Origin of the sequence: Corynebacterium sp. CCUG 61414 (assembly GCF_024453945.1) — a bacterium.
Classification (GTDB): domain Bacteria; phylum Actinomycetota; class Actinomycetes; order Mycobacteriales; family Mycobacteriaceae; genus Corynebacterium; species Corynebacterium pseudogenitalium.
Genome location: NZ_JAGPYU010000001.1, coordinates 1 through 57,017, shown reverse-complemented (window position 1 = coordinate 57,017; position 57,017 = coordinate 1). Strand labels below are relative to the sequence as shown.

52 protein-coding genes and 1 other RNA gene (1 of these 53 running past the window's edge) are annotated in these 57,017 nt (G+C 62.1%); 32 read left to right on the top strand and 21 right to left on the bottom strand.

Translation table 11 applies throughout. From position 1 onward, the window contains the following. Window positions 1–868, top strand: the 3' portion of a protein-coding gene (locus KBX14_RS00265) for a S41 family peptidase (RefSeq protein ID WP_071572448.1). Its footprint begins 125 nt before the window's first position; only the last 868 of its 993 coding nucleotides appear in the window; the start codon falls outside the window, past its left edge; the stop codon is at window positions 866–868. A gap of 76 nt (window positions 869–944) precedes the next feature. Here the strand turns inward: KBX14_RS00265 and KBX14_RS00260 are convergent, their stop codons facing one another. Further along, window positions 945–1,289, bottom strand: a complete 345-nt coding sequence (locus KBX14_RS00260) for an iron-sulfur cluster assembly accessory protein (protein WP_070362187.1) — start codon at window positions 1,287–1,289, stop codon at window positions 945–947. 150 nt (window positions 1,290–1,439) lie between these two features. Between KBX14_RS00260 and KBX14_RS00255 the strand changes: the two genes are divergently transcribed. After that, entirely contained in the window at window positions 1,440–2,147 is a 708-nt protein-coding gene (locus KBX14_RS00255) for a DUF3043 domain-containing protein (RefSeq protein ID WP_070362186.1), read from the top strand. Between the two features lie 18 nt (window positions 2,148–2,165). Continuing rightward, window positions 2,166–3,164 carry a nicotinate-nucleotide--dimethylbenzimidazole phosphoribosyltransferase gene (locus KBX14_RS00250; RefSeq protein ID WP_256041646.1) on the top strand — a complete coding sequence of 333 codons (999 nt, stop codon included), beginning with the start codon at window positions 2,166–2,168 and terminating at the stop codon, window positions 3,162–3,164. 7 nt (window positions 3,165–3,171) lie between these two features. On the opposite strand, the gene KBX14_RS00245 is transcribed toward KBX14_RS00250, so the two are convergent. Further along, entirely contained in the window at window positions 3,172–4,287 is a 1,116-nt protein-coding gene (locus KBX14_RS00245) for a branched-chain amino acid aminotransferase (RefSeq protein ID WP_256041645.1), read from the bottom strand. A gap of 147 nt (window positions 4,288–4,434) precedes the next feature. On the opposite strand from KBX14_RS00245, the gene KBX14_RS00240 reads away from it, so the two are divergent. Next, window positions 4,435–5,925 carry a leucyl aminopeptidase gene (locus KBX14_RS00240; protein ID WP_256041644.1) on the top strand — a complete coding sequence of 497 codons (1,491 nt, stop codon included), beginning with the start codon at window positions 4,435–4,437 and terminating at the stop codon, window positions 5,923–5,925. Window positions 5,926–5,934: 9 nt separating this feature from the next. Here KBX14_RS00240 and KBX14_RS00235 read toward each other — a convergent pair whose 3' ends face one another. Next, the gene (locus KBX14_RS00235) at window positions 5,935–6,330 is read right to left on the bottom strand and encodes an oxidoreductase (RefSeq protein WP_070363466.1); all 396 of its coding nucleotides are present in this window, start codon (window positions 6,328–6,330) and stop codon (window positions 5,935–5,937) included. A 156-nt stretch (window positions 6,331–6,486) separates the two neighbouring features. On the opposite strand from KBX14_RS00235, the gene sucB reads away from it, so the two are divergent. The 8 genes from sucB (at window position 6,487) to KBX14_RS00195 (ending at window position 17,033) form a co-directional block, all read left to right on the top strand. Then, a complete protein-coding gene (gene sucB / locus KBX14_RS00230; protein ID WP_256041643.1) occupies window positions 6,487–8,520 on the top strand; it encodes a 2-oxoglutarate dehydrogenase, E2 component, dihydrolipoamide succinyltransferase in 2,034 nt (677 codons plus the stop codon). 166 nt (window positions 8,521–8,686) lie between these two features. After that, window positions 8,687–11,545 (top strand): aminomethyl-transferring glycine dehydrogenase, encoded by a 2,859-nt coding sequence (gene gcvP, locus KBX14_RS00225; protein ID WP_256041642.1) that lies wholly within the window; start codon window positions 8,687–8,689, stop codon window positions 11,543–11,545. Between the two features lie 12 nt (window positions 11,546–11,557). Beyond that, the gene (gcvT, locus tag KBX14_RS00220) at window positions 11,558–12,625 is read left to right on the top strand and encodes a glycine cleavage system aminomethyltransferase GcvT (RefSeq protein ID WP_256001212.1); all 1,068 of its coding nucleotides are present in this window, start codon (window positions 11,558–11,560) and stop codon (window positions 12,623–12,625) included. Between the two features lie 2 nt (window positions 12,626–12,627). Then, entirely contained in the window at window positions 12,628–13,020 is a 393-nt protein-coding gene (gcvH, locus tag KBX14_RS00215) for a glycine cleavage system protein GcvH (RefSeq protein ID WP_305083261.1), read from the top strand. An 18-nt stretch (window positions 13,021–13,038) separates the two neighbouring features. Continuing rightward, a complete protein-coding gene (gene lipB / locus KBX14_RS00210) occupies window positions 13,039–13,839 on the top strand; it encodes a lipoyl(octanoyl) transferase LipB (protein ID WP_256041641.1) in 801 nt (266 codons plus the stop codon). Between the two features lie 39 nt (window positions 13,840–13,878). Continuing rightward, window positions 13,879–14,925, top strand: coding sequence for a lipoyl synthase (lipA, locus tag KBX14_RS00205; RefSeq protein WP_070478033.1), 1,047 nt, complete (start codon window positions 13,879–13,881; stop codon window positions 14,923–14,925). A 51-nt stretch (window positions 14,926–14,976) separates the two neighbouring features. After that, window positions 14,977–15,765: a DUF4191 domain-containing protein gene (locus KBX14_RS00200; RefSeq protein WP_070477827.1), complete on the top strand. Its 789-nt coding sequence runs from the start codon at window positions 14,977–14,979 to the stop codon at window positions 15,763–15,765. Window positions 15,766–15,767: 2 nt separating this feature from the next. Beyond that, window positions 15,768–17,033 (top strand): threonine/serine exporter ThrE family protein, encoded by a 1,266-nt coding sequence (locus KBX14_RS00195; RefSeq protein ID WP_252932148.1) that lies wholly within the window; start codon window positions 15,768–15,770, stop codon window positions 17,031–17,033. Here KBX14_RS00195 and KBX14_RS00190 read toward each other — a convergent pair. Continuing rightward, window positions 17,030–17,506 (bottom strand): RDD family protein, encoded by a 477-nt coding sequence (locus KBX14_RS00190; RefSeq protein ID WP_070362177.1) that lies wholly within the window; start codon window positions 17,504–17,506, stop codon window positions 17,030–17,032. The genes KBX14_RS00195 and KBX14_RS00190 overlap by 4 nt on opposite strands. A 101-nt stretch (window positions 17,507–17,607) precedes the next feature. Here KBX14_RS00190 and glnA (KBX14_RS00185) point away from each other — a divergent pair, with 101 nt between their 5' ends. The 10 genes from glnA (KBX14_RS00185) to KBX14_RS00140 all read left to right on the top strand — a co-directional run bounded on the left by glnA (KBX14_RS00185) (window position 17,608) and on the right by KBX14_RS00140 (window position 30,450). Beyond that, window positions 17,608–19,044 carry a type I glutamate--ammonia ligase gene (glnA, locus tag KBX14_RS00185; protein ID WP_252932147.1) on the top strand — a complete coding sequence of 479 codons (1,437 nt, stop codon included), beginning with the start codon at window positions 17,608–17,610 and terminating at the stop codon, window positions 19,042–19,044. A 482-nt stretch (window positions 19,045–19,526) separates the two neighbouring features. After that, entirely contained in the window at window positions 19,527–20,681 is a 1,155-nt protein-coding gene (locus KBX14_RS00180; RefSeq protein ID WP_256020966.1) for an AAA family ATPase, read from the top strand. Between the two features lie 151 nt (window positions 20,682–20,832). Beyond that, complete coding sequence (locus KBX14_RS00175; RefSeq protein WP_252932146.1) at window positions 20,833–21,012, top strand: DUF4177 domain-containing protein; 180 nt, start codon at window positions 20,833–20,835, stop codon at window positions 21,010–21,012. 142 nt (window positions 21,013–21,154) lie between these two features. Beyond that, entirely contained in the window at window positions 21,155–21,529 is a 375-nt protein-coding gene (locus tag KBX14_RS00170) for an iron chaperone (RefSeq protein WP_083329558.1), read from the top strand. A gap of 152 nt (window positions 21,530–21,681) precedes the next feature. Continuing rightward, window positions 21,682–23,157: a DUF3375 domain-containing protein gene (locus tag KBX14_RS00165; RefSeq protein ID WP_256041640.1), complete on the top strand. Its 1,476-nt coding sequence runs from the start codon at window positions 21,682–21,684 to the stop codon at window positions 23,155–23,157. Between the two features lie 12 nt (window positions 23,158–23,169). Next, on the top strand, window positions 23,170–23,769 hold the full coding sequence (locus tag KBX14_RS00160; RefSeq protein WP_256041639.1) for a DUF4194 domain-containing protein: 600 nt from the start codon (window positions 23,170–23,172) through the stop codon (window positions 23,767–23,769). Next, window positions 23,766–27,149 (top strand): ATP-binding protein, encoded by a 3,384-nt coding sequence (locus tag KBX14_RS00155; RefSeq protein WP_256041638.1) that lies wholly within the window; start codon window positions 23,766–23,768, stop codon window positions 27,147–27,149. Before KBX14_RS00160 ends, KBX14_RS00155 begins: the two co-directional genes overlap by 4 nt. After that, window positions 27,146–28,243: a Wadjet anti-phage system protein JetD domain-containing protein gene (locus tag KBX14_RS11255; RefSeq protein ID WP_256041637.1), complete on the top strand. Its 1,098-nt coding sequence runs from the start codon at window positions 27,146–27,148 to the stop codon at window positions 28,241–28,243. The genes KBX14_RS00155 and KBX14_RS11255 overlap by 4 nt, the downstream gene beginning before the upstream one ends. A 143-nt stretch (window positions 28,244–28,386) precedes the next feature. Continuing rightward, the gene (locus tag KBX14_RS00145) at window positions 28,387–29,571 is read left to right on the top strand and encodes an ATP-binding protein (protein ID WP_256041636.1); all 1,185 of its coding nucleotides are present in this window, start codon (window positions 28,387–28,389) and stop codon (window positions 29,569–29,571) included. 33 nt (window positions 29,572–29,604) lie between these two features. Continuing rightward, window positions 29,605–30,450 carry a polysaccharide deacetylase family protein gene (locus KBX14_RS00140; protein WP_256041635.1) on the top strand — a complete coding sequence of 282 codons (846 nt, stop codon included), beginning with the start codon at window positions 29,605–29,607 and terminating at the stop codon, window positions 30,448–30,450. Here KBX14_RS00140 and KBX14_RS00135 read toward each other — a convergent pair. Genes KBX14_RS00135 through KBX14_RS00125 form a run of 3 tightly spaced genes read right to left on the bottom strand, consistent with a single transcriptional unit; the run spans window position 30,447 to window position 32,766 of the window. Continuing rightward, window positions 30,447–31,658 carry a cutinase family protein gene (locus KBX14_RS00135; RefSeq protein WP_256041634.1) on the bottom strand — a complete coding sequence of 404 codons (1,212 nt, stop codon included), beginning with the start codon at window positions 31,656–31,658 and terminating at the stop codon, window positions 30,447–30,449. The genes KBX14_RS00140 and KBX14_RS00135 overlap by 4 nt on opposite strands. After that, window positions 31,655–32,239: a GH25 family lysozyme gene (locus KBX14_RS00130; protein WP_256005242.1), complete on the bottom strand. Its 585-nt coding sequence runs from the start codon at window positions 32,237–32,239 to the stop codon at window positions 31,655–31,657. Before KBX14_RS00130 ends, KBX14_RS00135 begins: the two co-directional genes overlap by 4 nt. Further along, window positions 32,239–32,766, bottom strand: coding sequence for an NUDIX domain-containing protein (locus tag KBX14_RS00125; RefSeq protein WP_070477922.1), 528 nt, complete (start codon window positions 32,764–32,766; stop codon window positions 32,239–32,241). Before KBX14_RS00125 ends, KBX14_RS00130 begins: the two co-directional genes overlap by 1 nt. A 33-nt stretch (window positions 32,767–32,799) precedes the next feature. Between KBX14_RS00125 and KBX14_RS00120 the strand changes: the two genes are divergently transcribed. After that, window positions 32,800–33,528, top strand: coding sequence for a hypothetical protein (locus KBX14_RS00120; protein WP_256041633.1), 729 nt, complete (start codon window positions 32,800–32,802; stop codon window positions 33,526–33,528). A 1-nt stretch (window position 33,529) separates the two neighbouring features. On the opposite strand, the gene KBX14_RS00115 is transcribed toward KBX14_RS00120, so the two are convergent. The 3 genes from KBX14_RS00115 to thrC are packed head-to-tail and all read right to left on the bottom strand — an operon-like array spanning window position 33,530 to window position 36,137. After that, complete coding sequence (locus KBX14_RS00115) at window positions 33,530–34,555, bottom strand: trypsin-like serine protease (RefSeq protein WP_256041632.1); 1,026 nt, start codon at window positions 34,553–34,555, stop codon at window positions 33,530–33,532. Continuing rightward, window positions 34,545–34,688: a hypothetical protein gene (locus KBX14_RS00110; RefSeq protein ID WP_168156175.1), complete on the bottom strand. Its 144-nt coding sequence runs from the start codon at window positions 34,686–34,688 to the stop codon at window positions 34,545–34,547. Before KBX14_RS00110 ends, KBX14_RS00115 begins: the two co-directional genes overlap by 11 nt. 3 nt (window positions 34,689–34,691) lie before the next feature. Further along, window positions 34,692–36,137 carry a threonine synthase gene (gene thrC, locus KBX14_RS00105; RefSeq protein ID WP_256041631.1) on the bottom strand — a complete coding sequence of 482 codons (1,446 nt, stop codon included), beginning with the start codon at window positions 36,135–36,137 and terminating at the stop codon, window positions 34,692–34,694. A 71-nt stretch (window positions 36,138–36,208) separates the two neighbouring features. On the opposite strand from thrC, the gene KBX14_RS00100 reads away from it, so the two are divergent. Then, window positions 36,209–37,537, top strand: coding sequence for a nitrate/nitrite transporter (locus KBX14_RS00100; RefSeq protein WP_071572417.1), 1,329 nt, complete (start codon window positions 36,209–36,211; stop codon window positions 37,535–37,537). Here KBX14_RS00100 and KBX14_RS00095 read toward each other — a convergent pair. Genes KBX14_RS00095 through glnA (KBX14_RS00085) form a run of 3 tightly spaced genes read right to left on the bottom strand, consistent with a single transcriptional unit; the run spans window position 37,534 to window position 42,249 of the window. Next, entirely contained in the window at window positions 37,534–37,845 is a 312-nt protein-coding gene (locus KBX14_RS00095; RefSeq protein ID WP_070363461.1) for a hypothetical protein, read from the bottom strand. The two genes, KBX14_RS00100 and KBX14_RS00095, sit on opposite strands and share 4 nt — an antisense overlap. A gap of 15 nt (window positions 37,846–37,860) precedes the next feature. Continuing rightward, on the bottom strand, window positions 37,861–40,905 hold the full coding sequence (locus KBX14_RS00090; RefSeq protein WP_070477927.1) for a bifunctional [glutamine synthetase] adenylyltransferase/[glutamine synthetase]-adenylyl-L-tyrosine phosphorylase: 3,045 nt from the start codon (window positions 40,903–40,905) through the stop codon (window positions 37,861–37,863). A 9-nt stretch (window positions 40,906–40,914) separates the two neighbouring features. Then, the gene (gene glnA / locus KBX14_RS00085; protein ID WP_070363460.1) at window positions 40,915–42,249 is read right to left on the bottom strand and encodes a type I glutamate--ammonia ligase; all 1,335 of its coding nucleotides are present in this window, start codon (window positions 42,247–42,249) and stop codon (window positions 40,915–40,917) included. A 106-nt stretch (window positions 42,250–42,355) separates the two neighbouring features. On the opposite strand from glnA (KBX14_RS00085), the gene KBX14_RS11250 reads away from it, so the two are divergent. Beyond that, window positions 42,356–43,906, top strand: coding sequence for a CYTH and CHAD domain-containing protein (locus tag KBX14_RS11250; RefSeq protein WP_070477928.1), 1,551 nt, complete (start codon window positions 42,356–42,358; stop codon window positions 43,904–43,906). A 21-nt stretch (window positions 43,907–43,927) separates the two neighbouring features. Here KBX14_RS11250 and KBX14_RS00075 read toward each other — a convergent pair whose 3' ends face one another. After that, window positions 43,928–44,131 carry a hypothetical protein gene (locus KBX14_RS00075; protein WP_070362162.1) on the bottom strand — a complete coding sequence of 68 codons (204 nt, stop codon included), beginning with the start codon at window positions 44,129–44,131 and terminating at the stop codon, window positions 43,928–43,930. A 37-nt stretch (window positions 44,132–44,168) separates the two neighbouring features. Between KBX14_RS00075 and KBX14_RS00070 the strand changes: the two genes are divergently transcribed. Beyond that, on the top strand, window positions 44,169–45,362 hold the full coding sequence (locus tag KBX14_RS00070) for a galactokinase (protein ID WP_256041630.1): 1,194 nt from the start codon (window positions 44,169–44,171) through the stop codon (window positions 45,360–45,362). 2 nt (window positions 45,363–45,364) lie between these two features. On the opposite strand, the gene rnpB is transcribed toward KBX14_RS00070, so the two are convergent. The 4 genes from rnpB to KBX14_RS00050 form a co-directional block, all read right to left on the bottom strand. Continuing rightward, window positions 45,365–45,778, bottom strand: an RNA gene (gene rnpB, locus KBX14_RS00065) — RNase P RNA component class A. 40 nt (window positions 45,779–45,818) lie between these two features. Continuing rightward, window positions 45,819–46,970: a bifunctional RNase H/acid phosphatase gene (locus tag KBX14_RS00060; RefSeq protein WP_256005256.1), complete on the bottom strand. Its 1,152-nt coding sequence runs from the start codon at window positions 46,968–46,970 to the stop codon at window positions 45,819–45,821. 4 nt (window positions 46,971–46,974) lie between these two features. Next, the gene (locus tag KBX14_RS00055; protein WP_070975120.1) at window positions 46,975–47,658 is read right to left on the bottom strand and encodes a zinc ribbon domain-containing protein; all 684 of its coding nucleotides are present in this window, start codon (window positions 47,656–47,658) and stop codon (window positions 46,975–46,977) included. A 17-nt stretch (window positions 47,659–47,675) separates the two neighbouring features. Then, window positions 47,676–48,521 carry a Nif3-like dinuclear metal center hexameric protein gene (locus KBX14_RS00050; RefSeq protein WP_070362158.1) on the bottom strand — a complete coding sequence of 282 codons (846 nt, stop codon included), beginning with the start codon at window positions 48,519–48,521 and terminating at the stop codon, window positions 47,676–47,678. A gap of 35 nt (window positions 48,522–48,556) precedes the next feature. On the opposite strand from KBX14_RS00050, the gene KBX14_RS00045 reads away from it, so the two are divergent. The 4 genes from KBX14_RS00045 to KBX14_RS00030 are packed head-to-tail and all read left to right on the top strand — an operon-like array spanning window position 48,557 to window position 51,204. Then, the gene (locus tag KBX14_RS00045) at window positions 48,557–49,204 is read left to right on the top strand and encodes an HAD hydrolase-like protein (RefSeq protein WP_255366067.1); all 648 of its coding nucleotides are present in this window, start codon (window positions 48,557–48,559) and stop codon (window positions 49,202–49,204) included. After that, window positions 49,194–49,658 (top strand): low molecular weight protein-tyrosine-phosphatase, encoded by a 465-nt coding sequence (locus tag KBX14_RS00040; protein WP_070477939.1) that lies wholly within the window; start codon window positions 49,194–49,196, stop codon window positions 49,656–49,658. The genes KBX14_RS00045 and KBX14_RS00040 overlap by 11 nt, the downstream gene beginning before the upstream one ends. Window positions 49,659–49,696: 38 nt before the next feature. Then, window positions 49,697–50,620, top strand: coding sequence for an SURF1 family protein (locus KBX14_RS00035; protein WP_070477941.1), 924 nt, complete (start codon window positions 49,697–49,699; stop codon window positions 50,618–50,620). Then, window positions 50,620–51,204 (top strand): hypothetical protein, encoded by a 585-nt coding sequence (locus KBX14_RS00030; RefSeq protein WP_256005259.1) that lies wholly within the window; start codon window positions 50,620–50,622, stop codon window positions 51,202–51,204. The genes KBX14_RS00035 and KBX14_RS00030 overlap by 1 nt, the downstream gene beginning before the upstream one ends. Window positions 51,205–51,395: 191 nt before the next feature. Here the strand turns inward: KBX14_RS00030 and KBX14_RS00025 are convergent, their stop codons facing one another. Further along, the gene (locus tag KBX14_RS00025) at window positions 51,396–51,986 is read right to left on the bottom strand and encodes a TetR/AcrR family transcriptional regulator (protein WP_084028560.1); all 591 of its coding nucleotides are present in this window, start codon (window positions 51,984–51,986) and stop codon (window positions 51,396–51,398) included. Between the two features lie 76 nt (window positions 51,987–52,062). Here KBX14_RS00025 and KBX14_RS00020 point away from each other — a divergent pair, with 76 nt between their 5' ends. Next, the gene (locus KBX14_RS00020) at window positions 52,063–53,037 is read left to right on the top strand and encodes a hypothetical protein (protein WP_070362153.1); all 975 of its coding nucleotides are present in this window, start codon (window positions 52,063–52,065) and stop codon (window positions 53,035–53,037) included. A 960-nt stretch (window positions 53,038–53,997) separates the two neighbouring features. On the opposite strand, the gene KBX14_RS00015 is transcribed toward KBX14_RS00020, so the two are convergent. Further along, complete coding sequence (locus KBX14_RS00015) at window positions 53,998–54,546, bottom strand: hypothetical protein (protein ID WP_256041629.1); 549 nt, start codon at window positions 54,544–54,546, stop codon at window positions 53,998–54,000. Window positions 54,547–54,578: 32 nt separating this feature from the next. After that, on the bottom strand, window positions 54,579–55,511 hold the full coding sequence (locus tag KBX14_RS00010) for a hypothetical protein (protein WP_070362152.1): 933 nt from the start codon (window positions 55,509–55,511) through the stop codon (window positions 54,579–54,581). A gap of 260 nt (window positions 55,512–55,771) precedes the next feature. Between KBX14_RS00010 and KBX14_RS00005 the strand changes: the two genes are divergently transcribed. Next, window positions 55,772–56,917, top strand: a complete 1,146-nt coding sequence (locus KBX14_RS00005; RefSeq protein ID WP_256041628.1) for a site-specific integrase — start codon at window positions 55,772–55,774, stop codon at window positions 56,915–56,917. Window positions 56,918–57,017: the final 100 nt, after the last annotated feature.

Below are 57,017 nucleotides of genomic sequence, written 5' to 3'. Positions count from 1 at the left end.
TTTCGCGGGGACACAGACGCCGAAGCGGTATAGCGCGACGGTGCTCGCGCTCGCCGAGCAGGGCATCTACGCCGACTCGACAGAGTTCGAGGAGGCGAAGGCCCGCGCAAAGGAGGCCGCAAAGCAGGCTGATACGCTTCACGACGTTTACCCCGCCCTCGAGGACGCAGTCAAAGCTGCTGGCGGGAAGCACTCCCGTCTGATTGAACCTGGTAACCCTAACCTCGGCTGGACTATGGAAGAGAAGTCGGAAGCCGCAGTCAGCGTCGAGGGCCGCGTTGCGGTGGCAACCGTGCCTGGCGTCGATCAGCACGATGATGTGCAGGGCTACGCAGACACGCTCGCAACAGGTCTGGCTTCCGCACGTGATGCCGGGGCATGCGGGGCGGTCGTTGACCTGCGTGGCAACGACGGAGGCGACATGGGTCCAATGGTCTCAGGCCTCTCCTCACTGTTGCCGGATGGCGCGGTGCTCGAATTCGTCTCTCGGACGAACACTACCCAGGTCACGGTTGAGGGGAACTCGGTGACCGGCGGCGGCACCCCGATCACGACTTCTGGCGGGAAGTGGGATGCGCCGGTGGCGGTCTTAGTCGATGGCGACACTGCTTCGTCGGGCGAGGCCACGATGCTGTCGTTCCGGGGGCTCGAGCACTCCCGCAGTTTCGGGTCCCCTACTGCGGGCTACGCGTCGGCAAACATGGTGTACGACTTCCCGGACGGCAGCCTGCTGATGCTGACTATCGCGAAGGACAAGGCACGCACTGGCGAGGAGTTCGCCGAAGATCCGGTGCAGCCCGACGTCGAAACCGATGTGCCGTTCGAGGAGGCCAAGCAGTGGCTCGACACCGAGTACGGCTGTAAATAGTCCGCGCAGACGAAACACCCCGCGCTCCCCTCAATCATGAGGTGGGCGCGGGGTGTTGGCGTCGAAAAGCTACTGCTTAGTTGAAGCTATCGCCGCACGCGCAGGCCGAGCCAGCGTTCGGGTTATCGATGGTGAAGCCCTGCTGCTCGATGGTGTCAGCGAAATCGATCGTTGCACCGGTGAGGTACGGCACGCTCATCTTGTCCACGACGAGGCGCACACCCCCGACAACGTCAGCCTTGTCGCCGTCGAGCTCGCGGTCGTCGAAGTACAGCTGGTAGCGCAGGCCAGCGCAGCCACCTGGCTGAACAGCAATGCGAAGCGAAAGGTCGTCGCGGCCTTCCTGGTCGAGCAGAGCCTTCGCCTTTGCAGCCGCTGCTTCAGTAAGGGTCACGCCCGTGGCAGAGGTAGGTGCAGTCATTCTTTCTCCTTGCTTAGCGAATATCTTCACGCAAGATGCGTGCTTCGGAGTGTGGCACTAGCGTACTCGCATCACACCGTCATCGTCTACAGCGTATGGGAGCGGGCGCTTATTCCCCACTTTCGGGGACGGCCTTGTAGCCTGTATAGCGTGAAACTTCCTTGGCAGAAATCTGATGAGGCTCCAGCCGCCGCTGCTGCCGCAGCGAATCGAGCGGAGACTCCCGAAACCGACGCGGAACCCGCGAAGAAGTACCCGAAGGGCTACACCCCTCCGAAGGGTCGGCCGACGCCGAAGCGCCTTGATCAGGAGATTAAGCGCGGCGTGGTCCGCGACCCCAACGCGACGACTCCCGCTCAGCAGTACCAGAAGAATAAAGAGCTGAAGAAGTCGATGTCGAAGGAGGAGTGGAAGGCATACAAGAAGCAGCAGCGCGAAGAGGCGAAGAAGCACAATCGCGAGGTCCAAGCCAAGATGGACGCTGGCGACGAGCGCTACCTCATGGACCGCGACCGTGGCGAAACCCGCCGCTTCGTCCGCGACTGGGTAGATTCGCGCCGCTTCATGAACAACTACGCGATGCCGCTGGCGATCCTGCTGTTCCTCATTCTCTTCATCGGCTCCTGGTACCCGGAGATCGCCGGCGCCATCGCTATTTTGCCGATGGTGTTTATCGTGCTGATTCTTGGTGAGGCATTCCTGATCGGCAAGCGTGCGAACAACGCTGTGCGCGCGAAGTTCCCTGGTACGGCTGATACCGGCTTCGGCCTTGGTATGTACGCGTTCTCTCGCGCGTCGCAGCCGCGGAAGTGGCGCTCGCCGAAGCCACAGGTGCGCATCGGCGAGACCGTGAACTAAACGGACAAAGGACGTTTCATGGCTGTTGCATTCGACCCGATTGAGCATCCAAGCGAAACCCTGCGCCGCGAGCTTGCCCGCGAACTACTGCGCAGCCCGGAGGGGCGCGGTCTCGGTCGCGTGGGAACGATTGCGGAATGGACTGCCTCGGTGCAAAACCGTACGCGCCCGGTTGCGTTCCGTCAGCCGCAGTGCGTGCTTGTCGCCGGTAACCACGGTGTTGCAGCACGCGGTATTTCCGCGCAGCCGCACGACGCCGCCTGGACCGCTGTAAAGCAGATTGCGGCAGGTAGCGGTGTCGCTCGCGTTGCAGCGGAAGCCGCGGGCGCGTCGATTATTCAGATTAATGACTACTTAACGCTGCCGACAGGCGCGATAGACCGGCAAGCCGCCATGACGCCCGAGGCGTTCGAGCAGGCAGTCGCGCACGGTGCTCGCGTCGTTGACCAGGGCGTAGACAGTGGAGTTGACCTGTTCATTCCTGGAGACATTGGCGTCGGCAATTCGACGGTCGCCGCCGCCGTCTATGGCGCGCTGTCGCGCACCGAGCCGGTCAAGATCATCGGGCGCGGCTCGGGCATCGACGACAACGTCTGGAAAGTGAAAGTTGCGGCAATTCGGGACGCCATGTTCCGGGTGCGCACCTTTAGTGACGACGTCCCCCGCGTCCTTGCCGAGCTTTCGGGGCCAGATTTCGCGTTCCTTGTCGGTATGTTCGCGCAGGCCGCGGTTCGTCGAACCCCCGTACTTTTCGACGGCCTCTACGCCACCATCGCCGCCTACGCCGCCGAGCGCCTCGCACCCGGCACGAAGCGGTGGATCATGGCGGGCCAGCTCAGTCCGGAACCCGCCCAGATGCTGGCGCTCCAGGCCCTCGATATCATTCCGGTGCTGGCACTGGACTTGTCGCTCAACCAGGGAGTGGGCGCGCTCGCAGCGCTGCCGCAAATCAACCTGGCTTCTGAGCTCGTTACTACAGTGCTCGGGCCGGAGGCCCCAGAGGACGCCCCGGCCTGAGATCCCTCTAGTTCTCGGCTGGGACGAGCGTGTGGTTCCAGCCGTGGACGTCTTCGACCGAGCCGTCCTGGATACCGCGCAGGCGCTCGCGCAGCTGCATGGTGATGGTGCCGGCCTCATTGTTGTTTACGGTGAACTCACCGTGGCGGCTCAGCACGCGCCCGACCGGAGTGATCACCGCTGCGGTACCGCATGCAAGCGTCTCACTGATGGTGCCGTTTTCAGCGCCCGTGTGCCACTGCTCCACCGTGATCTTGCGCTCCTCGGTGCTGTAGCCGAGGTCTTCCGCAACCTGCAGCAGCGATTTGCGGGTGATGCCCGCCAGGAGGGAACCGGACAGTGCTGGGGTGATCAACTTCGCGTCCTTCCCGCTGCCCTCGACGAACATGAGGTTCATGCCGCCCATCTCTTCGATGTACTTACGCTCGATGGCGTCGAGCCAGACAACCTGGTCGCAGCCCTTTTCTTCTGCCTCGGCCTGCGCGAGCAGGGAACCCGCGTAGTTGCCAGCGAACTTGGCGTCACCGGTGCCGCCGGGCGCCGCGCGGACGTATTCCTCGGAGATCCACACGCTGACGGGCTTGACGCCGCCGGAGAAGTAGGCGCCAGCTGGGGATGCAATGAGGTAATAGGTGTAGGTGCTCGAGGGCTTCACCCCGAGCGTCTTCTCGGTGCCAATCATAAATGGACGCAGGTACAGCGCCGCTTCCCCACCGGCTTCGGGGACCCAGTCCTTATCAATCGTCACCAGCTGCTGCAGCGACTCGATGAACAGATCCTCCGGCAACTCAGGCATTGCCAGGCGATGCGCGGAATGGGCAAAACGCGTCGCATTCTGCTCGGGGCGGAACGTCGTGATCGAGCCGTCGTGGTGACGGTATGCCTTCAGGCCTTCGAAGATCGCCTGCCCGTAGTGGAAGACGTTGGTCGCCGGGTCCAGCGAGATCGGCCCGTACGGGCGGACCTGCGCGTTATGCCAGCCGTTGGCCTCGTCCCAGTCGATGGAGACCATGTGGTCAGTAAACTCTTGCCCGAAGGCTGGGTTTGCGAGCACTGCATTGCGCTCTTCGTCAGTTGCCTTGTTCGGATTCGGGATAATTTCAAATGGTGTGCCTTGAGTCATGCAGACCACCCTACTCCCCGATTCCACTCTTTGGAACCGGAATTCCATATTTTCTTCCACGCACAAATAGCTTGCCCCGCGCCACGCGTCCCTTATTCCAGGTACCCTTGGCGATGTTCAATAATCTTAAGAAAGGCGCATGTACTCATGACTTTTTCGGTTCCTGAATCGCTGCTCCCGGTCCGGGGCGACTCCGTCTCCCTCAGCTTTTCGACGTCCGCTCCGAGCGACACCGCTGCCCTCTTGCTACCCGTGACCTCGGATGACTCGAAGGTTGAAGTCCCAGTGACCTCGCTGGCACCGAAGGGTGCACTCGAGGCGCTGGAGACAGTCGGCGCGAAGGGCACCGCCGGCGAGATCACCCGCGTGGTCGTTGATGGGAAGTTGGTCATCGCCTTTGGCCTGGGCAACGCCGATGAGATTGATGACGAGACTGTCCGTCGCGCTGTCGGTTCCCTGGCTCGCACACTGTATGGCACGGAGTCTGCGGTGATCTCGACTGAATTCGGCGTCGCCCCCGTCGTGGAGGGCCTGCTGCTCGGCGCGTACAAGTACAAAGGCTTCAAGGCCCCGTGCCAGTGCGGCTGCGACGGCGAGCACGGACTTACCGACGTCACCGTTGTAGGCAAGGACGACGAAAAGGAAGCATTCGACCAGGCAGTGATTCTCGCCGAGTCGGTCATGCTGGCGCGCGATCTTGTGAACACGCCGTCGAACCACCTCTACCCTGCCGTGTACGCGGAGCTCATCGAGAACGTCGGCACGCAGGTTGGACTCGAGGTCGAGGTGTTCGACGAGAAGCAGCTTGAGGAGCAGGGCTTCGGCGGCATCCTCGCGGTCGGCAAAGGCTCCGCCCGCGCGCCGCGCCTGGTGCACCTGAAGTGGACGCCTTCCGCGTCGAAGTCCTCTGTCGCGTTGGTTGGCAAGGGCATCACCTTCGATACCGGCGGCATCTCCCTCAAGCCGGGTGCGAAGATGGAGGACATGATTTCCGACATGGGCGGCTCTGCTGCTCAGTTCGGCGCAATTGTTGCAGCTGCCCGCCTCAACCTGGATGTTGCGGTCGACGCCTGGCTGCCACTCGCGGAGAACATGCCATCCGGCACTGCCACCCGCCCGGGCGACGTGATTCGCCACTACGGCGGCATCACCAGCGAGGTACTCAACACCGACGCTGAAGGGCGCCTCGTGCTGGCGGACGCGATGGCACGCGCGGCTGAAGATAACCCTGACTTCATGATTGAGACGTCCACGCTGACCGGCGCTCAGCTCGTCGCCCTCGGCAACCGCACTGCCGGCGTCATGGGCTCTGATGAGTTCCGCGACCGCGTCGCTGCGCTGGGCCGCGAGGTTGGCGAGCAGGCCTGGGCGATGCCGCTGCTGGAGGAACAGGAAGAAGAGCTGAAGTCCCCCGTCGCCGATATCCGCAACGTCCACAATGCCCGTACCGGCGGCATGCTGTTCGCTGGCCTGTACCTGTCCCGCTTCGTCGGCGAGGGCACCGAGTGGGTGCACATCGACGTCGCCGGCCCGGCGTGGAACGGTGGCTCGCCACGCGGCTACACGCCGAAGCGCGCGACCGGCGCCCCGCTGCGCACGATCGTTGCAACGCTTCGCAGCATTGCTGAAGCCAACTAGTCCCCGGATTTAGGAAAAGGGATGTTCGCCGCGCTCAAACTTGGCGCGGCGTTCTTTCTGTTCCGCTCGCTTCCGCAGGATGCGTTCTTGCTCCATCTTGCGACGCATCCGGTCCGGGTACCCGGTCTCTTCGACGTCATAAAGAGATATATTCAGCAGCGTAGCGACGGCGTCGATACCTTTGGGACCTCCGATGCGTCGGCGGGTGTAGTTGCCCTCTTCATCGACAAGCACGACGGACATCTCGTTGACCATCGTTTCCGGCTCAACAAACCCCTCAACGAAGGCACGCTGCGCAACCCATTCCTGGAGGTAGGCAGCGTCTTCCGGCCGGATGGTTTCGCCGGGCGCGCGTGGGGGTTTGAAGGTGGTCTGCTTCTTCCGCTTGCCGAACAGGTTAAACACTTCTCTCATCATACGGATATTTCTCGACGCCCCAATTCTGCGTTTGGTGGCCTTCAACAAATTAGTTGCCCCCGAAAGGCACGAAAGTCTTCGGTGACAGGTACGCTATTGATCTGTATAGCTTCTACGAAAATGTATCTGCGAGGAGACTAAATTATGGCGCACTCTGTCGAGATGCCTGAGCTGGGCGAATCCGTCACGGAAGGCACTATCACCACCTGGCTGAAGGAAGTCGGCGACAAGGTAGAGGTCGACGAACCATTGCTGGAGGTTTCCACCGATAAGGTCGACACGGAGATTCCTTCCCCTGTCGCCGGTGTAATCCTCGAGATTAAGGCCGAGGAAGACGACACCGTTGATGTCGGTGACGTGATTGTGATTATCGGCGAAGAAGGCGAAGCCCCGGCATCGGACTCGGCAAAGGACGAGGAGCCTCAGGAAGAAGAGGAGCCAAAGAAAGCTCCGGAGGAAGAGAAGGCTGACAAGCCTTCCTCCGGCAACGCCACCGACGTCTCCATGCCTGAGCTTGGCGAATCCGTCACCGAAGGCACCATCACCACCTGGCTGAAGGAAGTCGGCGACACCGTCGAGGTCGACGAGCCACTGCTCGAGGTCTCCACCGACAAGGTCGATACCGAGATTCCTTCCCCTGTCGCAGGCACCCTCGTAGAGATCCTCGCTGAGGAAGACGACACCGTCGAGGTCGGCGAAGTCATCGCCCGCATCGGCGACGCTGACGCCAAGCCAGCTGAAAAGGAAGCTCCAAAGGCCGAAGAGCCAAAGGAAGAAAAGAAGGAAGCTCCGGAGGAAGAGAAGGCTGACAAGCCAGCCTCCGGCGACGCTACCGACGTCTCCATGCCTGAGCTCGGCGAATCCGTCACCGAAGGCACCATCACCACCTGGCTGAAGGAAGTCGGCGACACCGTCGAGGTCGACGAGCCACTGCTCGAGGTCTCCACCGACAAGGTCGATACCGAGATTCCTTCCCCTGTCGCAGGCACGCTCGTAGAGATTCTCGCTGAGGAAGACGACACCGTCGAGGTCGGCGAAGTCATCGCCCGCATCGGCGACGCTGACGCCAAGCCAGCTGAAAAGGAAGCTCCAAAGACCGAAGAGCCAAAGGAAGAACCCAAGGAAGAAAAGAAGGAAGCCCCGAAGGCCAAGGAGCCTAAGGAAGAGAAGCCGAAGGAAGACAAGCCAGCACAGCAGGCTTCGACCAAGGTGAACAAGTCCGACGGTTCCCTCCCGTACGTCACCCCGCTCGTGCGCAAGCTTGCGGAAAAGCACGGCGTTGATCTTTCCACGGTTGAGGGCACCGGCGTTGGTGGCCGCATTCGCAAGCAGGACGTGATCGCTGCAGCGAAGGGTGGATCCGACGACAAGGCCGAGGCATCGGCTCCGAAGTCCGAGGAGAAGAAGGGCGCTCGCTCCAACTGGTCCACCAAGTCCGTGGATCCGGAGAAGCAGTCGCTGATCGGCACCACCCAGAAGGTCAACCGCATCCGCGAGATCACCGCTGCGAAGATGGTCGAGTCGCTGCAGACCACGGCTCAGCTCACGCACGTTCAGGAAGTCGACGTCACCCGCATCGCAGAGCTGCGCAAGCGCGTGAAGCCGGAGTTCATCAAGAAGCACGACGCCAACATCACCTACCTCGCGTTCTTCATCAAGGCGACAGCGGAAGCCCTTGTCTCCCACCCGAACGTCAACGCGTCCTATGATGCGGAGAAGAAGGAGATCACCTACCACGAGGACGTCAATATTGGTGTCGCAGTGGATACGCCACAGGGCCTGCTCGTGCCGGTGATCAAGCGTGCACAGGACCTGAACCTGGCGCAGATCGCGCAAGCTATCAACGACCTGGCGACCCGCGCACGCAACAAGAAGCTGCGCCCGGACGACCTGTCTGGTGCAACGTTCACGGTGACCAACATCGGTTCCGAAGGTGCACTGCTGGATACGCCGGTGCTCACCCCGCCACAGGCAGGCATCCTGGGTACCGCGGCGATTGAGAAGCGCCCGGTCATCGTTACAGAGGAAGGTAGCGACTCCATCGCGATCCGCCAGATGTGCTACCTGCCATTCACCTACGATCACCAGCTGATCGACGGCGCAGATGCAGGCCGCTTCGTCACCACGATCAAGGACCGCATCGAAACCGGCGACTTTGAAGACGACCTGGACCTCTAAAACAGGTCAAGATGAGGAATCTTAGCGGTGGCCCCAATACCAATACGGTGTTGGGGCCACCGCTGTTTTCACCTCCGCATATTTTCAGCTGACTGGCCGACCCAGGCCAGTTTTGCGCCGTAGACTATTCACGACATCAGGTTCAGAACTACCAAAGGAGTAGATCTTGGATTACATCACCCGCCATATCGGTCCGGACACGCAGGAAACGGAGGCGATGCTCGCAAAAGTCGGCTACGACTCGCTCGAGGCGCTGACCACTGCCGCGATCCCTGCCGATCTGCTACTTCAAGGGCCACTCAACCTTCCCGCCCCGCTCACGGAATACCAGGCGCAGGATCGGTTGCGGGAGCTGGCGTCGAAAAATGAGGTACTCAAGGCGTTCTACGGTCAGGGGTACTCGTCGACGTTGACGCCGCCGGTAATTCGGCGCGGTGTGGTCGAGGATGCTGGGTGGTACACGGCGTATACGCCGTATCAGCCTGAGATTTCGCAGGGTCGTCTTGAGGCACTGCTGAACTTCCAAACTATGGTGCAGGACCTGACCGGCCTGGACATTGCGAACGCTTCCCTGCTGGATGAGGCTTCGGCGGCTGCGGAGGCTGTCGGCTTGATGGCTCGCGCAGTGCGCAAGGGTCGGACGGTGCTGCTGGATGCGCGCCTGCACCCGCAGGTGTTGCGGGTCGCGTCGGAGCGTGCTCGCACGCTTGACCTCGAGGTGGAGGTCGTTGACCTGCGTGAGGGGGTCGTGGGAGAGGGCCTCGTGGGTGCCATCGTGGCCTACCCCGGCACCGAGGGCGACGTGGTTGATCCTCGCGCGGTGGTCGAGGCGGTGCACGAGCGCGGGGGCTTGGTCGCGGTGGATGCGGATATTCTTGCGCTGACGCTGCTGGAGTCCCCTGGTGAGCTTGGCGCGGATATCGCGATCGGGTCCACGCAGCGCTTCGGCGTTCCGCTGTTCTATGGTGGCCCGCACGCCGCGTACATGGCGGTCAAGGAGAAGATGAAGCGCCAGCTGCCGGGCCGCCTGGTGGGTGTGTCGAAGGACGCGGAGGGCACTCCTGCCTACCGCCTGGCGCTGCAGACCCGTGAGCAGCATATTCGTCGCGAGCGCGCGACCTCCAACATCTGTACCGCGCAGGCGTTGCTCGCGGTGACAGCGTCGATGTACGCCGTGTACCACGGCCCACGCGGTCTTGAAGCTATCGCTGCTCAGGTGCACGACTGGGCGGCGCGTTTCGCCAAGTCCCTGCGTGACGCTGGTGTCGAGCTAAAGCACGACGCGTTCTTCGACACGGTGGCCGTCGTCGTGGACAACTCGGAGGCGGTGTGCGAGCGTTTGGCGGATGCGGGCTACCTGGTGCGTCCGATTGACGCGACCACGGTGGGTGTCTCCTTCGGTGAGGACACGTCGGAGGACGACCTCGCGGCGCTGCTCGCTGGCTTCGGCGTCGATACGGTGGCCAACGAAGCGCCGTCCGCGCTGCCCGAGGCGCTACATCGCGCGACGGAGTTTATGACGCACCCCAACTTCAACTCGGTGCATTCTGAGACGCAGATGATGCGCTACATCCGCAAGCTCGGCGACAAGGACCTCGCGCTGGATCGCACGATGATCCCGCTGGGTTCCTGCACGATGAAGCTGAACCCGACCGCGGGCCTAGAGACCATCACGTGGCCAGCATTCGCGAACGTGCACCCGTACACACCGGATCGCTTCACGGCTGGTTGGAGGGAGCTTATCGACGAGCTCCGCGCCTGGCTTGTCGAAATCACCGGATACGCCGAGGTATCTATGCAGCCAAACTCGGGTGCGACGGGCGAGCTGGCTGGCCTGTTGGCGATTCGCCGCTACCACGTGTCCCGCGGTGACCATGGGCGTGACATCTGCTTGATCCCGGCGTCGGCGCACGGTACGAACGCTGCGTCGGCGACGCTTGCGAACCTTCGGGTGGTCGTCGTCAAGACGGCTGAGGATGGCTCGATCGATCTGGCTGATTTGGATGCGAAGCTGGAGCAACACGGCGAGCACGTCGCGGCGATTATGGTCACGTACCCGTCTACTCACGGTGTGTACGAGGACACGGTGCAGGCGGTCGCAGAGAAGGTCCACGCGGTGGGTGGCCAGGTCTACATCGATGGCGCGAATATGAACGCGTTGACTGGGCTTGCGCGGCCGGGCGACTTCGGTGGCGACGTGTCTCACCTGAACCTGCATAAGACGTTTACGATTCCGCACGGTGGCGGCGGGCCGGGCGTCGGCCCGATTGGTGTGGCGGAGCACCTGATTCCGTTCCTGCCGACGGACCCGAACGTGGATCCAACGCATGCGGCCGACCCTGCCCCGGTTGGTGAGGGTGTGCCGGTAGCCGCGGCGAAGTTCGGCTCGGCGGGCGTGCTGCAAATCGCGTGGTCTTACATCGCGATGAGCGGTGCGGAGGGGTTGGCGTCCGCAACTGCGCATGCGGTGCTGGCGGCGAACTACGTGGCGAACGAGCTGCATGATTCCTTCCCGGTCCTCTACACCGGCGAGCACGGGCTGGTGGGCCACGAGTGCATCCTGGACCTGCGCGAGCTGACGGACCGCTCGGGCGTGACCGCGGCGGATGTGGCGAAGCGCCTGGTGGACTACGGTTTCCACGCCCCTACCCTGGCGTTCCCGGTGGCGGGCACGCTGATGGTGGAGCCGACCGAGTCCGAGGATCTGGACGAGCTGGATCGCTTCATCGAGGCGATGCGTTCCATCCGCACGGAGATCCAGGAGATCATCGACGGCAAGGTATCCTACGAGGCCTCCGTCCTGCACCATGCGCCGTTTACCGCGCACAGCGTCGCTAGCACTGCGTGGGACTACGAGTTCTCCCGCGAGCAGGCCGCCTACCCGGTAGAGCGCTTGGTGCGCGAGAAGTACTTCCCGCCTGTGCGCCGCATTGATGAGGCGTACGGCGACCGCAACCTGGTGTGCTCCTGCCCGCCGCCGGAGGCGTTTGATATTTCTGAAAGTTCAGCGAGTGCGGAAAAGTAAGGAGTGATTGTGATGGCTGAGACCCCTTTGTTTGCAGCGCATGAGGAGCTTGGTGCTTCCTTTACGGACTTCGGTGGCTGGAACATGCCGCTGAAGTACGACAACGAGCTTGCGGAGCACCGTGCGGTGCGCGAGCGCGTCGGCATCTTTGATCTCTCCCACATGGGCGAGATTGATGTACGCGGCCCCCAGGCTGCGGAGTTTTTGGACTACACGTTGATTTCCACGCTGTCTACGTTGCGTGTTGGCAAGGCGAAGTACTCGATGATCGTGGCCGAAGATGGCGGCATCATCGACGATTTGATCTCCTACCGCCTCGCAGACGATCACTTCCTGGTCGTGCCGAACGCTGGCAACACGCCCGCGGTGTGGGAGGCATTCCAAAAGCGCGCAGCAAACTTCGATGTAGAGCTGACGAACCGTAGCGCGGACGTCGCGCTTGTTGCGGTGCAGGGCCCTGATTCCTTATCGACGATCGCTTCGCACCTCGACGGCGACGCCGGTGCCTTGGCGTACTACTCGGCGGCACCGATGCGCTTCGGTGACTGCGACGTCTTGGTCGCCCGAACCGGCTACACCGGCGAGGACGGCTTCGAGATCTACTGCGACCGCGAAGACGCCCGCGCGATCTGGGACGCTCTCGCACCGAACGCGACGCCGTGTGGCCTGGCTGCGCGCGACTCCCTGCGGCTCGAGGCGTCGATGCCGCTGTACGGCCACGAGCTTTCCCGCGAGATCACCCCGGTCGAGGCCGGGATGGGCCGCGCGTTTGCGAAGAAAGAGGCGGACTTCGTGGGCAAGGACGCGCTTGTCAGCCGCGAGCCCTCGGTGGTTATTGCCGGCCTGTCGTCGGAGCAGCGTCGCGCCGCTCGCGAGGGTGCCGAGATCTACCTGGGCGATACGCGCATCGGCGTGGTCACCTCCGGGCAGCCTTCGCCCACGCTGCAGCGTCCGGTGGCGCTCGCACACATCGACCCAGCGCACGCCGAGGTTGGCACGGATGTTGAGATTGATATCCGCGGCCGCCGCTATCCGTTTACTATTGTGGACACACCGTTCTATTCCCGAAAGGACAAGTAATCATGTCTTTGAACCCTGATTTTTACTACTCGGAGGACCACGAGTGGATCAACGCTCGCCCTGAGGATGCTGCTGGCACCAAGGTGCGCGTAGGCATCACGAACGTTGCGGCGGATCGCCTCGGCGAGGTCGTGTTCGCTGAGCTGCCGCAGGTCGGCGACCAGGTCACGGCTGGTGAGACGTGCGGTGAGGTGGAATCGACGAAGTCGGTGTCTGACCTGTACGCACCGGTGACTGGCACGGTCACCGCGGTCAACGAGGACATTGATGGCGCCTACGAGACCATCAACGAGGACCCGTTCGGTGCTGGCTGGCTCTTCGAGGTTGAGGTCGAAGAGGTTGGTCCGCTGATGACGGCGGACGAGTACGCTGCCGCTAACGGTGTCGAAAACTAGCGACTATCGTTGGCAGGCATGACAGCTCCACGCGATCCGTTCTTCCCTGCCGACAAATCCATTCGGGCCTCAGCCGCGCCTATTGATGTGCGCGAGCTGGGGCTCGTTGATTATGAGGAAGCCTGGCACCTCCAGGCGGACTTGGCCAAGCAGCGAGCGGCAGACGAGATCCCGGACACAGTGCTGGTGCTGCAGCACCCCTCGGTGTTTACCGCGGGCAAGCGAACCCAGCCGGAGGATCTCCCGGATGCGGCCTACCCCGTGCCCGTCGTGGACGTTGATCGCGGAGGACGCATCACGTGGCACGGCGAGGGCCAGCTTGTCCTTTACCCCATCATCAAGCTCGCCCAGCCGGTAGACGTCGTGGACTACGTGCGCCGCCTGGAGGAGGCCATCATCGAGACGGTGCGCAAGGCGGGGGTACATGCCGCCGGGCGTATCGACGGCCGCTCCGGCGTCTGGGTGCCAAAAACCGTCGACGCGGCGGATAGCTCGGCGTCGCACCGCGATAGGAAGATCGCGGCGCTGGGTATCCGCATCACCCGCGGAGTGACCATGCATGGGCTCGCGCTGAACTGCGACAACACCTTGGAGCACTACGGCCACATCGTTGCGTGCGGCATCGACGACGCCGACGTGACCACGATGAGCCTGGAGCTCGGCCGCGACGTCACACTTGAGGAGATGACCGCTCCGCTGCTCGACGCCCTCAAGCGCGCCCTTGCAGGCGAGCTCGTGGTGGCCGACCACAGCTTTGGTTCGGCACCGGATCCGACGAAGGGGCTCAAACGTCGAGATGTAAGGCGAGCCTCCCATTAAACCTCGACTTTGGAGGGGCTGTCCGTTACGGTGGACGGCGTGACTATTGCACCAGAAGGACGCAAACTACTTCGCGTAGAAAAACGCAACGCTCAGACCCCTATCGAGTCGAAACCGCGTTGGATCCGCAACGCGGTCAAGACCGGCCCTGAGTACGAGGACATGAAAAAGAAGGTGAAGGGCGCGTCCCTTCACACCGTGTGCCAGGAGGCCGGCTGCCCCAACATTCACGAGTGCTGGGAGTCGCGCGAGGCGACATTCCTGATCGGTGGCGCGAACTGCTCTCGTCGCTGTGACTTCTGCCAGATCAACTCGGCGAAGCCCGAGCCGCTCGACGTCAACGAGCCACAGCGTGTGGCGGAGTCAGTTCGCGAGATGAACCTGAACTACTCCACCATCACCGGTGTGACCCGCGACGACCTCGAGGATGAGGGCGCGTGGCTGTATGCGGAGGTTGTGCGCAAGATTCACGAGCTCAACCCGCATACTGGCGTCGAAAATCTCACCCCGGACTTTTCCGGCAAGCCGGATCTGCTCCAGGAGGTCTTTGAAGCTCGTCCGGAGGTCTTCGCGCACAACGTGGAGACGGTCCCGCGCATCTTTAAGCGCATCCGCCCGGCGTTCCGCTACGACCGCTCTCTGGACGTCATCCGCCAGGCGCGCGACTTCGGTTTGATCACCAAGTCCAACCTGATCCTGGGCATGGGTGAGACCCAGGAAGAGGTCTTGCAGGCGCTGCAAGACCTTGTTGACGCCGGCACCGACATCATCACGATCACCCAGTACCTGCGCCCCGGCCCGATGTACCACCCGATCGACCGTTGGGTAAAGCCCGAAGAGTTCATCGAGTACCGCGACGCGGCCTACGAGATGGGCTTCGGCGCCGTCATGTCGGGTCCACTGGTGCGCTCCTCATACCGCGCGGGCAAGCTCTACGTCGAGGCGATGGAGCACCGCGGCCTGGAGTTGCCGGAAAACCTGCGCCACCTGGCGGAAACCTCGAAGGGCGACACTGCCCAGGAAGCCTCGACGCTCCTGGAGAAGTACGGTGCTTCGAAGGATCACCCGGTAGCAACACGTTCCTAACCCGCTTTGGCCACTTTGGTCCGGCCATGTTCGTGACATAGAGTTGACGGCATGGCTCAGTCGAAGGATAAGGCAGCCCTGAAGGCTGCGAAGAAGCAGGAGCGCGCCGCGAAGCGCGCAAAGGGAAAGCAGACACGTAGCCAGATTTGGCAGGCGTTTCAGATTCAGCGCAAGCGGGATAAGAAGCTCATCCCGATTATGCTGGCCTGCCTGCTTGGCATGGGTCTGCTTTTCTTCTTGATCGGCCTCATTTGGGGCGGCCAGTGGTACATGCTGGCGCTCGGCTTGGCGTTCGGTACCGTGCTGGCGATGTGGATGTTCACCCGCCGCTTGGAGCGCTCGATGTACGACGAGGTCGGTGACACCCCGGGCGTTGCCGGTTGGACGCTGGAGAACTTGCGTAACTCCGTCGGCATGGTGTGGATCACCAAGACCGGCGTGCAGGCCAACACCCATATGGATACCGTGCACCGCGTGATTGGCCTGCCAGGCGTCATCCTGGTCGGTGAGGGCAACGAGAACCGCCTGCGCACCCTGATGAAGAAGGAGTCCCGCCGCGTGGACCGCCTGCTGGCAGGCGTACCAATCCACGAGGTGTACGTGGGCGAAGGCGAAGGCCAGGTTGCAGTACGTGACCTGCAGAAGCACTTGATGAAGCTGCCACGCCACTACCGCAAGGATGACGTCTACTCCATGAGCGCCAAGCTCGAGGCGATGGACGCTCGTACGCAGCCTGGCCAGATGCCTGGTCTGCCTGGCGGCCCGCTGCCGAAGCAGGCCCAGAACATGGCGGGTATGAACCGCCGTATGCGCCGAATGCAGCAGCGTCAAGGCAAGTAAGTATGTCTTCCTTCGACATGGGCGTCGAGGCCAGCACCGCGCTGCGCCTCGGCGCTCTTTTGTTGTCCGCGGGCGCTCCCGGCTACCGAGTCACCCGCGCCGTGAAGCGTTGTGCCCGCGCAATGCACTTCGACGACGCCGACGTGGTCGTCGGCTTCGACACGATCACGTGCACTGTCCACCGCGGTGATAATTTCCGCACGCTCGTGGCTGATCTTCCGCTGCCAGGGGTGAACGCGTCGCGCATCGAGGCGCTCGAGAACCTCACCAAGCACGAGATGCACCGCTACACCACCGCGGAAGAAATCAACGCCGCCATCGACGAGATTGAGGCAATCCCTACTCCACGTTGGGGTCCGCTGACCTCCAGCTGCGCGGCTGGCCTTGCATGTGGTGGCTTCGCGGTGCTGAACCACTTTTCCTACTTCACCGCGTTACTCGTGATTATTGCGGCTGGTGTGGGCCAGTACGTCCGTCTGCGATTGGGGCGTCGACACCTCCTGCAACTAGGCGTCGTGATGGCAGCGGCCCTGGTGTCAACGCTGCTGTTCCTGGCGCTCGCGTGGGCACTGCCCCACTCCGACTTTGAGCTCTCCGCGGGCTTCGTCCCCGCCATTTTGTACCTGGTGCCGGGCTTTCCCCTGTTCGTTTCTTTGATGGATCTCTCCCGCTTCGACTTCACCTCGGGGCTGCCGAGGCTCTTCTTCGCGCTCGAAGTGGTCCTCACCATGATGCTGACGGTTGCGGTCATCGCGATGGTCACCGATGCGCCCGCCCCCAGTACGGTCAGCGCAACCCCGGATCCTGCGTTTTACGGGGCTGCGGCGCTCGCCAGCTTCGTCTCCGTGGGTGGGTTCGCCATTTTGTTTAATGCCTCACGCAGGATGACACTTTTGGCAGCCACGCTCGGCACTGTCGCCAATGTGTTGCGTCTCATGCTTGTCGACGCCCACGTGGAATACTTCCTCGCCTGCCTGCTGGGGACCCTTGTGATCGGCATTCTTGGGTCCTGGCTGGGCCAGCACTTTCGGGTGCCGCGCACCACGGTGACCATCCCCGCAGCCGTGGTCATGATCCCCGGCCCCACCATTTACGCGGCGCTGCACCAGATCACGAACGGCAATATCTCCGCGGCAATCGACTCGACTACCGCCGTCGTGCTCACGGTATTGTTCCTCTCTGGAGGCCTGACGGTGGCCCGTCTGCTCACTGACAAGAACTGGGCGTTCCAGCGCACCGTGGAATTCCGCCCGTTGGAGGAACCCTAGCTGCGGATCACGGTCGTGTTGGTCGCACGATCGTGCATGCCGCGGCCGTCGGCGTCGACAAGCGCTGCGGGCAGAATGAACGCAGTGAGCAGCGTGCGCACTGCCGCGCGCCACAGCCCGACGGGCTCTTCCGCGTCGACGCGGGCCACCCCCATCCCGAGGATCGCCATGCCCGGCGTGCGTGCAAATAGCCAACCGCAAATGATGCCCAACACGATCCACAACAGATACGTCAACGTCGACGTGCCACCGAAAACGGTGGTGTTGGCATGAATGATCGCTGCAGCCGCCCAGGCAATTGCCCAGTCGATCGCGACGCCTCCCATGCGTCGCGCCACCGACGCCTGCGCGCCCGCGCCCTCCTTCGGCAGCCCAAGAAACTGCCCCGGGTAGTCAGGGATCGCATCATCGCCTTTGAACTGGCCGGGAAGCTCCGGGCCGTCGAGCCATCGTTTTCCTTGGGGTGCAGACATGCGACATAGCCTATCCTCTTTTCCCGAAAAGCTGTTACAGAGCGGGAGCTACACGCTAGAATTGTGCGAAGTTCCCAACGCCGTCCGAAGGAGAAAAGGTCGTGTCTTTCGAAACTATCGAAGACGTAAAGAAGTTCATTCAGGACGAGAACGTGGAGTTTGTCGACGTCCGGTTTACCGACGTCCCCGGCATCGAGCACCACTTCTCTATCCCTGCCTCCATGTTTGACGAAACCGTCATGGAAGAAGGCCTCGCCTTCGACGGCTCATCGATTCGTGGCTTTACCACCATCGAAGAGTCCGACATGACGCTCATGCCGGATCTCGCCACCGCGAAGCTGGACCAGTTCCGCGCAGCGAAGACCCTGAACGTGAAGTTCTTCGTCAACGACCCATTCACCCTCGAAGCGTTCTCCCGCGACCCGCGCAACGTTGCGCGCAAGGCGGAGCAGTACCTGGCTTCCACCGGCATCGCCGATACCTGTAGCTTTGGCGCCGAGGCCGAGTTCTACCTCTTCGACTCCATCCGATACGAGGTCGAAGGCCACCGCGCGTTCTACGAGATTGACGCCGAAGAAGGCTGGTGGAATCGTGGCAAGGAAACAGATGCAGTCGGCGGCCCGAACCTTGGCTACCACAACCGCGTCAAGGGCGGCTACTTCCCCGTCCCACCACACGACAAGACCGTCGACGTGCGCGACGCCATGGTCAAGAACCTGCGCGAATCCGGCTTCGAAATCGAACGCTTCCACCGCGAGGTAGGCAACGGCGGCCAGCAGGAGATCAACTACCGCTTCAACACCCTGCTGCACGCGGCTGACGACCTGCAGGACTTCAAATACATCGTCAAGAACACCGCCACCCAGTACGGCAAGACGGCCACCTTTATGCCGAAGCCCCTGGCCGGTGACAACGGTTCCGGAATGCACGCCCACCAGTCCCTCTGGAAGGACGGCAAGCCACTGTTCTACGACGAGAACGGCTACGGCGGGCTCTCCAACATCGCCCGCTGGTACATCGGCGGCATCCTTGAGCACGCCGGCGCTGTCCTTGCGTTTACCAACCCGACGCTGAACTCCTACCACCGCCTGGTGCCAGGTTTCGAGGCCCCAATCAACCTGGTGTACTCCCAGCGCAACCGCTCTGCCGCGATCCGCATCCCGATCACTGGCACCAACCCGAAGGCGAAGCGCATCGAGTTCCGCGCACCGGACCCATCAGGCAACCCGTACCTCGGCTTCGCTGCCATGATGATGGCAGGCCTCGACGGTGTGAAGAATCGCATCGAGCCACACGCTCCGGTGGACAAGGACCTCTACGAGCTGCCACCGGAGGAAGCCAAGGACATCCCGCAGGCGCCGACTTCGCTCGAGGCGTCGCTCCAGGCGCTGCAGGACGACTACGAATTCCTCACCGAAGGCGACGTCTTCACCGAAGACCTCATCGACACGTACGTGAAGCTGAAGTACGACAGTGAGATCACCCCGGCACGCCTGCGCCCGACGCCGCTGGAGTTTGAGCTGTACTTTGACTGCTAGATTCTGAGCCCAGGTTCGTCCTGGCCTCTTGCCCACGGTTTCCGTCACGGTTGCCGTGGGTTTTTCTTTGTCTTCTTCCTGTGCAGCGGACTTTTGCACCACATTCCCTCACGCGAAATCGGCGACCTGCGCATTTGCCGACGTCCCCTTCCCAAACCCAGGAATCTGGTGCGGGCCGCTTCGTGCCAGTGCCAAAAGACACAACACATAACATCTAGTCCTTTTGTGACCTGCAGGAACGTGGAGGTCGAAATTCAAACTTGCGCCCCCTGTCACTACGCTTCAGGCCCGGACACCAAATTCCCCATTTCCCCCAGAAAGACTTGAGTATTTCCCCAGGTGACAGAAGTCCGCGGACGGATTGTGGTGCACAGCTCGCCCACAGAAACCAGTTCCATCCGCCCCGCTATACACAACTCCACACAAACCACATAACTCCACATAAACCACACATCTCCACACAAGAGCGCTAATGTGTAACTATGACGACCACACAAAACCCTTTCCGTGCTTCGCTTGGGACGAGCCCACCGCTCCTAGTCGGCCGCGACGAAGTAATCGATGACTTCAGACTCGGTCTTGAAGAAGGGCCAGGTGCACACGAACGCATCTCACTCCTCGTTGGCGCACGAGGTATTGGAAAAACAGCCCTACTCAACGAGTTAGAAGACACCGCAAAAGACACTGGGTGGCTAACGTTTTCCGAAACGGCGACTGAGGGGTTCGTCGATAAGTTGAGAGACCAGCTTACAGAGTTTCTCGAGAGCGATGCGCCGACCCGAACCTCTTTTCAAGTTGGTCCGAGTGCTTTGCGTCTCAAGCATGAGTTCGAACGGCCTGCTCAAAGGCCACGTTCACTCCGTACTCTACTCACGGAGGTCCTTGACACGCTCGCGAACCACAACAGGTTTAACCGTTCTGCCAGTGGTGTCTTAATTACGGTCGATGAGCTTCATTTCGTACATCATGATGAAATTGTTGAGTTCGCGACGGCTATTCAACACCTCGTTCGAGAAAACAGGGAAATCGCCGTGGTAATGGCCGGTATTCCAAGTTCGGTGAGACCTCTGCTTGCCAGTGACGAAGGGCGCAATCCAATCACTTTCTTAAGGCGTGCAAACCGCGTGGATCTCGGCCGACTCAGAGGTACAGAGGTCCGTGAGGGGCTCACAGTTCCCGTCCAACAGGCCGGACGCTCGTGGGACGAGGGAGCCCTTGTGTCAGCTGTCCAAGCTACTGGAGGTTATCCGTTCATGATCCAGTTGATTGGCAACTTCGCTTGGCGCTTTGAATCCTCTGACACAATTCAATTGGAGGCTACAGAAAAGGCCATTACGCGTGCACGAAAGAAACTCGGGCAACTTGTTCATGAACCAGCGCTCAACGATCTTTCTGCGGAGGATCGTAGGTTCCTTGCGGCAATGTCGCTTGATGATGGTGCCTCGAAAATCAGCGATGTCGCCAGCCGCCTCGAAGTGAGCGAACAACAAGCGTACAACTATCGACGCCGCCTTAGCGAAGCCGACTTAATCACTTACGACCGCGGCACCGCAGACTTCGCTCTCCCCTATCTGCGCGAGTACCTTCGCACCCATGTGGTCGCAGATATTCTTCGTCTGCCCGAGTTCGATGCCTAATTACCGGGATCGCTTTGATTTCTTAGAACGAAGGCTTGTTATGTGAAGCTGTGTTCTCCGGCGCTCGGATACCCCCCGAAATGCCTAAAACTCACGGGTGAATCACATTAGGATTACGTGCACGAATCCAACCTACGTTGTACTGCAAGTGGTGCTCAAAGAAAAGCTCATGGGCACTGCCTCCAGAAGTCCTTCCGAACTCGAAGACGTCATCAACACCCAGTGCGCGAAAGGCTATCGCCTGCACACCATCACCACCACCTCATCTGGCAGTAAAGGACTGCTCGGAGGCGACCGCGTGCAGGCAACCCTGGTATTTGAAAGCCTGTAGGTAAGCACGCGTCGGGTACTCCCGTGACGCAGCGGTCTCTTGGATTGGGATTGTGTAGCAGGCTGCCTGCCTGACCCTGCTTGGGTGGTTGCTGGGCGGACTTGTGTCGTGCACGGCACTGCTATCGCCTATGTTGGGTCTGGTGGCGCTGAAAACACTTGACGAATTTCTAGCAACCGTTCCCGAAGGTGACAAGCGCGCCCGGATGACCGACGTCATCGACTGGGTGCACAGCAACTACCCGGATCTTGAGCTACAGATCAAATGGAGCCAGCCGATGTTTACGCTCGGCGGCACGTATATCGTTGGGTTTTCGGTGGCGTCGAAACACATGGCCATCGCACCTGAGCAAGCAACGATCACGCATTTCCAGCCAGAGCTCGAAGCCCTGGGCGCAGACTTCACGAAGAATATCATCCGCCAGCCTTGGGGCTCCCCTTTCAACTTCGAGCTGCTCGGCGAGCTCATTGACTACCAGATTGCCACCAAGCGTGGCATGACCAGCTTCTGGAGGTAGCACTTTCCGCTGGTCGTTCTCGCTCCGGCAAGCACTTCAATCGAATCTCCTTTCTAATGTTGGTTGGTCACGTACGCCAACGCCTCTTTTATGTCGGACCCCGCCTCTAAGATCGGGCCTAGTAGATGATCCAGCAGTATGGAGAATTGCACATGACCCGAGCTCAGTCGCTGGCCGATGTTTTTACGCTCTCGCGCCTTGCCAAGCAGTCCCCTGCCTGGACGCTGCTGCGCGCGCATAATGCTCCGACTATCCTCACGGTGCTCAGCGCAGTGTTTAAGGGTGAGGATAAACCCATTGCCGGCCAGGACTTCATCTCCGCTGTCGAGCCCCTGCTTGCTGACATCCGAGAGCAAACAGACGAGGAACTACCCAAGGCTGCAACCGCGTACGTGAATGATTGGGTGAAGGCCGGGTACCTGGTTCGTCGCAGTCCGAAAGAGCTGCACGATGAAACATATGAGCTTTCCCCGGATGCGCACTCGGCGCTGGACTATGCGATGCATCTGATTAACCCCCAGCACACGGTCACGAAGTCCCGCCTGGGCACGTTGATGGCGTCACTGTATTCGCTAGCTGCAGAGACTGACCCGGACGAGGCCACTGCGATCGCACGATTGGAAGCCCAGCGTGATAGCTTGCAGCGTCAGATCGACGCGATTAGTCAGCACGGAGTCAACGTTCTCGCCGATGCCGAAGCTGTGGAACGAGCACGCGAGATTCTCAATCTAGTCAGTGACTTGCCTGCCGATTTTGCACGTGTACAGGCTGAGGTGGAGAAAGTAAACGTAGAGCTGCGTCAATCCATCGTGGAGAATGAGCGCAGCGCCGCAGACGTGTTGGACAACGTGTTCCGGGGCGTAGACCTCATCAACGAGTCAGATGCAGGCAAGGCATTCGGCGGATTCTATGACTTGTTCTTGGATCCGGAGCAATCCCATCGTTTCGACGCCACACTGGAAGCGGTCATGTCGCGCGATTTCGTGACCAAGCTGACTCCCGAGGAGCGCCTCCAGCTGCACCTGCTCATGAGCACGCTCGACGCCTCCTCCGGGCAAGTGCATGATTCCATGACCAGCCTATCGAGGTCACTGCGGCGCTTCGTACAGTCGAGGGAAGCCGAGTCCCAACAAGCACTCACGAAAGCAATTAATGACGCCAACGCATGTGCTCTACAAGTTGCGCGCGCCGACGCAGCCCCCGGGCAACACGTCTACCTTGAGCTGGAGCTGAGCACACACCAGGCAAAGTCCGTCTCTAGTTGGAAGTTGTGGGACCCGCTGGATTACCGAATCGAGACCGCGGTAGAAGAGGCTGAGATCGGGGAGATAGACCTCGAGGAGCTGCGCCGACAGATCAGAGAATCGGAGATTGACTGGCAGGAGCTCACCGATGCCATTAACGCGTCCGTTCACCGCCGTGGTGTAGCCACGTTGAGCGAGGTCCTGCAGGATCACCCTGCCACACAAGGAGTCGCCAGCGTAGTAGGCGTCATTGTGCTGGCAGAAAAACATGGTCGGCGTACTGAAGGCAGTGAACTCCTGAGGTGGACGTCGATTAGTGGACACCCTTGGCAAGCCCGCTTCCCTACTCATATCTTTGACCAGTCTCTCGAAGGAACAAACTAAGAGGAAACCACCATGCATGACAATGAATCCACCACTCTGTACGAGGGCGACACCGGAACGCTCACTTCCGGCCAGCGCAGAGCCCTCGCGGAGCTCATCCGCGGCCCGTATGTGTCGATGCTGACCTCACCGGAAATTTTTAGCATCGTCTCCTCCTCGCGGGAAGTGCTAGCGCAACAGCTCGACAACTTGTTCTTGACCTTGATTATCGACGACAATGCCGGCGTTGCCTATACGAAGACGTGGGAAGCTGATCACCCTGATAAACGTGCGATGCTGCGCACACTGCCGCTGAAGTTTGTCGACACTGTCGTACTGCTGCATCTGCGCAAAGCACTGATCCACACCAACCCCAATGAACGCACCATCGTAGATGAAAACGAAGTCTTCGAAGCCACGCTTCCGTATCAAGCTGCAGAGGGCACTGACCACACGAAACAGCGCAAACGGTTCGAAGCCGCATGGAATAAGTTCAAGAAGAACTCCATCGTGGTGAAAACCCCGACGACTGGCCGCTACGAAGTCTCGCCGGTGCTGCGAATCCTCTTTTCTGCCGAAGAAATTGCTGCAGTGACCGCAAGCTACCAACAGATTCTGGAGGACAACGCATGACTGATCTGATCGCAGGCCAATTCCGGCTATCACGCATCCAGGTGTACAACTGGGGAACGTTTAACAACCTGCACACAGTAGGCGTTGCACGCAAGGGATTCCTCATCACAGGTGCGTCCGGTTCAGGCAAGTCGACACTCATCGATGCTGTATCGACGATCTTGGTCCCACCAATAAAGCGGAAATTCAACGCGGCAGCTTCCGACACTGCGAAAGCTTCAGGCCGCGACCTCATTACTTATTGCCGTGGTGCGTGGCGCCGGGAACACTCCGTAGAGGTCGACGAGCTCACCCGTTCATTCCTACGAACAGGCGCTACATGGTCAGGCGTGAATCTCACCTATTCAGACGGCGCTGGCCGAGAAGTCAGTGCGGTCTACCTGATGTATCTGAGTGCCAACGCCCATGTTGCTGCCGACGTGAAGAACTTATTCTTGGCGCTGCCAGGGCAAGTGAACCTAGCTGACTTCGAACCCATTGCTGTACAGGAGGCCGATATCGGCCTGGCCAAGCGCACCTACAAAGATGCCTTCGCAATCAACCGAAGCCATCGTCCGTTTATCGCCGCACTGAGAAAACAGCTGGGAATTCCTGACGATGGTGCTTTGGCATTGCTGCACCGCACCCAGTCCGCAAAGACGCTCGGGGATTTGAACCACCTGATGCGCACCTTCATGCTGCCCGAGCCGGAAACCTTTGCCGTCGCGGAAACCGCAGCGACGATGTTCACCGAGCTCAAGTCCGCGCACTCGACAGTGCTTACTGCCCGTGATCAAATTGCGCACTTGGTTCCCATGCGCGAATCCATCAATGAAGCGACTCAACTTCTCGGCCAGCTCGATGAGGCCGACGCAGATAAGGCTGGACTCGAGCGGTTCATCGCTGAGAAACGAGCGAGCTTCGCGCAAGAAGACGTCGAGCAGCTGAGCGCACAAAAAGATGCGGTGGAGGACGAGCGAGCCCAAGTGGAAGCAATCCTTGATGGCCTCAATACCGAGAAGGATTCGCTTCACGCCCAGATCCATGGCACTGGTGACACAGGCATTCAAGCAGCACAAAATCAACGAGACAATGCCAAACTTCGGCTGCAGGCTGTGCAACAGCAGGCCGGAGTCTACGAAGGCCTGCTTGATCGCTTAGGCGACGGCACCGGAATCCCGACGACGAGCGAGCAGTTTTCACTCGTCCGGAATTCACTACGCCGTGAGGCCGGAGACATTCGCGACGAGGTAGCTACCCAAGAACAACGCCGTGGGGTGATCTACCCGCAGATTGATGAAACTGACAAAGCCATCGCGCGGGCAAGTGATGAGCTTCAAATTATCCGCAAGTATCGCTCTTCCATGGATGCGCGCCTGCTCCGCGCCCGCCAGCGAATTGCAGATATCACTGGCATCGCGCTCAAAGAGCTCCCGTTCGTGGCCGATGAAATCTATATGCACCCAGATCACCTTGAGTGGCAACCGGCTGCTGAACGCATAGTGGGCGGGTTCGCCAGGACGTTGATCGTCCCAGAAGAGCATTATCAAGCTGTGAGTAAGGCTGTGGATTCCACACACCTCGATGCCCGGCTTGATTACGTGCGGGTAACCTCATCGATGGAGCACTCGACGCCACGCCCGTTTGTACAAGGTTCTCTTGGCACAAAACTGTTCGTGCGCAGCGGCCGCTTTCATGACTGGCTACAATCCCAGCTCTCGGATCGATTCGACCATGCCTGTGTACAAACGCTTGACGAGTTCCGGTCAGCTTCCAAAGCCGTAACACTCAATGGTCAGGTCAAGAATAAAACTCGGCATACAAAAGACGACCGTCGGCGCATTGACGATCGTTCTCGCTGGGTGTTGTCTGGCAACGTCGACGATAAGATCGACGAGCTCACCAATATCATCGTGCGAAAGAAATCCGAGCTCCAGCAGCTCAAGGAACAGCGCACCCGGTTTGAGGCACACGTTAAGCGCCTGGAGCGCCGCGTGGGCATCTGCGAACGCCTGCTAGAGACCGAGGATTTCTCTGCTATCGACGTCCCCTCTGCTGAAAACAGCCTCAACGTCGCGCAAGCAGCGCTCGACCGCCTCGTTGATGGGAACCAGGAACTGGCCCAACTGCGCAAAGAACTCGAGGTTATTGCGCAACGGATCAACGACTGTTCTTCGCGCGTGACGGACCTCAACCAGCGAATTGGCGGCCTTAGCAGCCAGCTTCAGCGAGCCGAACAAGAGTATGCCCAGGCACAGCACGTCTTGGACGAAACCGAGCCGCTGGACTCGAGTGTTATCCAACGGCTCGCAGCACGCCTTGATCGCCACACTCGACGCGCCCAACGCTCAAACATCGATGAGCTTCAACGAACCTTGCAGGAAGAACTGAATAAACAAATCTCTGGTCTGCAATCAACAATCGTTCGCCTGGAAAACACCGTTCGCACTGCGATGGAGAAATACGTGGATAGGTGGCCGGAGCGTCGCGGGGATCTCCACCCTGACCTGCAATGGCGTGGGGACTTTCTCGCCGAGCTGGACCGCCTGGAAGACGATGACCTCCCCCGCTTTGAAGCTGACTTCCGGGAGCTGCTGCGTGAACAAACCGACCGTCACTTGGGTCGACTGCGGCGTTTACTCTCAGAAGCCACCGCGAAAACCCGCAGCTCCATCGTGCCTGTCAACGAATCCTTGTCCGAAGTCAGCTTCTACGGCCCAAACTTCCTCCAGATCGAGGTCAAAGAGTCCCAGCCCGCTGAGGCTCGCCAGTTCATCGCAAAACTCAACGACGCGCTGGAAGGGTCCCTGCACGACGACGACCAGGCAGCTAGCGAAGCTCGTTTTTCCAAACTCAAGGCAGTCATCGATGACATCACCGTGAACGACACAACGACTGTCCGGCAGCGCATCCAGCGTCTAGATACCCGCGAACACGTGAAATTTCTTGGAGTGGAAATCACTCCGGACGGTGAGCGAGGCGCCGTCTACGACTCCGCGGAAGGGCTTTCAGGCGGGCAAGCACAAAAGCTGTCCTCGTTCTGTCTGGCTGCTGCGCTGCGATACCGTCTGACTGGAATTGGAACAACCACCGCGCAGGCAAAGCGTGCCACGGTGGTGCATGACGGGGCGACCTATCCCAAGTTCGGCTCAGTTATTTTGGACGAGGCTTTCGACCGTGCCGACGCGGAGTTCACTCGTGCCGCGATGGAAGCTTTCCATCGATTCGGCTTCCACATGATTTTGGCCACCCCGCTCAAGCTCCTCCAAACCGTGGAAGACTACATCGGCGGCATCCTTAAGGTCGACTGCCCGGACCGTAAGCATTCCCGCACCGCGCAGTTGAAGTTCGAGGAAGTCGCGGCATCACTCTCCCCTGCTGCAGAAGAGGACGAACAGTGAAGTATCCGCCTGACGTGCACAATCGAGCTTTGACATTTTATAGGCGCAACCACCGCAGCTGGTTAGCCGGTGAATTCAGCCCACTACGCATCAGCTTGAGCCCACCCACTGCTGCAGAAGTCTCCAAAGACGACGGCTCCCAAGTACGCGAGTGGCTTTCTACCTGGGAACGGCATTGGTTAGAGCCTGAGACCACAGTCAAACGCCTGGACGTCTACGGCACCCACACGATCCCGTCGGCAGTAGTCCTGTCTTCCCCTGTGGTGGCCGCTCGTGCTGCAGGCAAGCTGAAGGAATGGCAACGAATAAATGCCTTGGTGGACCGCTTTGAGACGACGCTTGGCACGCACGTACGGGCCCCGCTGGCGCTACGACTAAAAGCGTGGAAGGAGTTCGACGACACAACAGCGACGCAGTTCATCGACACGGTCACCTGGATCAATGCAAACGACACCTCACGCTTCTACGAGCGGGAGCTTCCGATTCGCGGTATCGATAGTAAATGGATAGCCCAGCACCGCTCCCTCATCGAGTCGCTCACAGGACCGCTGAAATTCAAACAGGCCCCTGCCATGATGGACATGCGCAGCCTCGACCCATCTTGCGATCTCTTCGGGCTCCATCGAGTCTGCTGTGAGCTCGATGAGGTCCGTCACCACCAGTTACCAGGGTCACGAGCCATCATCGTAGAGAACTACCAGACCTATATAGCTCTGCCGGAAATGCCGGACACCATTGCGATCTATGGGCAGGGAATGAACGCGATTTCGCTTTCCCGCGACGCCACCTGGCTTCACGACAGGGAGGTCTTGTACTGGGGAGATTTAGACTCCAACGGTTTCTACATTCTCGACCATGTACGAATGAACCTCCCCCGCACACGGTCAGTACTCATGGACCTCGCAACCGCCCGCGCGCATGCCGCGTACGGCGTAGAAGAGACTACTTCCAAACGCTTCGAACCCATCACGCTCAGCGACGATGAGCAAGCCACGCTTGAATTCCTTCATACCCATGCGGACAACACGTGGTTGCGAATCGAACAAGAAAGGATTGGTTTTGACTGGGCTCAGCGCGCGTTGCAACAGATGTAGGCCGATTCCACCGACGACACCACTACCACCACGACCAGCGATAACAGTCAACATGTTAGGGATTTGGTAAGTCGCACTTTAGTGATTTGGTAGATTGCACTTTAGGGATTTGGTAAGTCGCACTTTAGGGATTTGGTGAAATAGTGTTCATTCCGAGGGAATTGGGACAGCATCTTGAGCAACTGGCTTCGTGGTTTCCGATCGTGAGCGTGACCGGACCACGGCAAAGCGGAAAATCGACGTTGATTCGTGAACAGTTCCCTGATTTCACCTATCTCAATCTCGAAGACCCAACGCTACGCGCGTTAGCCACCGAGGATCCCACGGGCTTTATCCATGATCGTGGCTCTGCCCTCATCATCGACGAGGCCCAGTATGCGCCCGAGCTTTTCTCGGCCCTGCAGGTTATTTCAGACGAACAGGGCACACCGGGACAATACGTGCTTTCCGGCTCGCAGAACTTCCTCCTCATGGAGAAGATCTCGCAAAGTCTAGCCGGAAGAGTCGGCATCACCCACCTGCTTCCACTCTCTTTCCGGGAGGCACTCACCGCACGACCCGACACGAGCGCTGAAGATTTCATGGTTCACGGTGGGTATCCGCGCCTTTATCAAGTAGATATGCCACCAGAGATCTACTACCAGAACTACCTCCGCACATACGTCGAACGAGACGTCACACAGTTACTCAATGTTCAGAACACGGACGCCTTCCAAATGATGATGAAACTGATGGCTCTTAATGCCGGCAACCTCATCAACTACACTGGACTGGCTCGCGAACTCGGCGTCGCGTTTGCGACCGTGAAGAACTGGGTAAGCATCCTGGAATCCAGCTTCATCGTGTTCACACTGCGTCCTTTTCACACCAATTCCCGCAAGACGCTGACGAAGACCCCTAAGTTGTACTTTTACGACACTGGACTGCTCTGCCACCTCCTGGGTATCCGCACAAAAGTAGACCTCGTGAACTCCCCGGCTTTCGGCGCGGTGATGGAAAACCTCATCGTGGCAGAAACAGCCAAGTGCTACCACCACCAAGGGATAGCCCCTGACCTGTATTTCTATCGCGATGACAGCAAGATTGAAGTGGATCTCCTCGACATGACGCACGAGCCACGCGCTGTTGAAATAAAATCCTCCGCAACGTTTCGCTCGCGCCACGGGAGAAACCTCGCCACGGTTGGCAGCCAGTTGGACATTGACCCGACGCAGCGCTGGGTGGTCTACCGTGGCGAGCACGGCCAACAATTGGAAGAGTTCAAGGTGGTGCCCGTTGTCGAGTACCTGCGTCAGGATTTCGCGAGTCCTTCAAACCGGGTACTCTGACACGCGTACTAACTCTGGATGGTGGTGTAAGCAATGCGCAAAGTCGTATCCACGCTCGTTGCGGTGGCGGTACTGTTCACAGCACCGCACGCGGCCGCGAACCCGCTCGCGGGCAGCTCACAGGCGTTCTCGCAGTCCAGTTCCCAGGCTGGTGAGGAGCTCCGCACGGCTATCTACCGGGCGCTGCCTCCGCAGGCGCGCAGCCATCCGTGGGCGCAGCAGCTTGCTCCGGCACCTGCGCCTAGCGCGCCGACGCCTGCACAGGATCAACCTGCGGACTGTTCCAACTGCGTGGCCGTCACGTTCGACGACGGTCCGGCTGCCTCCACGAATCAGGTGTTGGATATCCTGGCGCGCAAGCACGCCACGGCGTCGTTTTTCGTGTTGGCGCCGAAGGTGCGCGCAAACCCGGGCGCCGTGCAGCGGATGCGGGCTGCCGGTCACACGGTAGCCAGCCACACTGCCACGCACCGCGACTTGACGAAGCTTTCGCAGCCGGAGGTGCGTCGTGAAGTGGAGGAGGGCTCCCGCGCGATTGCTGATGCCACTGGTGCTTCCCCGCGGTTTGTCCGCCCGCCGTATGGGGCGCTCAACGCGACGGTGTCCGAGGCAGCGCGGGTGCAGGGTCAGGCGGTGGTCTTGTGGGACGTCGATACGCTGGATTGGAAGCACCGCGACCCGGCGCGGACGTGCAAGACTGCGGTTGACCAGGCACGGGCCGGGTCGATCGTGTTGATGCACGACATCCACCCGACGACGGCCCAAGCCGTGGAGTGCGTGATCGACGGCCTGCGGGCGAAGGGGCTGCGGCCGGCGAGCCTGGATCAGATGGTGCCGCAGCCGGTGCCCGGTAAGACGTACACCATAAGGAATAGTTAGCTCGCCTGGATCCGGGCGACCATGTCGTGGGCGATCCACGACTCTACTGACTCGCCGTCGATGGTCCACGCGGGGTGGTCGCCGCCCTCGAAGTAGGCCAGGTGGTGGGGCATCATGTTCATCACGTGCGGGATGAGGTCAATCAGTGGCATCGGGATCTGAGGAACGCCTAGCCCGGCGGCCATCGGCAGCAGTTCCTGCGCGGCCACGTGGAGCAGCACGCCCAACCCGGTGATGTCTTCTCCCGAAAACGGCGGTGTCTCCCCCGCATATTCCTGTACTACATGAGACACGGCAGCAAGTTCCCACGCCAAGGCAAGCATCGTAGCGATGGGGTTGTGCCCGAAGTCCTTGAAGCCGCGTCCGGCTAGTTTGTGCAGCGGGGCCGCGGCGGGCTGGGCGAGGCGCACGCCGACGCGCTGCGCCAACCCGTCGTGCTGCGTGGCGCAGGCGAGGTCGTTGCTGTGGCAAAACGTGAGTACCTCAGCCTCAGCGTCGTGGAAGCTGGTGCGGCGTGGCCCGGTGAGACCCGAGACATCGCTAGCAAGGCGTACGCCGTCGAGCGGGATGAGGATTTCGCCGTTCTCGCCGCGGACGCCACGCGCGCCGGTGACTGTTTCCGCCGTGTGGTAGGTGGTGCGGCTGCGCCCCGGATCCGCGATCAGGTAGGCCGCGACAAGGCTCGGGTCGGGGGACTCCGCCACGAGGTCCCCGAGCAGGCCAGCCCCTTGCGAAAACCCGAGGAACAACACCTTCGTGTCCGGGCATGCGTCGTGGAGCGTGGCGAGGTGCGTGCGCACCGCCTGCTTACCCGTATCCAGCGATGCCCCGTACGGCAACGCCATGTTCGTCCTGGTCTCCCCCAGCGTCCCAAGCACGCCAACCGACGCCGTGTACGGCACCTGCCACGTGGACACGCTCCCGCCAGCTGCTTCGACGTCAGCGAGCAGGGTCGACCCCGGTCGCAGCCCGCGCACGCGTAGCGGGTCGTCGCCCTGGTTGGAGTCCCCGGTGCCGGCGGCGATGACAAGCTCGTAATCGGTACAGCGCGAAGGTGGGGCCGAGATGTTGCGCTCGAAGGCCTCGAGCGGGGCCGTGGGCAAGGGCTCGCTATCCCCTTTCCCCAGCAGCTGCGCGTTGGCGGGTGGTGTCACAACGCATCCGACGCACACCACGACTGCCAACACGGCGCGCACACCCTTCATCATGCTTGCCTCCATGCGTTGAGGTCCACCGTGAATCCCCCGATGAAGCCGCGGGAGGTGTACTGCCACACCTCGGGGGTGCCCATGCCGAGCGGGGACGGCCAGGCGTCGGCACCGGGGAAGGCTGGGTCGTTGGAGCCCCAGTCGGCAAGCCAGAGAGCGCCGAACTGGGAGGGGCTGGCCAAGCGCATGTATCGACGCCAATACCAGGCATTCGTGTAAACGCCAGCAACGCGCACCCCGAACCGTTGAAAGGTGTCGTAGGCGCAGCGGACGTCGGAAAGTGTGAGCCCAGCGGGGCTTTCCACGTCGAGCCACATCGGGCACTTGATGGCGCCGGGGGCGCGCTGGAGTACCTCGACGCTGGCCTCCACCTGCTCGGCCACGCTGGTTCCCTCGGAAGGGCTGCGCAGGAAGTGGTAGGTGGACACGTTGAGGTCGGCGGAGTGGGCGTCGATAAAGAGGTCGGAAAACGCGTGGTCCTGGTAGGTGCCGTCGGTGGTGCGGATGATGGCGAAGTCGAGCGGGCAGGCGGTGAACTCAAAGCCTGCCTGGTGCTCGGATACGTCGACGCCGAACCGCATTAGTTGCGCTTGCTAAAGCCCATGCGTGGCTGGAAGCCCTCGGGGCGCTTGCGTTGGGCGGCGGCGTCGCCGATGACGAGGCGCCACTTCGCGTCCGTGACCGGCATGTGGGAGAGCGGGAACCAGCCGACGTCGATGGATTCGTCGTCACCGACGACTGGCTCCTGAGAGGGGTCGACGGCTTCGAGGCGGATCTGCGTCGACATGTAGCTTGCGACGTCCCCATTGTCGTGGGTGACGGGGCCGATGGCGCCGACGCCGAGGATCGCAGCCGGAGTGGCCTTGATGCCGGTCTCCTCGAGCACCTCGCGCACCGCGGCGTCGTGGGCGTCCTCACCCGGGTCGGCGATGCCGGTCACGGGCGTCCACTCCTCGTTGTCCGCGCGGCGGACGAGGAGCACTTCGGGCACTGCCCACGGGGTGTCCGCGGTGGAATCCCGCAGCACGACGGCGCATACGGAGGGAACCCACATTGGGTCGGTTCCGATCTTCTTTCGGGTCTGCACGATGAACTCGGGTATAGGCATGGGTTCAAGTGTACTTCGGTTACTATTTACGGCATGTTGCACACCACCACTGATGACTCCGCACAGTCTGTCGCTTTGCTTCGCCGGGTGCCAACTGCACTGTTTGTGGCGGTGTACGGAGCGCTCGTGGTGGTGCTGGCCTCGCTGGCAGTCGCGTTGTACGCCTACCAGCACAACGCTCCACAGGAGACTCGGCTGCAGCGCGAACTAGTGTTTCAGCCCGAGGCACCGCAGGCCGACATCGCGTCGATAGAAGCGAGCATCCGGCCGTACCTGATCGCGAACGCGGAGGTGCACGAAGCACACCGCGGCGCAGCGCTGCGCGGCAACATCACGGATACCGCGGTGCAAGACGTGGACTCGTTCTCGGGCCACCTCTCACGCCTGCTGCAGCAGAACTGCATCCCCGGCGTCGAGCTGCGCACGGGCAGCAACCTCAACGTGAGTTTGTGGGACTACTGCCACGAAGCGCCCGCACCAGAATCGATTGCGCAGCAAATGCGCCTCGCGCTGAGTTACGACGCCGACTTCGTCGGGTTCCTGCACTACCCGTCCAAGCAAACGACGAAAGTGACGTGGATGAACGTCGACGATGACGCCTCACGCGACAGCCTCGTCGCAATGTGGAAGGAGCGTGGCTTGCCCGACGGAGTCGATGAGGTGGTCTACCAGGCATATGGGGCGGGCGAAGTGACCACGCTCGTGATTGATAACAAGGGCGAGCACCCCCTGCACACCGATCCCACGCCTGATTCCAAGTAGCTCACCACTGCTGTTCGACCCACTCGGCGTCCGGCACGACGCGCTCGATGACGCTCAGAATTTGATCAACGTTGGAGTAGGACATCATGATCGGGTCCTCCATGCCTTCCCAGCACTCCTCTCCTGAACGGTCGGCTTCCGTCCCGGAGACCACGCCGATGATGGTGGCGCGCCCATTCACGTCTGCGAAGACGGGGCCGCCCGAGTCGCCGGAGGAGGCGCAGACGCCTGCGATGTCGCCGCGGGACTCACGCTGTTCTTCGTCGTCGTGGGCGGTCACGATCTGGACGCGGCTCGCGGCCTCGAAGTGGCCACAGGTGTAGCCGGTCGTCCCGCCCGTTTTGCAGACGCGGTCAACGGGGCCGATCTCGGCACCGACGCCTGTCGGGATCGGGTCGCCGACGAGCGGCACAGCGCGGTCCGTGTCGTAGATCTCGATAATGCCGACGTCGATGCGCTCCGCCTCTGGGTCCTCTACATCAGGGGTGTAAAGCCCGGAGTAGATAAACCTACCGACTTCCTGCGAGTAGTCGTTCGTGTCCGAGGCCCCCTTCGGCCACACCAGGTTGCCTTCACGCCCGCAGTGCCCGGCGGTGACGGCGTAGGAGCGGCCGTCGGCACCCGAGAACGTGAACGCGACGGTGCAGGACTGCGCGGTGAAGCGCTCCCCCGGCTCCGGGTAGTGGTCCGTGGACTGGATCAGCGAGCCCGGCGCCCACGGTGCGAACTCGGGCACCAGGATCCGGTTGCCCGTTGCCGCGGCAGGCGGTTGCTCCCCGGGTCGCTGGACGGCTTCCTGGGCTTGGCGCTCCTCGGCGGTGCGCGTGTCTATTTCAGAGGTGTGCAGGCCCAGCCACACCACCATCCCGACCAAGCACAGCGCGGCGACGATGACGGTAAACCACGCGGCACCACCTAGCCCGCGACGAGGCGCCGACTGCCCTACTGGGGCGACCGGCTCCGGGAACGTCCACTGTTGCCCGTCTTCGGGCTGGTATTTTTTGGCGAGGTCGCCGCTACTGCTCATCGCCCGCTTCATCGTCAGCGAAGGCGGGGTCGCCCTTGGCAGCTTCTTCCTTCTGAATCTTCATGTCTCGGATGAACTTCTCGGGGTCGAACTCGGTGAAGTACTCCGGGCCTGCGAACTGTTCCTGTGCCATGTGCTACTTCCCTTCGATGGAGTCTTGGATAAAGGCTTTCACGGCGTCGGCGTCATTCGGCAATTCGGTGACGTGCCGTGGTTGGTCCATGATGCCACGGAAGCGCTCGGGCACCTCCGGCTGGGTGCCGGTGGCCTCGACGATGGTCTCGGCGAACTTCACCGGCAGCGCCGTCTCAAGCACGACGACAGGAGTGTTGACGTCACCGCTGACAGCACGAGCGGCGTGGACACCGTCGGCGGTGTGCGGGTCAATCAGCACGCCCGAGCGCTCGTGGACCTCGCGAATGGTCGCCACTCGGTCAGCGTGAGTGGACGAGGAGGAACAGAAGCCGAACGCGTCGCGGATGCGGTCGAGGACGTCTGCACCGCCGAAGTCCTCAGCATCGAAGCCGCCATCGTTGACCTTGGTACCGAAGAGCTCGCTGGTCAACGCGGCGTCGCGCCCGACGGCGTCGAACATCATGCGCTCGAAGTTCGACGCCTTCGAGATATCCATGGATGGCGAGGACGTCGCCTGAGTCTCGGCCGCGCTGCGCGGGCGGTACTGACCGGTGCGGAAAAACTCGTCGAGGACGTCGTTTTCGTTGGTTGCCACGATCAGGCGGTCAACAGGCAGGCCCATTCGCTTGGTGATGTAGCCGGCGCACACGTCGCCGAAGTTGCCGGTTGGCACCGAGAAGCTCACCTTCTGCGAGTTGTTGTCAGTCACGCGCAGGTAGGTGGAGATGTAGTAGACCGTCTGGGCAAGCAGGCGCGCCCAGTTGATCGAGTTGACGGCGCCGATGGCGTACTTGGCCTTGAAGTCGGCGTCGCCGTTGACGGCCTTGACCACATCCTGGCAGTCGTCGAAGACGCCATCGAGGGCAATGTTGAAGATGTTCGGGTCGTCCAGGCCGAACATCTGGGCCTGCTGGAATGGCGTCATCCTGCCAGCCGGGGTGAGCATAAACACGCGGATGTTGTCGCGGCCGCGCATCGCGTACTCGGCAGAGGAACCGGTATCGCCGCTGGTAGCGCCCAGGATGTTCAGGTGGCGGCCGCGGCGGCCCAGCTCGTACTCGAAGAGCTCGCCGAGCAGCTGCATCGCCATGTCCTTAAACGCCGCGGTTGGCCCCTCGGAGAGGTGTGCCAGCCACAGGTCGTCCTCGAGTTTGGTCACGGGGACGATGGCGGCGTCGTTAAATACGGGGGTGCGGTAGGCGCGGGCGGTGATCGCTTCGATGTCGGCGTGCGGGATGTCGTCGATAAAGAGCTTGAGCACCTCGGCGGCGAGTGCCGCGTACCCGCGCTCGGCGAGCAGTGTGCGCCAGCTGTCGAGCTGCTCGGGGCTCAGCTGCGGGTACTCCACGGGAAGGAACAAGCCGCCATCCGGGCTTAAGCCCGTGAGCAGGATGTCAGTGAACTTGTAGGTTGTGCCTGCGGTATCGCGCGTTGAAATGTAATCCACGGTTGCACAGTCTACGTGACGCACCGGACCCGCATGCCGGATTGCCTAACCGAGGGAGTACCTTGTACCGCATGCCCCATTCCAACTCCCCTGTCTCCCAGACCAACGATCCACAGCAGCGCGTCACCCGACGCGCCCTTTTTGTGTGGTTCGGCGCGGTCGCGGTGTACGTGGTCGCCATCTTGGGCCGCACGTCCTTCGGCGTCGCGGGAGTTGAGGCGATCGACCGCTTTGGTATCGACGCTTCTCGGATCGCAGTGTTCACCGCAGTGCAGGTTGGCGTGTACTCGTTGGCGCAGATCCCGACCGGGGTGCTCATCGATAGGCAGGGTCCGCGCTTCATGCTGATCGTCGGCGCACTCGTGATGGCGGTGGGCCAGATCCTGCTCGGGTTTACGTCCTCCTACCCTGTCGCGCTTGCGGCTCGCGTGCTGATCGGCGCGGGCGACGCCACGGCGTTCCTGGCAGTGATGCGTATCCTGCCGAGCTGGTTCCCTCCCCGCAAGACGCCGCTGTTTACGCAGCTGTCCACTGCGATTGGGCAGATGGGTCAGTTCCTGTCCGCGGTGCCGTTCTTGGCGCTGCTGCACGCGAAGGGCTGGCAGGTCGCGTTCGTCTCGCTCGGTGCGGTCGGGGTGCTCGTGGCGCTCGCCGCGGTGGTGGCGGTGGCGGACGCCCCCACGAAGCCCGGTGAAGCATCCCCCGCCAAGAGTGCAAAGGTGCCGCTTCGCACCACGCTCTCGACGGTGGTGCGCTCACCGGTGTGCTGGGAGGCATTCTTCATCCACGGGTTCTCCATCTTCCCGATGATCACCTTCACCCTGCTGTGGGGTGTGCCGATGATGACGCTCGGCATGGGCCTGAACGAGCAGGAGGCCGGCACGGTGCTCATCGTGCTGACGGTGTGCATGATCGTCGCATCGCCGGTGCTCGGTGCGGTCTCTGCACGCTTGGGCGTGCGCCGTGACATGGCGGTCATCGTGCTGTGCTCGCTGACGCCGCTGATGTTTTTGTGGTTCTTTTCGACGTCCACTCCGCGCGGCTTCGGCGCGATCCTGGCGGTGGTGATCGTGATGGGCACGGTGGTGCCCGCGTCCAACTTCGGTTTCGATAACGTGCGCGAGCACGTGCCGCCCGCCATGGTGGCGACCGGCACCGGCCTGGCCAACATGGGCGGGTTCACATCCTCCATGGTGGCAGCCCAGGCGGTGGGGATTTTGCTGGACCACTCGGCAGATTCGGTGCAGTACACGTGGGAGGACTTCCAGTACGCCTGGATCGCGGTCTACGTGCTAGCAGTCCTGCTGATCGTGGGCCTGCTGGTGGCACGGGCGAAGGCGCAGCCGCAGATGCGCCGACTCAAGATCGTCGAGCAAGCGCCACCAACGAAGGCAAACTAGCGCCGCGGGGGTTCCTGGCGCCCGGTCAGGATGTCAACGACGGAGCGGATGGCGGCGTCGCCAAGCTGCGGCAGCGCCGAGGATCCGGGCGTGGAGACCGTGGTCGGCCCCTCGCCTTCGCGGGTGCGCTCGGGCACGCGCTGCTGGTGTGCATCCGTGGTGCCGGGCTCCACGGCGATGCTCAGCGTGGAATCTGCCAGTTCGAGTTCGGTGTCGGGGGTGACGCCGGCGACGCGGGCGGCGTCGACAAGCGCGACGAGGTCCGCGAACGTTGCATTATCAAGGTCAATTGAGATCTGTACAGCCATGGGCACCAGCATAAGTTATTCGAACTCGTGCGACGGCGCCTCGCCCCAGAACACCTCCTCCACCACGCGATATGCGCGGCGGGTGGTGCGCCGGTAGTCCTCCAGGAACTGCTGTTGGTGCTCCGGGCTGTAGCCCGCGGAGCCTGCGACGGGGCCGAGCTGTGTGCCCGGCGCGGGCAGCTGGTCGGTGCGCTTGCCGGTGACGAGCACGATGGCGTTGCGGGCCCTGGTGGCCATCAGCCAGGCCTCGCGCAGTTGGCGGGCCTGCTGCGGTTCAATCACTTGCGGTCGGTCGTCGTTTGGGTCGGCGAGGTAGTCGAGGGCCTCCAGCGTGGAGGTGGTGTGCAAGGCCGGGTGGGTGTGCGCGTGCATCATGGTGAGCAGCTGCACGGTCCACTCGACGTCGGCGAGCGCCCCGCGGCCCAGCTTGGTGTGGGTGGCGCGGTCCGCCCCGCGCGGCAGGCGCTCGTTATCCACGCGCGCCTTGATGCGGCGGACCTCCCTGATGTCGCGCTGGCTGGCACCCCCCGGCGGGTAGCGCACTGGGTCGATGACGCGGAGGAAGTCCGCGCCGAGGTCCCGGTCACCGGCGATGGTGACGGCGCGCAGCAGCGCCTGGCGCTCCCACACCTCGCCCCACTCGGTGTAGTAACGCTCGTAGGACTCCACCGTGCGCACCACCGCGCCAGAGCGCCCCTCGGGGCGCAGTCCGAGGTCGACCTCGAGGGGTGGGTCGGCGCTCGGCTTGGCCAGGCGCGCGCGCATCGCCTCAATGACCTTGGCGGCCCACACGGTTGCTTCGTGGTCGTTGTAGCCCTCGTTGGCTGCGGCAACCACCATCACGTCCGCGTCCGAGCCATAGCCGAGCTCCGCCCCGCCGAGTCTGCCCATCCCGATCACAGCGATGCGCGCCGGCGTTGGGCGCTCGGGGTCCTGGTGCTGGGCGCGCATCTCTGCGGCGAGCGCGGCGCGCAGAACGGCGTCCCACACGTAGGTGAGCTCCTCGCAGACCTGGCGCACCTCCATGAAGCCGAGCAGGTCGGCAGCGGCGATGCGCGCGAGCTCCGCCCGACGCAGCGAACGCGCCACCGACACCGCGCGGTCCGGGTCCTCGTAGCGCCCGGCGGCTGCGACGATCGCCTTCTCCACTTGGTCGGGCGCCGCCTCGATGAGGCGCGGACCCGAGGAGCCGTCGCCAAAGAGTTTGACCACCTCAGGGGCCGCGATGATCAGTTCGGAGGCGTACGGGCTGGTGCCCAGGATCTGCATGAGGCGCTGGCTGACCACGCCCTCGTCGCGCAGCATGCGCAAAAACCAGCTCTTATCCTCCGCCGCCTCCGAAAGCTTGCGGTAGTTCAACAGCCCCGCGTCCGGGTCCGCGGTGCCACCCAGCCAGTGCATGAGCGACGGCAGCAGGATCGCCTGCAGCTTCGCCCGGCGCGAGGTGCCCTTCACCAGCGCGGTGAGGTGGTCGTGGGCGCGCGCCGGGTGGCGGTAGCCGAGTGCGGCGAGCTGGGCCTTGACGGCGTCGGCGCTCAAGGTAGCCTCGCCGTAGCTCAGGTTCACCACCGCGCTAAGCAGCGGACGGTAGAAAATGCGTTCGTGCAGGTTGGCCACGGTGAACCGGACCTGCTTGAGGCGGGTGCGCAGCGCCTCGGTCGCGGTCGCGCGTGGGCCGGTGCGGAAGCCTGAGGTGCGCGCGAGCCACCGCAGCGCTTTCGCGTCGTCGGGTTTGGGCAGCTGGTGGGTGCGCTTGAAGCGGGTGAGCTGCAGTCGGTGCTCGAGCAGGCGGAGGAACTCGTAGGCGTCGATCAGCTTGGCGCCGTCCTCGCGGCCGATGTAGCCGCCGTCGGTAAGCACCTGGAGCGCGTCGACGGTGTTCTTCACCCGAATGCTTGGGTCGATGCGCCCGTGCACGAGTTGGAGCAGCTGGACGGCGAATTCGACGTCGCGAAGCCCGCCGCTGCCCAGCTTGAGTTCGCGCTCGCGCAGGTCTTTCGGCACGTGCTCGAGCACGCGCCTGCGCATCGCCTGGACGTCCTCGACGAAGCTTGTGCGTTGCGACGCCTCCCAGACCAGCGGGCGCAACGCCGCGATGTAGCGCTGCCCCAGCTCGGCGCTGCCTGTCATCGGGCGCGCCTTGAGCAGCGCCTGGAACTCCCAGGTCTGCGCCCACCGTTTGTAGTAGGCCAGGTGGCTGTCGACGGTGCGCACGAGCGCGCCGGACTTGCCCTCGGGGCGGAGGTTGGCGTCGACCTCGAAGAAGCACGCGGTGCCAAGCTGCATCACGGTGCTGGCGGTCTTGGTTGCCGGGGCTGTGGCTGGTTCGGCGACGAAGATGACGTCGACGTCAGAGATGTAGTTCAGCTCGCGGGCGCCGCACTTGCCCATCGCCATGATCGCGAGGCGGGAGTCGGGGTCGTCGTCGCCGTAGGTTTCGCGGATGGCGACGGCCAGCGCTGCGGTCAGAGCGGCGTCGGCGAGCGTTGTGACGTACTCGGTGACGTCGCGGTAGCCCACCTCACCTGCGAGGTCGGAGGCGGCGATGCGCATCATGAGGGTGAGGTAGTGCTCGCGAAGCGGTGTGGTGGCGCTGGCGTGACGCGACCACTCCTGCCCCGCCCGGTAGGTGCCGGGGGTGGTCAGGTCCTCGCTTGCTGTGTCGCCCTCGAGGCCCGCGGGTGCGGCATCGACGGCCGCGAGCATCGTGCGGAAGAGCTCCTCGCTGCCTGGGAGCGGCTCGAGCAGGCTGCACCAGCGCTGCGGGTGCGCCACCAGGTGGTCGGACAGCGCCGTGGAGCCGCCGAGCAGCGCGAACAGCCGGGTGCGGAACTGGCCGTCGGCCGCCAGGTGGGACTGCACGTCCTGCCAGGATGGGGCGTCGTCAAGCGCGCTGAAGAGACGGTAGAGCGTGTTGAGCGCCAGGTCTGGATCGCCGGCGTCGGCAAGCGCTGCGAGCACCTTCGCATCCGTGATGCCGAGTGTGGTTAAGTCCTCGGCGGCGCGGGGGCTGGTCAGCCCGAGCTTCGCAGGGTTCGGCAAGGGTGCATCTGCAGACATGGTGTTTCCTTAAAGGTCGATGCCGCTTTCGATCTCCCACGGGGTGATCTGGGAGGTGTAGGCGTGGTACTCGTCCCACTTCGAACGCAGGAAGAACTCGAAGACCTGCTCCCCGAGCACTTCCGCCATAAACTCGGAGCGCTCCAGGTGGCGCAGCGCCTGGTCGAGCGAGTTCGGCAGGTCGCGGTACCCCATCGCGCGGCGCTCCCGGCGAGTCAGCGCGAATACGTCGTCGCGGCTTGGCTCGTCGAGCTCATACTCGCCCTCGATGCCGCGCAAGCCCGCTGCCAGCACCGCCGCGTACGCAAGGTAAGGGTTGCAGGCGGAGTCCAACGAGCGGACCTCGATGCGGCGCGAGTCCGCCTTGTGCAGGCGGTAGGTGGGCACGCGCACCATCGCGGAGCGGTTGGAAACGCCCCACGTCGCCGCGGTCGGCGCCTCGGAGCCGAACTGGAGGCGCTTATACGAGTTGACCCACTGGTTCGTCACCGCGGAGATCTCGTTGGCGTGCTCGATGATGCCCGCGATGAACTGGCGGCCCGTCTTAGACAGCGAAATCTCATCGTCCGGGTCGTGGAAGGCGTTGGTCTCCCCCTCCCACAGCGAGAAGTGGGTGTGCATCGCGGAACCATCCATGTCCGCGAACGGCTTCGGCATGAACGTGGCGTGCACGCCATTGGCTTCCGCGACAGTCTTCACGATGTAGCGGAAGGTGACCACGTTATCGGCCATGGTCAGCGCGTCGGTGTGCCGCAGGTCGATCTCCTGCTGGCCGGCGCTGGCCTCGTGGTGGGAAAACTCAGTGACAATGCCCATGTACTCCAACGCGGCGATCGCCTGGCGGCGCAACTTCGGCGCCTCGTTGCGCTTCGCCTGGTCGAAGTAGCCGCCCTTGTCCGCCGGCACCGGGTCCTCCCCAGGCATGTTCTGCTTGAGCACGTAGTACTCGATCTCGGGGCTGGCGTTGAACTCGAAGCCGAGCTCACGCGCGTGCGTCATCTGGCGGCGCAGTACCTGGCGCGGGTCGGCGTAGAGCGGGTCGCCGTCCGGCATGGTGATGTCGCAGAACATGCGGGCGGTCTGCAGGCCGGTGCCTTCGTCGAACGGCAGCGGCTGGAAGGTGGAGGGGTCCGGGCGCAACAAGGTGTCGGACTCGGAGATGCGGGAGAAGCCCTCGATGGAGGAGCCGTCGAAGCCCACGCCCTCGTCGAAGGCGGCCTCAAGTTCGGCGGGGCTCATCATGACGGTTTTCAGGGATCCGAAAATGTCAGTGAACCACAGGCGGATGAACGCGATGTCTCGCTGTTCAACCATGCGAAGTACGTTTTCCTGTTGCGTGTCCATAGTGTTGTACCCTACTGCGCCTGCGCTCGTGCCGCCGCGAAAGTGGGCGAACGCGTTAGACTTTGCGGTGACCGCACATGCTTCGTGTTGAAAGTAGGGCTTCGCCGTGGCTGCACCACATGAGTACGTAGAAATTGAGATCAAGTTAGCTGTCGACGACTCCACCGCCGTCCCCGACATGCGGCAGCTGCCGGGGGTGTCCGCGCTCGCGAGCACGAGCCACCAGCAGCTCTCCGCAATCTACTATGACACGGCTGACCTGCGCCTGACGCGCGAGAAGATCACGCTGCGCCGCCGCACGGGAGGCCCGGACGACGGCTGGCACATGAAGATTCCAGCAGGTCAAGGCCGCACCGAGCTACGCTGCCCACTGCAGGACCCGCACACGGTCCCGCAGGAGCTTGTCGACGCCGTCCGCGCCATCGTTCGCCGCCACCCGCTGCAGCCCATTGCCCAGGTGGACAACCACCGCGTGGAAACCATCCTCGCCGACGAGGAAGGCCAGCCCGTCGCCGAGTTTTGCGACGACCACGTCTCCGCCCGCTCCCTGCTACCAGGGGGTTCGCACACCACTTGGCGCGAGTGGGAACTCGAACTCACGGAGCAGGTCGCGGGTACCAACGCAGGTGCGTCCCTGCTGCGCCAGGCGGAGCGCTACCTGCTCTCCTCCGGCGCTCGCCCGTCCTCCTCGCCGTCGAAGCTGACGTCCGCACTCGGGGACTCGTTGGCGAAAGCTCCGCTGCCTCCGCACCTCACCGAGGCGCACCTGCCTGCGGATTCCCCGCTACATTCTCTGTTAACTTCCGTACGCACGCTTCGCGACACCATCGTCCACGGCGACCGCGCCGTACGCGCCGACCAGTGGGACTCGGTGCACCAGCAGCGAGTGGCAATCCGGGAGCTGCGCTCCATCCTGCGCACCTTCGACGGGCTCGTGCAGGGCGATGCGTTTTCGAAGATCGAGAAGGAACTCAAGCACGTCGCGGGCGTGCTCGGGGTGGCGAGAGACGCTGAGGTGGTGCACGCCCGGTGGTTACAGCTGCTCGACACTGACGACTCCGGCTGCATGGATGATGCTGCCGCAGCCCACCTGCGCGAGGATATGCACAGCGTGTACAAGCTCGCGCACCGCAACATCGTCAACATGTGCAACAGCGACGCCTACCTCAACCTTCTCGACGCCATCGATGAACTCATCGCGAATCCTCCCCAGGTGCGCGAGGGCATCAAGGACAACGACGAAGCCCTGGCCCGCCACGTGCGCAAGGCATATAAGAAGCTGATGAAGCGCCACGCCAAGGTCGACGACCGCTACCACGACACGTCATTGCCGCGCGCGAAGCGCGAGGCCTACGTGCACGACGTGCGCAAGGCCGCCAAGCGGCTGCGCTACGCCGCGGCCGCCACCGGCGACCCGAAGTTCAAGCGCCTCATCAAGGCCTGCAAGCGCCTGCAATCGATGCTGGGTGATTTCCAGGACTGCGCGACCTCGCGCGAGGAGCTGCTGGTGCTTGCGAAGCTGGCGCGCCAGCGCGACGAGGACGTGTTCGCCTACGGCATGTGCTTCCAACGCGAACTCCGCGACGGTGAAAAGGCACTGCGCGGCTACTTCGGCGCAATCCGCGAAGTAAAGAAGGCAGCACAGAAAGCCCTGTAAGCCCTGTTCGTGTAGTAGGGGCTACTTCTCCCAGGAAGGTGGGGTGCCCCAGTTGTCCTCGGCGGCCTCTTCCGCGTCCGCCTGCTGGTTACGCGCGGCCGCGATGCGCAGCGCATCCTCGGCTTCCTCGCGCGTCTTGTAGGGGCCCATGCGGTTTTCCCAGGACTGTTCTTTGCCCTCGGTGATCTCGCCGGTGGTCGGGTTGTAGTAGAAGTTTCCGTTCATGGCGCCCACCTTAGCGCCACGGGTATGGTTGTGCCCTATGAGTGTCCAACAGGAGATGCGTGCTGCGCATGCCCACCACGCTGGCTGCGCCCCCGACCACGTCGCTTCCGCGCCGGCAACGGTGGTGGTGGCTGGTGATGGCGTCGATAATTATGGCGGGGCGAGCATCATCGGGCTTGGCCCACAGCGGGTGTGTGCCGCGGTGAGCCGCAGGTCGGACGATGTCATTTCGCTCCAGTTCACGCGTGCCGACGGCCGGATCCTCGCCGCGACCACCACCCTGGCGGCACTCAACGCCCCTACCGCGGGCACCGAGGAAGCGCAGCTCGCGCACCGGATTACCGGGCTGATCCATACGCTGATCCACCGCCAGGTGCTTTCCCGCGAGACCACGGGAATGGACATCTCGGTGGTCTCCCACGTCCCGCACGGAGTTGGCCTCGGCGAGATTGCCGCGGCAGAAGCCGCCATCACGTTGGCATGCGCCGGCGCCCACGACGATATCGACGCCCCTCCCCTGCGCACGAAGCTTGCGGAGGTCTGCGCACAGTCCGCCACCGCGTACGCCACGTCCAGCCCACTGAAGGCGCGCTACACCGCGGCGCTTCGCGGCCACGGCACCACGCTGAACCTTGTGGAGCAGGCGGACGGCTCGGTCACGCAGATCACCCACCCGGAGCGCCTTGGCCTGCGGCTGTTCGTGGTGGCCAAGGAGCAGGCACCGCAGCCGGACGCGTTCGCGGAGTCGATGCGGCGGCGCCAGGAGTTCATCGAGACGGCAGCCGCTAACTTCGGCGTGGCCTCGCTGCGCCAACTACCTGACGCGACCGCGCGCGTGGTCCAGTGGGTGGAGGCCCGCCACACCGTTGGCGATAGTTCCGCACCGGATCCGCGGCGCGCACGCGCAGTGCTGCAGCGCTGTGAGGACGAAACGGCACGCGCACTGGGAGCGGCGCAGGCGTTGCGCTCGCAGCAGATCGATGCGCTGGTCAACGCGCTAAGCCCCCACGCGGGTGACGCCACCGATGAGGCCCTGGCAACCCCGGCGCTGCTGAGCCAGCTCGCGTGCGAGTGCGGAGCGAGCGTCGCAAGACCAGCCGCACCTGGGGTCTCCCAGTCGGTGCTGGCGCTGGTGCCGGCGTCGAAAGCCGAAAACTTTGCCTCCCGGATGGAGGAGAACCTGCTGGTCATCCCGATCACGACGGGTGAGGTTGGCAGGATCGAAGTGTAAGGCGAATGAGCCAGCCTATAAGCCGGATTCTGTACCCACGTCCGTAGGCGCGGGCGGCAACCATCCATCTGTGCGTCCCATCGCTGGGCGCATCAAGCAGCTACCTTCGGACTGGGCGGGCAGCCTCATCACGTCCGACGACCCCAGCCTTGCGGCTGCGGTTCTTGCCTTGCTCCCGGTGGGGTTTACCTGGCCACGCACATCACTGTGCATGCCGGTGCGCTCTTACCGCACCCTTTCACCCTTACCTACCCAGTTGCCTGGGTTGGCGGTGTACTTTCTGTTGCACTTGCCCGCGGATCGCTCCGGGTTGCTGTTAGCAACCACCGTGCCCTGTGGAGTCCGGACTTTCCTCGGTCCCCGCCAGCCACAACGCGTGTGGCGGTTCGGGGCGACGCGGTCGCCCGGCCGGCTCATTCGCACTGTGCCACTCTACAACACAGCGGCCGGTGCGCTTTATTTTCGGTGGTGGGCGACGTCGTTGACGCAGCGCACCACGCCCATCTCCCCGTAGAACTCCACCACAGAAATCGACGCCAAGTCCAGAAACAGGTGCTTGAACACTTCAGCGCTCACGTTCAGCCCCTGACGGATCACCGACTTGATCGGCGTGGTGTGCGCCACCAAGAGGATGGTTTTGCCCTCGTAACGCTCCTGGACGCGCAGCCGGGCACGCGTGACGCGGCGATGCAGCGATGCCAGCGACTCCCCGTTCGGCGGCGCGGTGGCGGCGGAGGCCTGCCACGCCTCGAACTCCTCGGGGTAGCGCTGCTGCGCGTCCTGCCTGCTGAGCGCTTCGAAGTCACCGAAGTCCACCTCGCGGAAGCCCTCCTCGGTGACGATGTCCTCGTGCGCAATCCCGAGCGCGTCCGCGCAGGCCTGCGCGGTTTGCTGGGCACGCGCCTGCGGTGAGGCAACGATCACGTCGATGTGCCCCATCTCGGCGAGCGCGGCCGCGGCCCGGCGCGCTTGCGCCTGCCCGATTTCGGTGAGCGGCGGGTTGGCCTGCCCGCTGTAGACGCGGCGGGCGGAGTGTTCGGTTTGGCCGTGGCGCAGCAGCACGAAGCGGGTGCGCGGGGCGTCGGTGCCGGACCAGTGGCCGGGGCTGGCCGTCTCGTGGGGCTGTGCCTCTTTTGGTGCTGCCGAGGCGACCTGCTTCGGTGCTTGCGCGGGCGCCTCGTGTGCAACGAGACCCTGTTTGCCCTTCGCGGCGGCGTCCATGGCCACGTTGGACAGCTCGTCGGCCTTCTTGTTCTTGGCGCGCGGCACCCACGTGTACGTCACCTTTGTGCACGTGCGTGCGAGCTGCTTCGCCTCAAGTGCGAGCTGCTGCATGTCGGGGTGCTTGATCTTCCAGCGCCCGTTCATCTGCTCGACCACGAGCTTGGAGTCCATGGACACCGCGACTTCGTCGGCGCCGGCGTCGATGGCGGCCTTCAAACCCTCAATGAGTCCGTGGTACTCCGCGACGTTGTTCGTGGACTTCTTGCCCACCGCGTAGACGACTTCCGCCAGCGTCTCCCCGTCCGGGCCGTAGACGACGGCACCGCTTCCGGCGACGCCGGGGTTGCCACGGGAGCCGCCGTCGCAAAACATGGCTACCTTCATGCGCCTACTCCTGTACCTGGGTGCGCACGAGCAGTGTGCCGCAGTTCGGGCACATTGGGACCTCGTCGGCCGGGGTGGCGTTGACCTGGTTGCGCTCGGTGGCGGGCAGGGCGATGAAGCAGCCGTTGCAGGTGCGGCCGTTGAACGCGGCGGCGCCGATTTCGTCGTAGGCCTCGAGGACGTCCGCGGGCAGCTGGCTGCGCAGTGCTTCGGTGTCCACGCGCTCGCGTGCCGGGAGAGCGTCCACGGCGCGCTGCGCGGCCTCGACCTTGCGCTCGAGCCCGTCCAGGCGAGCCCCATGGTTGTCGCGGTTGTTGCGCAGCGCCGCGATCTCGTTGTGGGCCTCCTTCAGCTCATACTGCAAATCCGCGATGCGCGACTTCGTGGTGTAACGATCGTGTTGCAGGTCCTTGCGGCGCTCCTCGTCTGTCTCCGCGCCGAGCATGCGCTTGTTGTCCAGGTCGCGGCGCTTGAGCTTGCGCTCGTCTTCCTGGATGCGCAAGATCTCCAGCTCCATGTCGTCGACGGCGAGCTGCGCCGCAGACGCCGCACCGCGCATGCGCTCGAGCTCCGCGGTGAGGCGCTGCAGCTCCTTTTCCTCCTCGCTCGTGGCCTCGGGGTGGGCGGCCTGGCGGTCAGCCTTGGCAAGATTCAGTAGTACCTGCTGGAGTTCTACGGCAAGTTTCACGGGGAAGCACTGCTCCTTTACTTGGCTTGATTCGGGTGGGCGGAAACGGTCCACGGGTCCGTGCGCACCGGGATGATGCACGTTTCCACGCCTAGCGGGTTCACGATACCCTCTGCCTGCTGCGTCCACGGAAATTCACTCGCCCAGTGCGCAGTATCGATCACGGCGGGCCCACCAGCGCGCAGGTGCTCGTCGACTGGGTGGTGGCGCAGGTCCGAGGTGACATAGACATCGACGCCGAGCGCCCTCGCATCGTCAAGGAAGCTGTCGCCCGAGCCGGAGGAGACGGCGACGGTGCGCACCATCTGCTCCGGGTCGCCTGCGGCGCGCACGCCCCACACGGTCTCAGGCAGGGCGTCGGCCACGCGCTGGGTGAACTCGCGCAGGGTCATCGGCTCAGGCAGGGTGCCCACTCGCCCAAGGCCGGTGGCTCGCTCGAGCGCCCCCGGCGTATCGACGTCCACATCCCCCACCGGGCGAATCGGCCTGCCGGGCCGAATCCCGACCAGCTCCGCCAACTTGTCATTGACCCCCGGGCGCGCCGAGTCCGCGTTCGTATGCGCCGCGAACAACGCGCAGCCGCCGCGGATCAGCGTGTGCACGACCTTGCCCTTCGGCGTATTCGCCGCAACAGAGTGCACCCCGCGCAGCAGTAGCGGGTGGTGAACCACCAGCATGTCCGCGCCTTCCTCCAGCGCGCGCTCCACCACGCTCATCGTGCAGTCCAGGGCAAACGCCACCTTGTGCACGGGCTCGTCCGGGTCGCCGCAAATCAGGCCGACCTGGTCCCAGCTTTCGGCGAGTTCGGGCGGGTAGGCGGCCTCGAGTGCCGCGACAATATCTCCTACAGTCTTCGTCGTCATGGCAACTAGCCTACAAACCTGGAATGCTGGTGGGCGTGACACTCCAAACAAACCGCCCGACCGTGCTCTTTGACGTCGACGGCACCATCCTCGACTCCTTCCCAGGAATCCGCGAAGGCTTCCTGCGGGGGCTCGCCGCCATCGACGTCGCCCCGCCCGACGAAGCGTTCATCGCGAAGATCCCGGGGCCGCCCATGCGCGAGTCCTACGAGAAGGCCGGGTGCACGCCCGCGCAAGTCGACGCCGCGATGCAGGTCTACTCCGACTTCATGAGCACCGACGGGTGGCAGCAGTTCACCGTCTTCGACGGCATGGCCGAACTCATCGCCCAGCTTGACCGGGATGGGTTCCGTGTCGGTACGGCGACGTCCAAAAGCGAAACCTTCGCCGAACTCGCGCTGAAGCGCGCGGGCATCTGGCCGCACCTGGACTTCCTCGGCGCCGCCGACCACGAGCGCGGCCGCAGCACCAAGATCGCGGTGCTGGAGTACGTCCACAACACCTTCGCAGCAAAGCGCCCCATCATGGTCGGCGACCGCACCCACGACTTCACGGGTGCCGCCCACTTCGACATCCCGTCCGTCGCCGTGACCTGGGGATACGGCGACGCCGAGGAGTGGGCACAGGCCACCCACACCGCACAAACCGCAACCGAGCTCAAGGAGATCCTCTATGCATATTGATTTCGTGTGCACCGGCAACATTTGCCGCTCGCCCATGGCGGAAGTCATCATCGCCGCCAAACTTGCCGACGCCGGCCTCGCCAACGACGTCCGCGTCACCTCCTCCGGCATCGGCGGCTGGCACGTCGGCGGCCCCGCCGACCCGCGCGCCGTCGCCGAACTCGCCAACCACGGCTACGACGGCACCCGCCACCGCGCCCAACAGTTCGGCGCCAACCAAATCGATGCCGACCTCATCGTCGCCCTCGACACCAACCACGTCTCCGAACTCATCGCCCGCGGCGTCCCCGAATCCCGCATCCGCCTGCTGCGCTCCTTCGACCCAGCCGCCCCCGAAGGCGCCGGCGTCGAAGACCCCTACTACGGCGGCGCCGACGGCTTCCAAACCACACGCGAACAAATCGAAGCCGCCGCCCCAGGTATTATCAGCTGGGTCAAAGCGCAGCTAGACTAGCCGGAGAAAGTACGGAATCTGTGAAAGCGGGAGCAACAATGCAACCTGAAACAGGTGCACAACCATGGTGGAAAACGTTTCTGACCCCCGGATGGGTCATCGTCGCCATCCTGATCGTGTTGTTCTCCTACTTCGCGTTCACCCTGCTGGCGCCATGGCAGCTCAACAAGAACGAAGCGCTCGTGGAGCGCAACGACCACATCAAGACCGCCTTCGAGCATGACCCGGTGCCGATCGGAGAGGTCGTCGACAAGCAGGGCGAACTCGCGCCCGGCGCCGAGTGGACCCGCGTCACCGCAACTGGCACCTACGCCCAAGACAGCGATGTGCTGCTGCGCCTGCGCCCCATCGACCGAACCCCATCCTTCCAAGTACTGACCCCATTCCGCCTGGACAACGGACAAAGCGTGCTCGTCAACCGCGGATGGGTCCCCGCCATCGGCTCCACCCAAGTCCCCGACATCGACGCCCCACCCACCGGCGAACAAACCATCTCCGGCATGATGCGCGTCGACGAAGGCGTACACCCCTCCGCACCCCTCAACGACCAGGGCTACACCATGGTCTACTCCATCAGCCCAGGTCAAGTCGGCGAACTCACCGACACCGCCCTGGCCAGCCCCTACGTCCAACTCCTGAGCGACTCCCCCGGCGTCCTCACCGCCATCCCCCTACCCATGCTCGAGACCGGCAACCACCTCTCCTACGGACTCCAGTGGATCGCCTTCGGCATCATGGCGCCCGCCGGCCTCATCTACTTCATCTGGGCCGAAACCCGCGAACGCCGCCGCTTCAAAGAAGAACAAGCCGAGCTTCTCGACGCCCCCTCCGAACCCGCCGAGCCTGTTGCTCCCGCCTCCGCCCCCGCTGCTCCCGCTGCTCCCGCTCAGGCGCGGTCCCGCTACGGCACCCAACGGCGCAACCCCTGGGCCAAATCATACGAAAAGGAAGAAGAACGCTAATGCCCCACCAGCTGACCCAACGCGACGTCAAACATCTCGCCCGCTGCCTCACGCTGCTCGGTGACGCCAACATCCACCTCGACGCCGCCGCCGAACCCGCCGACATCGAAGACGCCATCCTCGACGACCTCGACGCCTTCCGCGAAGCCCCGATGACCACGCTGCTCGGCCTGCGCGGACCCCACAACGCCCCGCTCATCGACTCCGTCGTCCACAGCGTCCCCCAAACCGACAACGCCTTCGTCCACCTCCTCGACTACATCGCCCTCGCCGCCAAAGCCCTGCGCGCCGAGCTGCGCGAAGTCGCCGTCTTCCCCGACCCCGACAACATCGAAACCGGCTCCCTCCGCCTGCGCGTCGGCGAATGGGACGTCACCGACATCGACATCCCGGCCGGTTCTTCTGGTTCTGCTGGCATCGCTGATGCCGAACTTGCCATCATCGGCGCCCTCATGCCCCTCGACGCCGAAGCCGTCACCTTCCAGGCCCCGCAAGGAGTCGGCGTCGTCCTCGCCGACGTCGTCCCCGGCACGCCGCAGGCCAGCATGCAGGCCGTCTTCACCGCCATCGAGGCGGAGCTGTAGGGGTTTCTGGGCGTTCGCCTTCGGGGAACTTTCCTGGGCTACCATGCCGATTCTGCTCCGGTCGAGGTGTTAGAAGCGTGCGATGCAGGTCGACCATTTCTGCCCAGCCTGGCCGATTTTCAGCGACCAGCATCGCACTCCTTGAATACCTCGACCGGAACTTCTTTCGGACCTTTAGGCAGCTCACCCTCCTACCCCTGCGCGCGCTGCTCGAGACCGTCCAGCAATAAATCGATGAGGTTCGGAACCAGGTTTTTTGCCACGTTATTGACCGGCACCCCGGCTGGCAGTGGACGGGTCACCACACCAAGGCCGATGTGGAACTCAATGGGGTCTAGATCTTCGGGGCATAGGTGGGCAGCTTTGGCAGGGTCGAGGAGGCGGTTGTAGCAGGCACGGATCTCCCTAATCCGCTTCTCGATCATGGGTTCGCGCCGCTTGATAGTCGCGGGGTCACTCATGGAATCGGCGAAGATCGCCTGCGCAAGCGCCGCGTGTTTGAGGTCCCCGATTTCGTGGGTGGCTTGGCGCCAGGCGTTGCGGGGGACGTCGGCAAATTCGTCGAGGTGGCGATCGATGACGTGGTTGATGTCCTCCACCGCGTGTTCGCCAATGGCATCCAGGAGGTCGATGCGCTCCGGGAAATGTCGCGTGGCTGTCGCCACTCCAACCTCGGCTTCCTTCGCGATGGCGCGCATGGAAACGCCGGGGCCGACGTCGATAAGAAGTGAGCGGGCTGCGGTGACGATGGCCTCGCGGTTGTCGCGTGCGTCTTGTCTCATGCTTGACAGCTTAACAAATGGAACACTATGTTCGGTTTGTGTAAGTGAAACACTGCGTTCCATATAGGAGGTTCCCGTGAACGCAACGAACAACTCAACAGTCAAGGCGGTCGGCGCCGTCATTGGAATCCCGATCATCATTGGGCTCATGCTCTTCGCATTCCTCGCACCAACCTTCGCATCAGGCCCGCGCAATGTGCCGCTGGCGGTTGCGGCGCCGGGACCGCTCGTCGAAAAGATGGAAGCAACACTAAGCGAGGACGGCCCCACCCTCCTCGTACGCGATTCCGACGAGGAAGTGCGCGATGCGATCGCACAGCGTGAAGCGGTGGGTGGGCTCGTGGTCACCCCGCAGGGTGCGACGGCATACACCGCCTCCGGCAACGGCGCACCGTATGCGCAGATGATCGAGGGCATGGCGGGACAACTCGAAGCTCAGGGCATGGACGTGACTCGCGAAGACCTCGCGCCGACCTCCCCGGACGACCCGCAAGCGACCGGCCTTGCGCTGCTCGGACTGCCGCTGGCGTTCGGCGGAATTGTCTCCGCCGTCATCGCGACACTCGGATTCCGCGGAAAGAAGTGGACAAAACTCGCCGTTCTCGTGGGGATTGCTGCGCTCGGGTCGCTGGTCGCGACGTGGATGCTGCACTCCGTCTACGGGACCCTCACCGGCAGCTTCGGGATGGAGTGGTTCGGCATCGGCTGCGGCATCCTCGCGACGTCGCTGCTCACCGCCGGTTTGGGCGCAGTCATCGGGCTGCCCGGCGTGGGCCTCGGCGCGATCCTGACCATCTTCGTCGCCAACCCGCTCTCCGGCCTGGCCACCGGGCCGTGGCTCCTCCCCGTCGGCTGGTCGACGCTCGGCCAGTGGATGCCAATCGGCGCCACCGGACACCTCGTGCGCTCCCTTTCCTACTTCGATGGCCTCGGAGCAACCCAGAGCTGGTGGGTATTGCTCATCTGGATCGTGGTTGGGCTCCTGCTCCTGTTCTTGGAGCGAGGTCGCGCTGCTGAGTCTGGTGCTACTGAGGCGGTTGCGGACCACTAGAGAAGGTCCTGCACGTTCCTGGGCATTCGCTGTGCACCACAATCCATTACGACCCCTGACGACCTGAGCAAATGCAAAGGTGCGTCGCGAAAATCCTAGATTTTGGTGCGCCACCCCTTGCGCTCTCGTTCTACCACTGAAATAGTTCCCGGGCTCGGGAACTATTTTTCGTTTTGGGCCTGTTCCCGTCGACCACCACTCACGTCTTCCCAGGTCGCGACGGATGTCCACAAAGATTGTTCCCGGTTTCACTGATGAACTACCAGTCAGTTTCCGTTCCGGTCGAGGTGTTAGAAGCGTGCGATGCAGGTCGACCATTTCTGCCCAGACTGGCCGATTTTCAGCGACCAGCATCGCACTCCTTAAAGCCCATGCTTTGAACCCGGCACCAGATACTCTCACGGGCTAAAGCCCTGAGCTTGGTCATTGCCCCTCCTTGAGTCGGTCGATGTGTACCTGGCTAAACCCGCACCACATGCCCACCAGCTCACCACGTGCGTCGTGGACCTCCACTAGTGGCAGCTCCTGCCAGCCCTTCATTTCCATCTCCACAATCTTCACGGGGTAGTCGTCGAGCTGTCAGACCTGCACGACGACCCCGCAGCGTGTGAGTGCGCGGATCGTGGTGGTGCACCGCACACAGTGTGGGCGGCTGTAAACGGTCGCGGTCATCATTTCATCTGTCATTGCCTTCTCCTTTGTAGAAGCCGATGATTGTCTGTAGGTCTTGGAGGGTGGTGTGTTGGTTGGTTCAGTGGGAGGAGGTGCGGGTGGTGGCGGTGGCGATTTTGAGTTCGCAGTTTTTCATGGGTGGTTTCTCCTCAGTGGTTGGGTGGTTTTGGGTATTAAAAATGGCCCCTGCACGAGGTTGTGCGGGGCCAGGCGGCGCAGCATGTTTAATGCTCCAGCTAGACTGAGAAACTTCGATTTCTCAATAATAGAGCTCTTTATTTTATCCGGTCAGCCATGCAATTCGCGGGTAGAGGAAACTTGCCGAGCTTGTTTAATAGCATCGCGATCTGCAGCAATGACAATTTCGGTGAGTTCTCCAAGTAGCCAAACTAAACGAATTGAAGAGTGCGCGAGTAACAGGAATCCTGCTTGAAATATGTATGGGGCAATACTCGGACAATTGAGAAGGCTAAGAAGATTAGCAAGTGTGAAAGCAAGGACTGCGAAAAATCCAGATGATGTGGAACTTATCCAATTGGACTTTAATGCTTTCCCTCCAAGTACTCGGAGTTTTTGAAAGCGTTTGCCGTTGGCAGTCAGAGCAAATATTACTACTACACCAGAAAAACCCGATACTGTAGCTGCAGCCCCAAGCGCGCCGGTATAGAGGGACTCAGTTCGATCTGGGGTCGCAGAGTCTGACAACGCATGCCAGATATCAGGTATTTGACCCGTCAGAGCAAGCAGCGCATGTAACATAGTGAGTGTTAGCAGCGTTGCATCAATTAGACGTGGATAAGAACGAAGTATCTCCTTCCGTGTCTTTCCCCACTTCATTGTATGCCTCTCTGCCTTCTATGGGATAACTTCTAAAGTTTACGAAGTTTTTCGCGAAATTTACTGTTTGCTTCAAGCATTCCCTGAAGAATATGCTCGGGCCCTGGTTGCTCATTTTCTTCGTTCTGGAACGATTCTTTAATCGTGATTCGATCGGAGATGAAGTCAATCGAATCTTTGCGCAGCTTTCCATCCTTGTCCCAATTGGTCAAGGTGGCCTCAGCTTTTTTGAATTTCTGAATATCCGTTTCCTTACCAAACAGGTTGACAAGCGCAGTCTTAATATCATCCTGTATTGAGGGGGAGACAGTATAATTGCCAAAGCTTAGAGTGATACCTACCGTCATCTGATTTCCGGTGTCGATTTCTTTAGCTTTCGCCAAAGCTTTACTCACACTGTCATCCCCATCAAGTTCTGCAAGGTCTACATCATTGTCGAGCGTGAGCTGAAGTCTAGTTGCACCATCAGCTTCTTGCAGACGTCTGAGTTGGTCCCTACGGACAAACGGGGTTAATTCGAAGCGATTTCCGCTTTGAAGAGTATTGAAATGGTGAGAAATTGCTGCGCTAATGGCGGAGACTGTAGCTCCATTCTGAGTTCTCGATATTGCTACTACGTTTTCGTGCCCTGATGCGGTCAGGTAGGCACCTTCGATGAGATGACCACCGATACCAGTTTGAGCGAGCCTCTCAATTTGGTCGCTGCCCTGGTCTCGATGGTCAGGCCAATCGTCTTTAGAACGAACCTTTCCAATATACAGGAACTTTACGGAAGGAGATTTTATACTTGCTGCCTGGACAATATAGTCCCTCCCATAGTGCTTAAATGAAAAGCTCGACCCATCTAAAGCATTAATCTCATCCCAAATATCGTTCCAAAATGTACTTGGGATATCGATAGGTTGGTCGTCCTTATCCCACCATTTTGGTGAGTAGTAGAAAATCGTCCGGTTCTTCGTGGCCATGTTTCGTCTCTAATTGAATTGGGTGTACTAGAGCCGATTTTAGCTAATCTCTTCCTCCGTATATCCGGTATGGATAACTGTTGCTATGGGGTCGCTAAAATCCCAGGTCAGTTTGTTGCCGCAGTTTGGACATGTGGTTGAGTGTTCCCAATCCTGCGGTTCAGGTATGGCCGAAGGGTTTTCCCAATGTGGCCATGCAGAAAAACCAGAAGTGCCAGGGGGCCACCAATCCAACCCAACAAAGGAAGGACACACCCATTATGGCAAGCATCACCCCATACAAAACAACGACAGGCCGCAAATGGCGCGTCCAATACCGAGACCCCACCGGAAAAGGCCGCACCAAACAAGGCTTCGCAAGAAAATCAGACGCCCAAGCCTGGGCCGCGAAAAACACCACCGCCATGGGAGACGGTGACTGGATCGCCCCCGAACTCGGCACCACCACCATCAACGACCTCGCCAACACATGGAAACAATCCTGGGCGCACCTCAAACCCGCCACCAAAAGCATCAACGAATCAACATGGCGCATCCACGTCGAACCCATGTGGGGCGACCGCCAAATCAAAACCATCCGCCAATCCGAGATACAGGTATGGCTCGGCACCATCAAAAAACACACCTCCGGCAAACACCCCGAACCAACCAACGAACCAGCATCCCCAACCACCGTACGCAACTGCCACATGGTCCTCGCCCAAATACTGGACCTGGCAGTACAAGACCGCATGATCCCATCAAACCCGGCGCGTGGGGTGAAACTCCCCAAAAAGAACCCCGGCATAAAGGTGTACCTCACCCCAGGCCAGCTACAAGCCCTTGTGCGTGAATGCGGCGACATGGGTGACCTCATAGCCCTACTCGGCACCTCCGGGCTACGCTACGGCGAAGCCACCGCCCTGCGCGTCGGCGACATCGACTTCCTACGCCGCCGCATACGCGTCGAACGCAACGCCCGCCACACCACGGCCGGCCCTATCTACGGCACCCCAAAAACCGGCGAGCAACGCACCGTAGCGATCACCGAGTGGGTTGCCGGTCTGCTTGAGAAGCGCACGCGCGGCAAAACGAAAGACGCCCTGCTGTGGACCGCAACCAACGGCGGGCCACTGCGACCCCTGGGCCACACATCATTCTTCGCGCACGCAGTGAAACGCTGCCAAGGCAAGGACACGTCGTTCCCGTCGAAGCTCACCCCACACGGGCTACGCCACGTCGCCGCCGGGCTCATGGTTGGTTCCGGGGCGAGCGTGAAGGTCGTACAACGACAATTGGGCCACGCTTCGGCAGCAATGACACTCAACGTTTACGCTGATTTGTTTGATGGTGACTTGGATGTCGTGGCGGAACGACGACTCGACGACACTTTTTCAAAATGTCGTGGAAATGTCGTGGCGACGTGAAAAAGGCCCTCCCCGATTCCTCGGGGCTTAAGGGACATTTTGTGTGTATAAATCTATCTGGTTTCCTGGGATGACCTCGGCCAACAACCAGATATGGTTT

Coding starts and splice junctions, on each gene's coding strand:
- KBX14_RS00060 (WP_256005256.1), bottom strand. CDS start 46,970: ATGAAGGTAGCCATGTTTTGCGACGGCGGCTCCCGTGGCAACCCCGGC.
- KBX14_RS00005 (WP_256041628.1), top strand. CDS start 55,772: ATGGCAAGCATCACCCCATACAAAACAACGACAGGCCGCAAATGGCGC.
- KBX14_RS00030 (WP_256005259.1), top strand. CDS start 50,620: ATGCCCCACCAGCTGACCCAACGCGACGTCAAACATCTCGCCCGCTGC.
- KBX14_RS00025 (WP_084028560.1), bottom strand. CDS start 51,986: ATGAGACAAGACGCACGCGACAACCGCGAGGCCATCGTCACCGCAGCC.
- KBX14_RS00110 (WP_168156175.1), bottom strand. CDS start 34,688: ATGGCACAGGAACAGTTCGCAGGCCCGGAGTACTTCACCGAGTTCGAC.
- KBX14_RS00050 (WP_070362158.1), bottom strand. CDS start 48,521: ATGACGACGAAGACTGTAGGAGATATTGTCGCGGCACTCGAGGCCGCC.
- KBX14_RS00140 (WP_256041635.1), top strand. CDS start 29,605: ATGCGCAAAGTCGTATCCACGCTCGTTGCGGTGGCGGTACTGTTCACA.
- KBX14_RS00250 (WP_256041646.1), top strand. CDS start 2,166: ATGGCTGTTGCATTCGACCCGATTGAGCATCCAAGCGAAACCCTGCGC.
- KBX14_RS00100 (WP_071572417.1), top strand. CDS start 36,209: ATGCCCCATTCCAACTCCCCTGTCTCCCAGACCAACGATCCACAGCAG.
- KBX14_RS00130 (WP_256005242.1), bottom strand. CDS start 32,239: ATGCGGTTCGGCGTCGACGTATCCGAGCACCAGGCAGGCTTTGAGTTC.
- KBX14_RS00035 (WP_070477941.1), top strand. CDS start 49,697: ATGCAACCTGAAACAGGTGCACAACCATGGTGGAAAACGTTTCTGACC.
- KBX14_RS00090 (WP_070477927.1), bottom strand. CDS start 40,905: ATGTCTGCAGATGCACCCTTGCCGAACCCTGCGAAGCTCGGGCTGACC.
- KBX14_RS00195 (WP_252932148.1), top strand. CDS start 15,768: ATGTCTTCCTTCGACATGGGCGTCGAGGCCAGCACCGCGCTGCGCCTC.
- KBX14_RS00040 (WP_070477939.1), top strand. CDS start 49,194: ATGCATATTGATTTCGTGTGCACCGGCAACATTTGCCGCTCGCCCATG.
- KBX14_RS00135 (WP_256041634.1), bottom strand. CDS start 31,658: ATGATGAAGGGTGTGCGCGCCGTGTTGGCAGTCGTGGTGTGCGTCGGA.
- lipB (WP_256041641.1), top strand. CDS start 13,039: ATGACAGCTCCACGCGATCCGTTCTTCCCTGCCGACAAATCCATTCGG.
- sucB (WP_256041643.1), top strand. CDS start 6,487: ATGGCGCACTCTGTCGAGATGCCTGAGCTGGGCGAATCCGTCACGGAA.
- KBX14_RS00015 (WP_256041629.1), bottom strand. CDS start 54,546: ATGAAGTGGGGAAAGACACGGAAGGAGATACTTCGTTCTTATCCACGT.
- KBX14_RS00165 (WP_256041640.1), top strand. CDS start 21,682: ATGACCCGAGCTCAGTCGCTGGCCGATGTTTTTACGCTCTCGCGCCTT.
- gcvT (WP_256001212.1), top strand. CDS start 11,558: ATGGCTGAGACCCCTTTGTTTGCAGCGCATGAGGAGCTTGGTGCTTCC.
- KBX14_RS00070 (WP_256041630.1), top strand. CDS start 44,169: ATGAGTGTCCAACAGGAGATGCGTGCTGCGCATGCCCACCACGCTGGC.
- KBX14_RS00245 (WP_256041645.1), bottom strand. CDS start 4,287: ATGACTCAAGGCACACCATTTGAAATTATCCCGAATCCGAACAAGGCA.
- KBX14_RS00155 (WP_256041638.1), top strand. CDS start 23,766: ATGACTGATCTGATCGCAGGCCAATTCCGGCTATCACGCATCCAGGTG.
- KBX14_RS00200 (WP_070477827.1), top strand. CDS start 14,977: ATGGCTCAGTCGAAGGATAAGGCAGCCCTGAAGGCTGCGAAGAAGCAG.
- KBX14_RS00095 (WP_070363461.1), bottom strand. CDS start 37,845: ATGGCTGTACAGATCTCAATTGACCTTGATAATGCAACGTTCGCGGAC.
- KBX14_RS00180 (WP_256020966.1), top strand. CDS start 19,527: ATGACGACCACACAAAACCCTTTCCGTGCTTCGCTTGGGACGAGCCCA.
- KBX14_RS00190 (WP_070362177.1), bottom strand. CDS start 17,506: ATGTCTGCACCCCAAGGAAAACGATGGCTCGACGGCCCGGAGCTTCCC.
- gcvH (WP_305083261.1), top strand. CDS start 12,628: ATGTCTTTGAACCCTGATTTTTACTACTCGGAGGACCACGAGTGGATC.
- KBX14_RS00120 (WP_256041633.1), top strand. CDS start 32,800: ATGTTGCACACCACCACTGATGACTCCGCACAGTCTGTCGCTTTGCTT.
- KBX14_RS00260 (WP_070362187.1), bottom strand. CDS start 1,289: ATGACTGCACCTACCTCTGCCACGGGCGTGACCCTTACTGAAGCAGCG.
- KBX14_RS00240 (WP_256041644.1), top strand. CDS start 4,435: ATGACTTTTTCGGTTCCTGAATCGCTGCTCCCGGTCCGGGGCGACTCC.
- KBX14_RS00115 (WP_256041632.1), bottom strand. CDS start 34,555: ATGAGCAGTAGCGGCGACCTCGCCAAAAAATACCAGCCCGAAGACGGG.
- KBX14_RS00160 (WP_256041639.1), top strand. CDS start 23,170: ATGCATGACAATGAATCCACCACTCTGTACGAGGGCGACACCGGAACG.
- KBX14_RS00125 (WP_070477922.1), bottom strand. CDS start 32,766: ATGCCTATACCCGAGTTCATCGTGCAGACCCGAAAGAAGATCGGAACC.
- KBX14_RS00075 (WP_070362162.1), bottom strand. CDS start 44,131: ATGAACGGAAACTTCTACTACAACCCGACCACCGGCGAGATCACCGAG.
- KBX14_RS00010 (WP_070362152.1), bottom strand. CDS start 55,511: ATGGCCACGAAGAACCGGACGATTTTCTACTACTCACCAAAATGGTGG.
- glnA (WP_070363460.1), bottom strand. CDS start 42,249: ATGGACACGCAACAGGAAAACGTACTTCGCATGGTTGAACAGCGAGAC.